Origin of the sequence: Acinetobacter gyllenbergii CIP 110306 = MTCC 11365, from assembly GCF_000413855.1 — a bacterium.
GTDB lineage: Bacteria > Pseudomonadota > Gammaproteobacteria > Pseudomonadales > Moraxellaceae > Acinetobacter > Acinetobacter gyllenbergii.
On record NZ_ATGG01000003.1, the window covers coordinates 57,672 to 99,817 of the forward strand.

At 41.2% G+C, this 42,146-nt stretch carries 37 protein-coding genes (1 of these 37 only partly in view); 32 read left to right on the forward strand and 5 right to left on the reverse strand.

Translation table 11 applies throughout. The features are described from left to right. The 16 genes from F957_RS19570 to F957_RS19495 form a co-directional block, all read left to right on the forward strand. A protein-coding gene (locus F957_RS19570) for a DcaP family trimeric outer membrane transporter (RefSeq protein ID WP_016542146.1) crosses the window boundary here: on the forward strand, nucleotides 1–987 show its 3' portion. It extends 387 nt beyond the left edge of the window; the window shows 987 of its 1,374 coding nt (coding positions 388–1,374); its start codon lies beyond the left edge, outside the window; the stop codon is at nucleotides 985–987. A gap of 237 nt (nucleotides 988–1,224) precedes the next feature. Beyond that, nucleotides 1,225–2,580: an LLM class flavin-dependent oxidoreductase gene (locus tag F957_RS19565; protein WP_016542147.1), complete on the forward strand. Its 1,356-nt coding sequence runs from the start codon at nucleotides 1,225–1,227 to the stop codon at nucleotides 2,578–2,580. A gap of 89 nt (nucleotides 2,581–2,669) precedes the next feature. After that, on the forward strand, nucleotides 2,670–3,719 hold the full coding sequence (locus tag F957_RS19560) for an NADP(H)-dependent aldo-keto reductase (protein ID WP_016542148.1): 1,050 nt from the start codon (nucleotides 2,670–2,672) through the stop codon (nucleotides 3,717–3,719). Between the two features lie 465 nt (nucleotides 3,720–4,184). Continuing rightward, nucleotides 4,185–5,684: a porin family protein gene (locus tag F957_RS19555; RefSeq protein ID WP_016660089.1), complete on the forward strand. Its 1,500-nt coding sequence runs from the start codon at nucleotides 4,185–4,187 to the stop codon at nucleotides 5,682–5,684. Nucleotides 5,685–5,708: 24 nt separating this feature from the next. Then, on the forward strand, nucleotides 5,709–6,776 hold the full coding sequence (locus F957_RS19550; protein WP_016542150.1) for an ABC transporter substrate-binding protein: 1,068 nt from the start codon (nucleotides 5,709–5,711) through the stop codon (nucleotides 6,774–6,776). Nucleotides 6,777–6,853: 77 nt separating this feature from the next. Further along, a complete protein-coding gene (locus F957_RS19545) occupies nucleotides 6,854–8,107 on the forward strand; it encodes an MFS transporter (protein ID WP_016542151.1) in 1,254 nt (417 codons plus the stop codon). A 1-nt stretch (nucleotide 8,108) separates the two neighbouring features. After that, a complete protein-coding gene (locus F957_RS19540) occupies nucleotides 8,109–8,948 on the forward strand; it encodes an ABC transporter permease (RefSeq protein WP_016542152.1) in 840 nt (279 codons plus the stop codon). Between the two features lie 12 nt (nucleotides 8,949–8,960). Then, entirely contained in the window at nucleotides 8,961–9,758 is a 798-nt protein-coding gene (locus F957_RS19535; RefSeq protein ID WP_016542153.1) for an ABC transporter permease, read from the forward strand. Nucleotides 9,759–9,770: 12 nt separating this feature from the next. Beyond that, nucleotides 9,771–10,856, forward strand: a complete 1,086-nt coding sequence (locus F957_RS19530; RefSeq protein WP_016542154.1) for an ABC transporter substrate-binding protein — start codon at nucleotides 9,771–9,773, stop codon at nucleotides 10,854–10,856. Next, nucleotides 10,853–11,683, forward strand: coding sequence for an ABC transporter ATP-binding protein (locus F957_RS19525; protein ID WP_016542155.1), 831 nt, complete (start codon nucleotides 10,853–10,855; stop codon nucleotides 11,681–11,683). The genes F957_RS19530 and F957_RS19525 overlap by 4 nt, the downstream gene beginning before the upstream one ends. A 36-nt stretch (nucleotides 11,684–11,719) precedes the next feature. Further along, nucleotides 11,720–12,577: an ABC transporter permease gene (locus tag F957_RS19520; protein ID WP_016660090.1), complete on the forward strand. Its 858-nt coding sequence runs from the start codon at nucleotides 11,720–11,722 to the stop codon at nucleotides 12,575–12,577. Nucleotides 12,578–12,590: 13 nt separating this feature from the next. After that, entirely contained in the window at nucleotides 12,591–13,610 is a 1,020-nt protein-coding gene (locus F957_RS19515; protein WP_016542157.1) for an ABC transporter substrate-binding protein, read from the forward strand. Between the two features lie 138 nt (nucleotides 13,611–13,748). After that, complete coding sequence (locus tag F957_RS19510; RefSeq protein WP_016542158.1) at nucleotides 13,749–14,876, forward strand: sigma-54 interaction domain-containing protein; 1,128 nt, start codon at nucleotides 13,749–13,751, stop codon at nucleotides 14,874–14,876. Nucleotides 14,877–15,073: 197 nt separating this feature from the next. Continuing rightward, on the forward strand, nucleotides 15,074–15,289 hold the full coding sequence (locus F957_RS19505) for a TOBE domain-containing protein (protein ID WP_004654121.1): 216 nt from the start codon (nucleotides 15,074–15,076) through the stop codon (nucleotides 15,287–15,289). A 70-nt stretch (nucleotides 15,290–15,359) separates the two neighbouring features. Further along, on the forward strand, nucleotides 15,360–16,184 hold the full coding sequence (locus tag F957_RS19500) for an ABC transporter ATP-binding protein (RefSeq protein WP_016542159.1): 825 nt from the start codon (nucleotides 15,360–15,362) through the stop codon (nucleotides 16,182–16,184). Nucleotides 16,185–16,356: 172 nt separating this feature from the next. Next, nucleotides 16,357–17,289: a TauD/TfdA dioxygenase family protein gene (locus F957_RS19495; RefSeq protein WP_016542160.1), complete on the forward strand. Its 933-nt coding sequence runs from the start codon at nucleotides 16,357–16,359 to the stop codon at nucleotides 17,287–17,289. A 28-nt stretch (nucleotides 17,290–17,317) separates the two neighbouring features. Here F957_RS19495 and F957_RS19490 read toward each other — a convergent pair whose 3' ends face one another. Beyond that, entirely contained in the window at nucleotides 17,318–17,935 is a 618-nt protein-coding gene (locus F957_RS19490; protein WP_016542161.1) for a TetR/AcrR family transcriptional regulator, read from the reverse strand. Nucleotides 17,936–18,425: 490 nt separating this feature from the next. Here F957_RS19490 and F957_RS19485 point away from each other — a divergent pair, with 490 nt between their 5' ends. From F957_RS19485 to F957_RS19465, 5 genes are all read left to right on the forward strand, one after another. Next, complete coding sequence (locus F957_RS19485; protein ID WP_016542162.1) at nucleotides 18,426–19,385, forward strand: metal-dependent hydrolase; 960 nt, start codon at nucleotides 18,426–18,428, stop codon at nucleotides 19,383–19,385. Between the two features lie 205 nt (nucleotides 19,386–19,590). Continuing rightward, nucleotides 19,591–20,565, forward strand: coding sequence for a metal-dependent hydrolase (locus F957_RS19480; protein WP_016542163.1), 975 nt, complete (start codon nucleotides 19,591–19,593; stop codon nucleotides 20,563–20,565). Nucleotides 20,566–20,603: 38 nt separating this feature from the next. Next, nucleotides 20,604–21,428 (forward strand): SDR family NAD(P)-dependent oxidoreductase, encoded by an 825-nt coding sequence (locus F957_RS19475; protein ID WP_016542164.1) that lies wholly within the window; start codon nucleotides 20,604–20,606, stop codon nucleotides 21,426–21,428. Between the two features lie 93 nt (nucleotides 21,429–21,521). Further along, entirely contained in the window at nucleotides 21,522–23,042 is a 1,521-nt protein-coding gene (locus tag F957_RS19470) for a flavin-containing monooxygenase (RefSeq protein ID WP_016542165.1), read from the forward strand. 94 nt (nucleotides 23,043–23,136) lie between these two features. Next, nucleotides 23,137–24,015 (forward strand): class I SAM-dependent methyltransferase, encoded by an 879-nt coding sequence (locus F957_RS19465; RefSeq protein WP_016542166.1) that lies wholly within the window; start codon nucleotides 23,137–23,139, stop codon nucleotides 24,013–24,015. A gap of 59 nt (nucleotides 24,016–24,074) precedes the next feature. On the opposite strand, the gene F957_RS19460 is transcribed toward F957_RS19465, so the two are convergent. Beyond that, nucleotides 24,075–24,854, reverse strand: a complete 780-nt coding sequence (locus F957_RS19460) for a M48 family metallopeptidase (protein WP_016542167.1) — start codon at nucleotides 24,852–24,854, stop codon at nucleotides 24,075–24,077. A 197-nt stretch (nucleotides 24,855–25,051) separates the two neighbouring features. Beyond that, the gene (gene crp / locus F957_RS19455; RefSeq protein WP_016542168.1) at nucleotides 25,052–25,759 is read right to left on the reverse strand and encodes a cAMP-activated global transcriptional regulator CRP; all 708 of its coding nucleotides are present in this window, start codon (nucleotides 25,757–25,759) and stop codon (nucleotides 25,052–25,054) included. A 148-nt stretch (nucleotides 25,760–25,907) separates the two neighbouring features. Between crp and F957_RS19450 the strand changes: the two genes are divergently transcribed. Then, complete coding sequence (locus F957_RS19450; protein WP_016542169.1) at nucleotides 25,908–26,330, forward strand: OsmC family protein; 423 nt, start codon at nucleotides 25,908–25,910, stop codon at nucleotides 26,328–26,330. 70 nt (nucleotides 26,331–26,400) lie between these two features. Here the strand turns inward: F957_RS19450 and F957_RS19445 are convergent, their stop codons facing one another. Next, nucleotides 26,401–27,201, reverse strand: a complete 801-nt coding sequence (locus F957_RS19445; RefSeq protein ID WP_016542170.1) for a peptidoglycan DD-metalloendopeptidase family protein — start codon at nucleotides 27,199–27,201, stop codon at nucleotides 26,401–26,403. A gap of 263 nt (nucleotides 27,202–27,464) precedes the next feature. Between F957_RS19445 and clpB the strand changes: the two genes are divergently transcribed. Together clpB and F957_RS19435 are read left to right on the forward strand one after the other, a co-directional pair. Beyond that, entirely contained in the window at nucleotides 27,465–30,044 is a 2,580-nt protein-coding gene (clpB, locus tag F957_RS19440) for an ATP-dependent chaperone ClpB (protein WP_016542171.1), read from the forward strand. A 167-nt stretch (nucleotides 30,045–30,211) separates the two neighbouring features. Next, the gene (locus F957_RS19435; protein WP_016660091.1) at nucleotides 30,212–30,652 is read left to right on the forward strand and encodes a hypothetical protein; all 441 of its coding nucleotides are present in this window, start codon (nucleotides 30,212–30,214) and stop codon (nucleotides 30,650–30,652) included. On the opposite strand, the gene rlmKL is transcribed toward F957_RS19435, so the two are convergent. Then, on the reverse strand, nucleotides 30,645–32,849 hold the full coding sequence (gene rlmKL, locus F957_RS19430) for a bifunctional 23S rRNA (guanine(2069)-N(7))-methyltransferase RlmK/23S rRNA (guanine(2445)-N(2))-methyltransferase RlmL (RefSeq protein WP_016542173.1): 2,205 nt from the start codon (nucleotides 32,847–32,849) through the stop codon (nucleotides 30,645–30,647). The two genes, F957_RS19435 and rlmKL, sit on opposite strands and share 8 nt — an antisense overlap. Before the next feature lie 284 nt (nucleotides 32,850–33,133). Here rlmKL and F957_RS19425 point away from each other — a divergent pair, with 284 nt between their 5' ends. The 8 genes from F957_RS19425 to F957_RS19390 all read left to right on the forward strand — a co-directional run. Beyond that, the gene (locus tag F957_RS19425) at nucleotides 33,134–33,505 is read left to right on the forward strand and encodes a hypothetical protein (protein ID WP_016542174.1); all 372 of its coding nucleotides are present in this window, start codon (nucleotides 33,134–33,136) and stop codon (nucleotides 33,503–33,505) included. Between the two features lie 251 nt (nucleotides 33,506–33,756). Further along, nucleotides 33,757–34,773: an aspartate carbamoyltransferase catalytic subunit gene (locus F957_RS19420; protein ID WP_016542175.1), complete on the forward strand. Its 1,017-nt coding sequence runs from the start codon at nucleotides 33,757–33,759 to the stop codon at nucleotides 34,771–34,773. Between the two features lie 12 nt (nucleotides 34,774–34,785). Next, nucleotides 34,786–36,018, forward strand: a complete 1,233-nt coding sequence (locus F957_RS19415; RefSeq protein ID WP_016542176.1) for a dihydroorotase — start codon at nucleotides 34,786–34,788, stop codon at nucleotides 36,016–36,018. Between the two features lie 197 nt (nucleotides 36,019–36,215). Continuing rightward, nucleotides 36,216–36,788, forward strand: coding sequence for a hypothetical protein (locus F957_RS19410; RefSeq protein WP_016542177.1), 573 nt, complete (start codon nucleotides 36,216–36,218; stop codon nucleotides 36,786–36,788). 235 nt (nucleotides 36,789–37,023) lie between these two features. Beyond that, nucleotides 37,024–38,451, forward strand: coding sequence for an OmpA family protein (locus F957_RS19405; protein WP_016542178.1), 1,428 nt, complete (start codon nucleotides 37,024–37,026; stop codon nucleotides 38,449–38,451). A 181-nt stretch (nucleotides 38,452–38,632) separates the two neighbouring features. Beyond that, complete coding sequence (locus F957_RS19400) at nucleotides 38,633–39,679, forward strand: hypothetical protein (protein WP_016542179.1); 1,047 nt, start codon at nucleotides 38,633–38,635, stop codon at nucleotides 39,677–39,679. A gap of 83 nt (nucleotides 39,680–39,762) precedes the next feature. Next, nucleotides 39,763–40,536: a Rossmann-like and DUF2520 domain-containing protein gene (locus F957_RS19395; protein WP_016542180.1), complete on the forward strand. Its 774-nt coding sequence runs from the start codon at nucleotides 39,763–39,765 to the stop codon at nucleotides 40,534–40,536. Between the two features lie 87 nt (nucleotides 40,537–40,623). Beyond that, nucleotides 40,624–42,146: type VI secretion system Vgr family protein (locus F957_RS19390; RefSeq protein WP_016660092.1), on the forward strand; the 1,523-nt coding region annotated here is incomplete at its 3' end.

The following is a 42,146-nucleotide window of genomic DNA, read 5'->3' on the forward strand; positions in this document are numbered from 1 at the left end:
AAGGAAAATCCAACTAAAGGTGCATTAAATGTATCTGTAGCTACTAGTCGAATAGGTTTTGATATATCAAAACTAACAGATTTAGGTAATTTGACAGCTAAACTTGAAGCTGATTTTTGGGGAGATGGCACCTCAAATACTGATGGAAAACTCAGGATTAGGCATGCTTATGGATCTATTGGTAAATGGTTAATTGGTCAGACAACATCACCGTTTGTGAATACTGATACTTCTCCTGACTTAATAGACTTTACTGGACCTATGGGAGGAGGAACTCAACGTAATGTTCAGCTAAGATTCACTCATCCTATTAAAAATAACCAAAAAATTCTAGTAGCATTAGAAGGAGGGGATATTGATAATTTTAGTGGGAAATCTCAAAGTACTGGTGGCAGTAGATTGCCAGCAATCACCTTTAGATATGATAGCAAAATGGCAAATGATAACGGATTAATTCAATTACATGGTATGGTTCATGAAAACAGAATATCTACAAATGAGAATAATTACAAGACAGCAATAGGATGGGGAATTGGAATAGGTGGAAAATATCAAATTACGGATAATGATTTAATTATGGCTAACTATTATCATGTTGTTGGTGATAGTCGCTATATGTTATATACAAATCAAAATAACGCTTCTTATAGTTCTGTTGAAAAATATGACCCTAATGGAGTCTTTTTAGGCTATGATATTACCTCTAATACTTACGATACTCTACAATTGGGTTTTCAAAAAAAATGGACATCTAAATTAAAATCTACATTTTCTATTGCTGGTATAAATTTTAAAGATAAAACTCCATATGCAATCAACAACCCTATATATAATGAATCTTTATATAATGTTGTTGCTAATTTTATATATACACCAGTTAATAATATTAATTTGGGGATGGAATATACTTATGGTCAAAGGGAAAATTTTCAGGGAGAAGAAGGAACTATTTCAAGAGTTAATTTATTAACAAGATACAATTTTTAAATTTTTGATAATAGTAAATTAAGAACGAGCACTATGTGGTGGTTATCGTATAAATATCCTGAGAGTAAAGGTGTTGAATTTCCAGCACCCCCTCAACAGAATCATGCTGTTGTTGAAGCATGGACAAAATGAATATTTTTTAATTTATTGATATTTATAAATAAAAAACTGGCATCCAATTTGTATTAAAGCATAGTGAAAGATGAATTATGTTGAATAACAAATGTGGAGCAGAACATGAGTAGAAAAATTCGATTAGGTGCGTTTATCCCAGCGACTGGACAGCATGTTGCCGCATGGCGACATCCTGAGTCTCAACCGAATAAAGCAGTAGATTTTGATTTTATTAAAGAACAGGTACAGTTAGCTGAAAAAGGCTTATTTGATGCTTATTTCCTAGCTGATGGCTTAGCGGTGAATTTCGGACAAGCAGAAAAAACTGGCTATAGTGATAAAGTGGCGGGCTTTGAACCTGTCACTTTGTTTGCCGCTTTATCGACAGTAACCAAACATATTGGTTTTATTGCCACGGCCTCGACTACGTATGAAGAACCGTATCTATTGGCACGGAAGTTTGCTTCTTTAGATCACCTCAGTCACGGTCGAGCGGGCTGGAATGTGGTGACTTCCGCTTCGGAAGCGGCCGCTGCCAATTTTGGCTATGAGCAACAGATTCCGCATGCAGAACGTTATGAGCGTGCCCAAGAATATGTTGAGTTGATTAAAAAACTGTGGGATAGCTGGGAAGATGATGCTTTTATTCACGATAAGGCATCAGGGGTGTTTTATGATCCTGAAAAAGTACATAACCCGAACCACAAAGGCAAATACTATGCGGTGAAAGGTGCGTTGAATGTACCTCGTACACCACAAGGCTATCCTGTGATTGTGCAGGCGGGGCAGTCAGGGCCAGGGCGTGATCTCGCAGCCCATTATGCTGAAGTGATTTTCACCGCTAATCAAAAATTGGAAGATGCACAAGAGTTCTATCGTGATGTAAAAAGCCGTTTAGCGAAATATGGACGTGCAGCTGACGAACTTTTAATTTTACCGGGCGTTTCTGCCTTTGTGGGTCGTACCGAAGAAGAAGCACGCGCTAAATACCAGCAACTCACAGATTTGATTCATCCAGAAGCAGGACTTGCTTTACTCAGTGGTCTAAGTGGCGGCTTTGATTTCTCGGGCTATGATCTGGATGGCCCATTCCCAGAGTTGAGCGAGGGGCAGGGTATGGTGAGTCGTCCTGCACTCATTGCTGATATTGCTAAGAAAAACAATTTCAGTATTCGTCAACTGTATGAATGGGTGGCGGGGGCTCGTGGTCATTGGCAATTGATTGGTACGCCAGAACAGATTGTCGATCAATTACAGCAATGGTTTGAGAATGAAGCAGCTGATGGCTTTAATATTTTGCCTCCAAGTACACCTGCTGGCTTAAATGATTTTGTTGAGTTGATTGTGCCAGAGCTACAGCGTCGTGGCCTATTCCGTACTGAATATGAAGGCACAACCTTACGTGAAAACTTAGGTCTGGTACGTCCAGAAAATCAATATGTATTGGCGCGCCAAGCTGAAAAAAACAAAGCCAGTTAAATTCATGTTAAAACTGAAGCATAAATTAAACAAACAAGGGTGATCTTTAACAGTCGCTCTTGTGTCATCACAATTGAATTGAGTGAAAAATGCAATATAGAAAATTAGGTCAAACTGATATTGATGTCAGTGTGATTGCCTTAGGCACCATGACATGGGGCGAACAGAATTCTGAATCTGAAGCACATTCACAATTGGATTATGCGGTTGAACGCGGGATTAATCTGATTGATACCGCTGAAATGTATCCTGTTCCGCCTAAGCCTGAAACGCAGGGGTTAACTGAAAAATATATTGGTACATGGTTAAAGCAGTCACAGAAACGAGATCAAGTCCTGATTGCAAGTAAAGTGGTTGGCCGTTCAGGGAAACTCACTCAAGCCTCGCATTTTCGTTCAGGTCAAACCAAGCTAGATCGCGTTAATATTGAATCTGCGTTGCATGATAGTTTGCAACGTTTGCAGACGGACTATATTGATCTCTATCAACTGCACTGGCCTGATCGTAGTACCAATCATTTCGGTGAATTGGGCTATAACCATGTTGAAGATGAAGATACCGTTCCAATTTTGGAAACGCTGACAGTTTTGTCTGATCTGATTCGAGCAGGCAAGATCCGACATATTGGCTTATCCAATGAAACCCCATGGGGCGTGAGTCAGTTTTTAAAGTATTCCGAAACATTGGGCTTAGCGCGGGTCGTGTCAATCCAAAATCCATATAACTTATTGAACCGTAGTTTTGAAATTGGCAATGCAGAAATTGCAATCCGAGAACAGGTCGGCTTACTGGCATATTCACCTTTAGCTTTTGGTGCATTGACGGGTAAATACCTAGATGGTGCACAACCAGCAGGCGCACGCTTAACGCGGTGGGAACGTTTTGCTCGCTATAAAGGACAAGCCTCTGAAGATGCAATCCGTCGTTATGTGGCACTGGCTAAACAATATGATTTAGATCCTGCTCAATTGGCATTGGCCTATGTGAACAGTCGCCGTTTTGTGACCAGTAATATTATTGGGGCAACCAATTTAACCCAACTGAAAACCAATATCGAGAGTATTGATCTACAACTCTCAGATCAAGTGATTCAGGGGATTGAGCAAATTCATCAAGCACATCCTAATCCTGCACCTTAAGGCCTAGAGCATATTCTTTAATTTAATGTCTTTTTTTGTTCAAGACAGCTGAGTTAATCCAGCTGTCTTTTTTTATTTTGAGAGAAGCATATCGCTGCATTATTCCTATATCTAAAAATAAGAAATAAACACCTGAAAATAAGCTGTTTTGGTATAAGCAGGGTGTTGGAAAATCAACAGTGCTTCAACAGGGGAAATGGAAGTGTTTTTTTAAATAACAATAAAAAACAATTGCTTAATAATTGGCATGTTGCTTGCAAATATCTCGGTAGATGAATCAAAGATTGGTTTTATGCAGGCTGAGGAGCACAGGATGAAGATGTTGCGTTGTTGTATGGAAAGTTAATTTCTCTCTTTTTTTTTAATTTATTTGGTTGGGATTTTTTTGAAGTGTGATTGCAGATTCAGTCGCACACAGGATTTTTTGACTCAAATTTTAGTATTTTCGTTTTAGGGGTTTTATTGGTGAAAAAGCATCATCTCTCTTTATCGGTTGCATTAAGCATGGCAACGCTTTTGGGAAGCGGCACAGTTCAGGCAGCAGAAGATATAGATACTACATTAGTGCAGTTACAGGCGCAGCTGACGGCTTTGCAACAGCAAGTCAATGCATTAAAGCAAAAGAAACAAGCTTCAACTGAGATTGTTGAAACAGAAGCACTGAATGCCCAACAGGAAACAGCAGAAGGCATTCAGGAGGAAGAAAATACCGAACATAGCTTTGCCACCCAAAGTGAATTGGCAGGCTTCCGTAGTGATCTGGAAAACTACAAATATGATCAGTCTCGTCAATATGAGCGGACGTCAGTGAAGTCGACACGAGATGCCACCTTATATGGAACCGTTCAAGTTCGGGCACAGGGGCAGAGCCGAGACACAGCATCTGGAAATCCAGCACCAGTTACACCACGTCGTAATACTTTTGATGTTCCAACCGCTTTATTTGGTGTGCGAGGAAATTTATATCGAGATTATAAAGAAGGCAAAAACCTAGATTATCAACTTTCTTTTAGTTATGGCAAACGTGTTGGCACAGCAGGTAGCGCCAGTGACCTGAATTTGGCAGATGCCTTCTTACGCTATAACTTCACCTCGACCAATGGTGGGCCAGAAGTTCCTCGTTTGAATGTGACCTTTGGTCAGCAACTGATTCCATTTGGTTTAGATCCACAATCACCTGAGGATTTACGACCGACCATCAATGTTGCCACAGGTCTTGCTCAATTGGGCTTATTCAACCGTCAAACCGGTTTGATTGTACGAGGTGACGTCAAACCATTTGTCGATTATTCATCGAATTACCGTGCGCCCTTATTTGAATATGCGCTGGGTGTCGTCAATGGCAATGGCACCAATAAAGTCGATGACAATGACAAGAAAGATTATATCGGACGGGTCGCTTTCACTTTACCTGTTGATTATGCCAGTTGGTTCCGTGAGCTGAAATTTGGTGCTTCGTATCTCAAAGGCAGTAAAAACGTCATCGCAGGCAGTAATGTTCTCGATGGTAACGGTCGCAATGATCGTTTGGGTTTCGATATTTACTACAACCATGCACCGTTTGGCGTGACTTATGAATATGTCAAAGGACTTAGTGACTATGCAACGGTCACAGGTTCTACCTCCGAAGTAAAGTCTGAAGGACATACCGCAACCCTGTTTTATACCTTTGGCGATCAATTTTATAACAGTGTGAAATCTGTAGCCAAGTTTGATGACTTCTGGCCGAAATCAATCCAGACCTTCTATCGCTATGACAGCTACAACCCAAATAAAGGTGCAGATGTCATCGGCATTGCTGGGCAAGGACTTGGCAAAGTCGATATTCATACTTTGGGCCTCAATTTCTTCTTTGCACAAACCACAAAATTCCAATTAGGGCTGAATCGCTGGAGCTATGACCACGAGACAGCTGCGCAAAAAGACTTCTCGGAAGTACAAGCGCAATTCCAATACACCTTTTAATTTTCCAATATGAGTAATGACGCAATGAAATTTTTAACGAAACATTTATTTATTGGTGCAGCGGCTGGTTTGCTAGTTGCCTCCAGCTTCTCGGTTTTTGCTGAAAGTAATCCCACCGAAATTCGACTGGGTGTACCTGGTGCTGGTGTAGGTGGAAAACCAAAGGTTGGTGGCAGTGCGTATGCAAGTGCGAACTTACGCGGCATTTTGGAAAAAGAGTTTGCCAAAGACGGCATCAAGGTGAAATGGAGCTTTTTCCCCGGTGCAGGCCCCGCATTAAATGAGGCCTTAGCCAATAAAAAAGTTGATTTTGGTATCGGGCATGGTGATTTACCGTCAATTGTCGGACGTTCAACGGGTTTGAAATCCAAACTGTTATTTGTGACTGGACGTTTTGGACCAGTCTACTTTGCAGTGCCATCGGATTCAGGCGCGAAAAGTCTGGCGGATTTAAAAGGCAAAACCATTTCTGTATTTAAAGGCACTAACCAACAGCTGATTTTGGGACGTTTATTGCGTAAATACGGATTCACTGAAAAAGATTTCCGTGTGATTAGTCAGGACTTTTATTCAGCTCAAACCTCACTCTCAACAGGTGATATTGATGGCCTGATTACCAGTCCGTGGACATTGGAAGCACGCGGTGTGGCAAAGCGTATTTTAGAAGTGCGTAAAGATCCAAACCTGAATGGTCCATTGGTGGCGTGGGTCAGCGAAGACTTCGAGAAGAAATATCCACAAATTGTACAGCGTGTAGTGACCACATTTATTAAGGATAACGTGTGGAGCTCGGATGAAAAGAACCGTGATACGCAGTACAAGTTATGGGCGCAAAGTGGTGTGCCTTATCTTGACTATAAAAAAGACTGGGATGATTACTCGCTGAAAGATCGTAACTCACCATACTTTGATGATTATGCAGTCAACTCTTTAAAGAAATCAGTTCAGCAGTCGATTGATTACAAACTGATTCGCCGTCCAGTAGATGTGGATTCTTGGATTGAACCGAAGTATCTCAATACCGCGATTCAAGAACTGAAACTGGAAAATTTCTGGCCAAAATTTGATGTGAATGGCAACCGTAAAAAGTAATTGTGATTTGGTTTTGGCCAAGGGCATGTATGCCTTTGGCAAGTCCGTTTATTTGTTCAGCATTTTAGGAATGACCTATGCGTCAGGAATCGGTTGCTCAGGTTGAATTGGGGCAGTGGCGCTTTGTATTGGGCTTTATCGGCTTGGCATTGTGTGCCGGCTTGGGCATTGGTATAGCGAAAATCGTGACCTCGTTATATGCGGTGCAGTTAGCTGCAAATGAGTTTGAAATGGGAGTGATTGCTGCAGTACAGAGTCTCGGTATTTTATTGATCGGATTGCCAATTGGTTTGTTAGTACAGCGACACGGGCCTAAGACAATGTTTGTGTTAGGAAGTTTTCTCGCAGCAGTGGTGTATGTCACGGTGCCGTTTTATCCAGCGGTTTGGTACCTGATCTTATGTACTTTCCTTGTTGGACTATGTATGCCAATGCGGTTTGTTTCGCTCAATACAGTGTATATGCAGCATTTAAAAAGTATAGGTGCTGCTCGGGCGGGATGGTTTAGAGGTACGCATATGATGGGCTTCTTTCTGGTTGGTCCGCTATTGGCCGTGAGCTTAGTGAGTGGAGCGGGATTCTCAGGCGCATTTTGGTGGATTTCGGTACTTTTTCTGCTACCGATAGTGTTTGCACCCTTAGCCTTTGGATCTAATTCAATACAGATCAGGCAAGTGCAGCAGAACGAAGTCTTTAGCCTAGCTGTAATTGCCAAGCAATTGGTTTTATTACAACAAGATCAGGCTTTACGGCGTACCAGTCTGATTGAAATGGCAAGCAACGCCGTAATGGCGTACTACGGTTTTTTCATTATTGTGATTGCGATTAAAGACTTTGGCTTGAGTGAAACCATTGCTGCCAGTTTGGTGACACTACAGGGCGCTGTCTTTGTTGCAGCTTTGTTTAGTACAGGGACGTTGCTGGCTCGTTGGGGGATAAAACGCTTTTATCAAATGGGCTTTGCATCGGTTGCAGTGGCATCTGTGGCCTTGGGTATTCCCAAAGTTCCAGCGCTGTTGTGGGTGGGTGCTGTGATTTTGGGTTTGGGGCTTGCGATGTTGCATATCGTCAATTTCACCATGTTTGCCAATGTCGGTGAACGACTCGGAATGGCAAAGGTTTCTGGGTTGAGCGCGCTGGCAGGTCCTGCGGGGGCATTGTTGGGCAGTATTGTTGGGGGCTGGTTAGGTCATTACTGGGGCTTACAGTCGATATTCCTAATCGCCGCAGTTTTATTTGCTGGGCTGATCGGCTTTGCTCAACATCTCACCCATGTATTTATCGCGCCGCCTGTAGAAATTGAAATGTATTCAGAAATAGAGGGGCAATAAAATGAGTAGCATCGAAACTCAATTAGAAAATGAACAGACGTGGCAGCGGATCAATTTAGGCCCTTATTTAAAACAGTTTGGGTTCTGGATTGCCCGTATTGTATTGGCATTGATTGTACCTGCGATTGGATTAGCAGCTTGGCAGTATGCGGTACAAAAACAATGGTTACCTGAACAGATTTTGCCAAGTCCAGCCTTGGTTTGGCAAACCACCTTGGAACTGATCGATACGCATGAGTTGCAGGATAATTTATGGATTAGTTTAAAACGGGTGGCTTGGAGTGTCTTGGTGGGCGGCAGTATCGGGTTGTTATTGGGTTTTCTCATCGGATTATCGCGTATTGCGCATCGATTTATTTATCCAACTTTTAATTTAATTGCTCAATTTCCCGTGATTGGCTGGATTCCATTACTGATGATTTTCTTAGGCATCGATGAAAGCCTAAAAATTGCAGCAATTTCGCTTGCGGTATTTGTTCCTGTGCTCGTTGCGACCTATCGCAGTGTTTTGAATGTGCCTCCGCATTTATTAGAAGTTTCGCAGGTGTATCGCTTTAGTGCGTGGCAGCGATTTCGTCGTGTCATTTTGCCTTCTGCTTTGCCCAATATTGTCAGCGGTTTACGTCAGGGCATTATGCAGGCGTGGTTGTCTCTGGTGTTCGTCGAGCTATTAGCAAGCAGTGAAGGTATTGGTTACCTGATTGTGTGGGGACGACAACTGATTCAACCCGACATTATTTTTATGGCTGTCATTGTGATTGGCATCGTAGGTTTTGTCCTTGATCACATTTTGGGTTGGGTTGAACATGGTTTTAGCCATTGGCAACGTCGTGCATTTTAGGGGGGATTGAATATGTCGAATACTGTGAATTTAAATCGATCCAAGCAACCTTTCAATTTATCTCATCTGCAATTTTATGGCTTGGTGCTACCGATTGCATTCATCTTATTTTGGGCGATTGCCTCTCAATTAAATTGGGTCAACCCTAAACTCATTCCAGCACCTATTGAAGTGCTCAAAATTGCAATTTATCAGTTTCAGCAACAAGAGTTTTGGACTGGTTTAGGTGCGAGTTTATTTCGTGATCTGGCTGGTTTTGTGATTGGAAGCATCTTGGCCATCATTTTTGGCATTGTGATTGGTATCTCACGCTGGGCCAATTATTTATTTTTGCCCAGTTTTAATGTGCTGCGTCAGATTTCCTTATTTGCATGGCTTCCTCTGATCACGACCTTCTTGGATTATGGCAATAGTGCAAAAATCTTATTTATTGTGCTTTCGGTCTTTTATCCCGTGGCCTTACACACTATTGATGGGGTCAGACAAATCCCGCTGCAGCAATACGAAGTCGCCAAGGTCTATCAATTCAATGCTTGGCAGACCTTGAGTAAGCTAATTTTACCCGCAGCTGCAACTCAAATCTTTTTAGGTTTACAACTCGGATTGATCTTCGCTTGGGTTGCCACTATTGGGGCAGAATTTCTGCTTGCCAATTATGGGGTTGGGCTAGGCAATATTGTAATCCGTGGGCGGGCTGCCTTAGATGTCGGCTTGATTGTATTTGGCTTGATCATCATTGGCTTTATTGGGGTGGCGTGGAATTACTTCGCCAATTGGGCAGAGCGCCGTATTTTGGTTTGGCGACGTTAGGAGAAGAATAAAATGAAACAACAACGTTTTCAGCAGTATTTCAAACGTCGCTTTAAATGGCTGCGTCAGCTCAGCATCTTCAGTTTAACTGTGTTGGCTTTGGTCGCTTGTAGTAAAAACTCAGATGCACCTGCTAATCAAGTACATGAACTCCGTTACCAATCTTTAACCAGTGTAGTTTCATTACCTGAACTGGCGGAGGACTTGGGCTATTTAGGTGATTTAAAGCTGAAATATGTAGGCAGTGTGCAAGGTGGTCCACAAGATTTACAGGCCTTAACCACAGGCGATGTGGATGTTGCCACTGCTTTCGATGGCGCAATCATTAAATTAGCCGCTGCGGGAATTAAGATCAAAGCCGTGGTTGCTTCTTATGGCAGTGATGACAAAAGCTGGGTGGGGTATTACGTTCCCAATAATAGTCCGATTCATTCAGCGCGTGATTTGATTGGAAAAAAAGTGGCCGTAAATACATTGGGTGCACATTATGAGTTTGTTTTAAAAGACTATTTGGCGCGTCAAGGTTTAACTAATGATGAAATCAATCAGGTTGAGTTTGTTGTTTTACCGCCGACCAATACTGAACAAGCTCTACGTGCAGGACAAGTTGATGCTGCCGCACTGGTGTCTATTTTTCAAGATAAGGCCTTGGAACGTGGTGGTTTAAGAAAACTGGTCTCAGATACGGATCTGTATGGCAGTTTTACCGCGGGCAGTTATGTCTTTACTGAAAAGTTCATCCAGCAACATCCAGAAGTCGTGAAGCAGTATGTAACGGGTGTAGCGAAAGCCGTGGAATGGACTAAGCAAACGCCGCGTGAACAAGTGCTCGCCCGTTTTAACAGCATTATTGAAAAAAGAAAGCGCAATGAAAGCGATGTGCTGATGCAGTACTGGCGCAGCTATGGTGTGGTGAGTCAAGGTGGCTTGTTAAACGCAGCACAATATCAACGTTGGATTGATCTATTTGAAAAACGCGGTGAGCTCAAACCGAATCAGGTCAAGGCAGATGCTTTATTTAGCAATCAATTTAATCCCTACGCAAGTGAAAACAAAAATGTAGCTGACGATCAGCGCAGTAAGGAGCATACCCAATGACAGTTAAATTAAAAATTGAAAATGTTTATAAGTCATTCGCCGCCAAGAAAGTCAAAGGTGCAAAAGACCAAGCAGAAGATTTTGTCGCAGTCGAAAATCTATCTTTGGATGTTAAGGCAGGTGAGTTTGTTGCCATTGTAGGGCCAAGTGGATGTGGTAAATCAACGCTCTTGGATTTGCTCGCGGGTTTGACGACTCCGACCACAGGTCAAATTCTGATTGATGGGCAAGCTATAAAAAAGCCTGGGTTGGATCGCGGTATCGTCTTCCAACAATATGCACTGTTTCCATGGTTGACCGCGCTACAAAATATTGAGTTTGGTCTAGATGCCAAGGGTGTCAGCAAAGAACAGCGTTATCAAACTGCAAAGTATTTTTTAAATTTGGTCGGGCTGGCTGAATTTGAACATCATTATCCAAATGAGCTTTCAGGAGGAATGAAGCAACGTGTGGCAATTGCTAGAAGTTTGGCTTATGACCCTGACATTTTATTGATGGATGAACCTTTTGCCGCACTGGATGCACAGACCCGTGAAACCTTGCAGGCTGAATTGGTGAAAATCTGGCAACAGACTCAGAAGACCATCATTTTTATTACCCATAGCATTGATGAAGCAATCTATTTAGGGCAACGCATTGCCATTATGACCTCTCGACCAGGGCGTATTAAACAGGTGATTGAGGTGCCAGCTGCATTGCGAACTGATCAGGAGGATGTTCGTTCCAGTCCTGAGTTCAACCAGTTGCGTCATCAAATCTGGAGCTTATTACGAGAAGAGGTCTTGAAAGCACAAGCGCAAGAAAAACAAAAGCAACTGGTGGCTTAAGCTAACCATTCAATGATTAAAAAATTAGAGGTGATTATGTCGAGCTCAAAAGATACCTTAACCTTTCCAAAGACAATTCAGCAGCGATCGATTCGCTCAACTCAAAAGCCCCATTCTTTATGGGCGGAATTAAATTTGGTTTGGCTGTCTAAATCGTTTAAGCGTTCAGCCGCGATTTTATTATTTTTAGCTGTTTGGGAAATTGTGCCAAGAGTTGGTTTGGTCGATTCAGCATTTTTACCGACTTTTTCTACAGTTTTGGTGAGTGGTTGGGGATTGATTCAGAATGGTCAGCTACTCACGCATGTACAAGCCAGTCTGATTCGCTCGCTCAGCGGATTTATTTTCGCGATCCTGATTGCGATTCCGCTTGGTTTAGCCATCGGTTGGTACACACGCTTTTCCGAATTTCTGAATCCATTGCTTGAAGTGTTCCGTAATACGGCGGCTTTGGCCTTATTGCCCGTATTTATCTTGTTTCTAGGTATCGGTGAAAGCTCAAAAATTGCTTTAGTCACCTATGCCTGCACATGGCCAATTCTATTGAATACCATTAGTGGTGTTCGTAATGTTGATCCACTGTTGATTAAGTCAGCACGGACCATGGGACTGAGTCCAGTGCAGTTATTCCGTAAAGTGATTTTACCCGCTGCGATTCCAACGATTTTTGTGGGTGTACGCTTGGCTGGCTCATTCTCGGTGCTGATGCTGATTGCTGCTGAAATGGTCGGGGCGAAAGCTGGTCTAGGCTATCTGATTAACTATGCACAATATAACTTCCAGATTCCTGAAATGTTCTTTGGCATCATCAGTATTACCAGCATTGGCTTGCTGTTCAACTACAGTCTGCTTGCGATCGAAAAGCGTTTAACTGCTTGGAAAACGGAACGATAGTCAGGAGAAGCTGATGCAGCAAGACTGGAAAAAATATCTAGGCAGAATGAGTTCTGTGATTGCGATATCGGTGCTGTTGTGGGGATGTAGCAAACCAGAGTCGAAAGTGGTACGCAGTGATGGACTCGAATCTCTAGAATTTAAATATTTAGGTTCACCAGGCGTGGTGACACCTTTGGAACTGGCTGAAGACTTGGGCTATCTTACACCAATCAAATTGAGCTATCAGGGTGTTTCTACAGGTGGTCCGCAAGGTATTCAATCTGCTTTGTCGGGAGATAGTGATATCAGCAGTCCAAGTTTTGCAGGTTCGGCCGTCAAAATGGTGGCCAGTGGCGTACCGGGAACCGTGGTGATTGCTGCATACGGCACTTTTGATGATCCTTTTGCAGGGTATTATGTACTTGAAAATAGTCCGATTCATTCTGCCAAAGACTTAATTGGCAAAAAGGTCGGCACCAATATTCTGGGTGCACAAGTGGAATACATGCTCAAAAGCTATTTAAAAAAAGGAGGACTCAGCCCTGAGCAAATTAATCAGGTCACGCTTGTGGTTTTGCCGCCTGGTTCCGCCGAGCAAGCCTTGCGAAGTGGTCATGTTTATTTGGCACCATTGGCAGGCCCTGCGATAGAACGTGGTGGTGTACGCCGTCTTTATCGGGACTATGATTTGGTTGGTGATCTGACCACGGGCAGCTATGTCATGGCGAATCGTTATATTGCAGAACATCCCAATACCACCCGTAAAGTGGTTACAGGGATTGCCCAAGCGATTGAATGGTCTAGACAACAACCGAGAGATCAGGTCATTGCACGCTTCGAGCAGATTTTGCAAAAACGCAAACGGCCTGAAAACGGTGCGATGTTGAAATATTGGACCCAGTGGGGTATTCCAAGCAGCGCTGGTAAATTTCAAGATAATGATTTTAAAATATGGGTGGATGATCTGATTGAAGAAGGTCAATTAAAAAGTAACCAGATTGATTATAAAAAGATATATAGCAATCAATATAATGAATATGGCCGAAATTAAATATGATTTTTAGCTGAATTAATAATGGTTTTTTTCTATTTTAATAAATAGAAATAACAAAGGTGAATTATTGATTTCTATTTAAACCAATAGTCATGCAAGATAACTTCTCTTTTCGAACAATAGGGAAGTAAATGCATGTCATTCATTACTTATCCACAAAATCAGACTTTAACGCGGACTGAGCGTGCGACAGCCATGGTTTTTGAAGATCAAAAATCAAGAGATTTGCTGGATCGTATTGAACAGATTGCACCGAGCGAGGCCAGTGTCCTGATCATTGGAAATACAGGAACGGGTAAGGAATTGGTTGCAAGGCAAGTGCATATGATGAGCCAGCGCAGTCGTGGTCCTTTTGTGGCAGTAAATTGTGGTGCATTTACCGAATCACTGGCTGAAAGTGAGTTATTTGGACACGAAAAAGGCGCATTTACTGGGGCAATCAATAGCAAGGCGGGGTGGTTTGAAGCAGCTAATCACGGTACCTTGTTCTTGGATGAGGTGGGTGATTTGTCTCCTGCGATGCAGGTCAAATTATTAAGGGTATTGCAAGAACGCGAGATTGTTCGGGTAGGGTCACTTAAGCCGATTAAGCTCAACGTTCGTGTGATTGCCGCTACCAATGTGCATCTGGATGAAGCGGTACAGGCCGGAAAATTTAGAGAAGATTTGTTCTATCGTTTGAACGTGGCATTGCTGAAAGTATCACCCTTGGCAGAACGTCCGGGTGATATTCTACCCCTAGCAAACTTCTTTATTGCACAGTATTGCAAACGTTTGGGTTACCCAGTTGCGAGCCTAAGTCCAAGCGCGGTACAGAAATTGTTGAGTTATAACTATCCGGGCAATATTCGTGAATTGGAAAATGCGATTCATCATGCTTTACTGGTTTGCAAGAACCATCAGATTCAGCCCACCGATTTTTGCTTTGCGTCCTTATCCAGTAGTTTGAATTTAAGACAAATTTCCGACTTGGAAAAAAGTACCCAAACTATTCCACGGACAGATTTGCTGCCTAAGCAAATGTTGCAGCATGCGTTGTTGAATCTTTTTGAATCCTCACATGCATTGAAAAATGAAAATCTGGATCGTCTGATTGAAGAGGCGAGTATTCGTATTGCCTATGAATATTGTCACCGTAATCAGGTGCAAACGGCAAAGTTATTGGGGATTAGCCGTAATATTGTGCGTGCAAGACTGGTCAAATATGGATTGGTGGGAAACGATAAAGTGGTGAATATCATGTTAGAGGAATTATTAGGTTAATCAGAATAGATAATCAGGTGGCAGGTGTTCACCTTTTTATTGCTTAAAAATTGCTTTGCGGAAAAAATAATAATCAATGATGTAAAATAAATATAACTTTTTAATCAAAAAATATTAAAAAATAATAGTTCTAAATATCGATGCTTTGCCTAATATAACAAACACAATTTATTGAAATCGTTATTAAGTGGTGAAAAATGAGTATTCCTCAAATTAATGTGCGTAATCAGTTTCGTGGTGTAGTAAAAGAAATCATTGAAGGAAGTGTTGTTTCTGAGGTAGATGTGGAAACACCAGCTGGAGTATTTACTTCAGTGATTACCACACGTTCTGTTAAAAATCTAAACTTAGAACTGGGTAGTGAAGTGATTGTATTAATTAAGTCGACAGAAGTTGCTTTGGCAAAATTGTAGGAAATGATGGATAAATATAATAAATCTGATTTTTATTATATTTTAATTCCTAGATTTTAGGGGGCTTAAAATGGCATCACTCAATGTCGGATCTGTAAAAATTAATCATCTCAATAAATCCTATGGTCAATATCAAGACCATGAACTCAAGGTTTTGGATGATGTTTCTTTAGATATTCAAGCAGGAGAGTTCGTCAGTATCGTTGGCAGTAGTGGTTGTGGAAAATCAACCTTGCTCCGTTTGCTTGTTGGCTTAGATGATCAATTTGAAGGAAAAATTCTGGTTGATGGTCAGCCGATTAGTGGTACCAGTTTGGAACGAGGAATTGTGTTCCAAGATCACCGTTTATTTCCTTGGTTGAATGTACAGGATAATATTCGGGTTGCACTCTTAAACAGTCAACTCACACGAAAGGAGCAGGATCAACTGATTGATGAGCATATTGAACTAGTTGGGTTAAGCAAGTTCAAACAGGCTTATCCCGCACAGCTTTCAGGAGGGATGAGCCAACGTGTTGCTATTGCCCGAAGCTTGATTAATCGGCCTAAAATTTTATTGCTGGATGAGCCATTTGGCGCCTTAGATGCGCTAACCCGAGCAAACTTGCAAAAGGAATTACAACGGATTTGGCAGGCTGAAAAAATTACCATGATTATCGTGACACATGATGTTGAGGAGGCGGTATTTCTTGGTGATCGTGTGGTGGTGATGCAACCGAATCCAGGCCGAATCAAGCGGATTGTTCCCGTTCATCTGGCACATCCACGGCTACGCGAGGATGTGCGATTGTCTGCAATTCGAAATGATATTTTGACTGATTTTAGTCATGTGGATGATGATCATTTAGTTATTCCACCTGCGAAAGAATTTAATCAATTTCAGTTTGCTTGGTAAACCCAAGTAAACTGATTTTTATAATCATAAAAATGAATAAATTAATATAAAAATATTGCTTCTTAAAATGATTAGTTTGCATATATTTAAGTTAATCACTGCATAGAGTGATTGGGGAAGATTGAATAAAGCATAGCGCTTTTAAAATAATGAATGATGAATAGGAACGACAATGACCGTACTCACACAACTCTCAGCTGCGATCGAAAGCGCACCACGTTGGCATGAATATAAAAAACATAGTTTGGACACTGTACAAATCACACCAATCAATGGGGCTTTAGGCGCAATCGTAACAGGGCTAGATGCCAGTCAGCCACAAAGCTCGGAAGTGATTTTGAAGCTTAAGAAGGCTTTACATGAGCATTTAATTTTAGTGTTTAAGTCACAAGACCTTGAAGATAATGATCTACTTGCTTTTGCCAGCTATTTTGGTGGTATCTTCCGTCCACCTACAGATGTTCCCGTATTGGCAACTAATCATGATACGCATGTACCACCAGATATCGTGCCAGTATCCAATGCCGTGGGTGAAGGAGATTATACTGGCCATGGTGAACTCACCCCGCATAGCGACCATCACTGGACGCCACAACCTTCCAGCGGTTCTTTACTTTATGCGATTGAAATTCCTAAAGATGGTGGAGCAACCAGTTGGTACAATACAGTACAGGCCTATGAAGACCTTGACCAAGCAACCAAAGATGAAATTGAAGGTTTACAGCTCATCACCTATAACCCTTTCTTGCGTCTCAAAGACAAGAGCCCAATTCCCAAATACCGCTTCGCGGATCAACCGACCTTAGGGTCCGCTTTCCCACATCCGTTGGTGCGGACGCATTCAGAAAGTGGCCGACGTGGTATTTATTTAGATGCACAGACCGAGGTTGAAGTGGTTGGTTATGATGATCAGAAAGGTGCGGCATTGATTGAGCGTTTAAGAGCTCATATTGTGCAACCGCAGTATCGTTATGAGCATCAATGGGAAATTGGCGATATCGTGTATTGGGATAATCAGTTAACCCTACACTCACGTACCGCTTTTCCTGCCGAACAGCGTCGCTTACTGAAACGTGTCAGTCTAGCAGGTGCAAGACCTTTTTAAGATTTTAGCAGCCAGCGAAAGCTGGCTTTTAATTTTCTGCTTTTGCCAATTCTGCTTCGATATAACTAATAATCATGGTACTTAACCCTTTCACCATTTCATCAAAGCTGATTTGCGGATTCGGTAAGATTAAATGACGAGCCACATTGAAAATACTACTATTAATACTGATATAAGCAGTCACGCTGAGATTATTGACCTTTAGGTAACGAGGATGGCGAATCATATATTTCATCAAAACTTCCATCAGTGCCATTTCAATTTGACCTATATATTTCTCGTATTTGAGTTCAGTTGCATAACGCAGGCAAATCAGATATCGGTCATCATCGCGAGTCAGTAAATCACGGAAGGTATAGAAGATCATCTCAAATAGTGGTTCTAACTCTTGTTCGATAATGATGGGGGTCAGCTCTTTCACCATGTCCAAAACTTCTTTGACGAAGGTTCGGGCCATTGCGTCATAAATTTCTTCTTTATTTTTAAAATACTCATATAAAGAGCCAACACTCACTCCTGCAATATCTGCAATATGCCGTGTGGTGGTGCCGCTAGTACCGTTGGTGGCAACGGCAATAAAGCCTGCTTCAATAATCGTATCTACAGTCACTTTAGAACGTGATTGACGTGGTTTGCGAGTAGTCATAATGCTTTATTATTAAAATCCGAACATAACGTCAGATTAACATGCCCCTGAAAGTGATGAAAGTAGCTGTAAATTAATCCGAACAAATAAAATTACTTAGTTGGTCATTTAAATTTTTTAGCGGTCATGATTTTATCTATAAGGCCAATCTTTTATATGAAAATAAAGCGTTCATTTAGAAATTAATTTATTTATATATTTGATTTGTATATTTAAATTTTATTAAAAGGCGATATTTGTACAAATTTAAAAATAAGAAAATTGACCTTAGATTGATCTCTGAAAGTTCAAAACATTTGAATAAATTACCCGAATTGAATCCGAACATAAGATCGGTTTACAGTGGGTCTAGAAGAGGAACTGGTTCATAAAAATCTCCCGAATGTTTTTTCGTAGATCAGATGCGATTGATATTACGAAAAAGAGATGAACCAAGTGCAACGCATGTAAAAGGGCAAAAGACGCTCAAGTGAAGTAGGTAGGTGTAGCCATGATTAGCAGCACATTAAAGAAAGGTTTAAGTCTATTTAAATCTAACCCAATAACTGAGCAAATTGATTTTGCGAGTAAAAAAACCATTCCTATTCGTCATTTGGCTATTGGATTTGAAGGCAAACAAGTTGACTTATCTTTCTATATGAATAATCAGTTTGCCACGATTTTCTTTGCGACACTTTCAGTATTCTTAACCTATGGCGAAGATTTAGTGATTGAAACTGCTCGTCATCATCGTGATCAACTGAAAGATCCGATTTTAAAACAACGTGTGACTTCATTGATTGGTCAGGAAGCGATTCATTCAAAATTACATAATGAGTTTAACGATGCAATTGTTGAATTAGATTATCCAGTAAGACTCTATCGTTTTTTGGGTGAACAATTTTTTGATCATATTTTCTTGAAATTCCCGCAACCTTTGAAGTTGTCATTGATGGCTGGGATTGAGCATTTTACTGCTGTATTGGCAGAGTACATGATGGCGCATGAGCAGAATTTCTATTTCTCTGATGACGCCAAAACTCGTGCATTATGGATGTGGCATATGCTTGAAGAGTCAGAGCATAAAGATGTGGCCTATGATGTTTATCAAACATTGAATGGTAATTATGCCTTACGTATTTCAGGTTTCTTTTTGGCTTATTTCACTATTCTTGGTCTGATTCCTTTCTCGGCAACCATGGTCCCGATTTTACGTAAGCCACAAGAAATGCTGACTTCGAAATTTTGGAAAGATGCACGTCGTGGCGTCAAGCTAATTTTTAGTCCGAAGGATGGTGTGTTTGGAAGTACCCAAGGACGTATTTTTGATTATTTGCGTACCGATTTCCATCCAAATGATCATGATGCATCTGCGTATTTCGAGTATTACGAAAAGAAACTTTTATCAGAGGGTGGGGCTTTATATCCATTCTTCGTGAAGGAATTTACGCCAAAGGTACAAGCGGCTTAATGCTGAATTAAGTATGTACAGTATGCATGTCATTGCGCGCTGAATTGGCAAAAAAGCTCAGCGTGTGATGAGCAGTTTAGTTCTTGTTGCCTATATTGCAGTCATGCACTATGCAAGCGAAGCAATCTTATCCAGTGGCTGTAGGTAGAGCTATACACATTGGCTAAGCCTTTTAAGTTGTAATGCCGTTTTAGGGGATCAAGCTATGGTCGCTCACGTTCTTCGTCATGTTTTTTCAGAAAAACTCAGTACCAAATATCAAGGGCTCGTTCAGAACCTTGCGAGCAAGTCACCGATTCCAATTCGCCATTTTGATTTCAAGTTTAATCCAGCAGAATTGGATGAAAAGTTTTTTTTAAATAAAGAACTCGCAACCTCATATTTTCATGCTTTATCCATCTTCCTAACCTTTGGTGAAGATGTGGTGATTGAAACAGCACGTCATCATCGTGACTTTATTGCAGATCCGATTTTGAAACAAAGATTGACCTCACTGATTGGGCAAGAGGCGATTCATTCAAAAATCCACAATCAATTTAATGATGAAGTGCTGAAGGAAAATGGTTATCCCGTTGAATTGTTGCGCGCCATTGCGGGTAAGGTCTTTGATTATGGTATTTACAAGCTGCCGCAATCGTTACAGCTTTCATTGATGGCAGGGATTGAGCATTACACAGCAGTGTTGGCTGAATTTATGATGCAACACGAAGACTACTTGTTGGGTTCACAAGATGAGCGTCAGCGCGCCATGTGGATGTGGCATATGCTGGAAGAATCTGAACATAAAGACATTGCCTATGATGTCTTCCTTGAACTTTCAGGCAATTACTGGCTCAGAATTACAGGCTTTTTGTTGGCGAGCTTAACGATTCTTGGTGGGGTGTCATTGGGTGGTTATCTGATGCCGTTTGTGCGTAAACCAAGCAACTTGGTCAATCCACGCTATATGAAAGATATTGTAGAAAGCACAGCTTTACTGTTCGGTAGCGAGCGTGGGGTATTTGGCAGCAGTTTTATGCATATTCTTGAATATCTGCGTCCAAGCTTCCATCCCAATGATCATGATACCACTGCATATATGGTCTATTACAAAGAGCGTTTATTAAACCCTGAAACCGGTTTATTAAGTCCGTATTTCCTTAAAGAATTTGTGCCACCTGTACGTGCAGCGACTGCATAACTGGGTGTTTATAAATACAAGATTGCTGGAAAATAAAGATGAAATTATTTGGGAAAAAAAACAAGCCAAGCCAAAAAGCATTCGCTGTGGTGACTGGTGCAGGAAGTGGTATTGGTCGTAGTTTTGCGCTTGAATTGGCAAAACGTGGCGGCACAGTTGTGTGTTCGGACATTAACCTTGACGCAGCAAAAGAAACGGTCAGCTTGGTTGAAGCGCTTGGTGCAAAAGCCTTTGCTGTGCAATGTGATGTCGCTAAGGAAGAGCAAGTCAATCAGTTGGCTGAGCAGGCTCAGCAATTGATGCAGAGCCCAGTCACATTGGTGATTAATAATGCAGGGATTGGTCTTGGCGGCAAGTTTGATGAAATGTCTTCTGAGGATTGGCATTGGTGCATGAATATTAATTTATGGGGCGTAATCTACGGTTGTCGTGCTTTTGTACCGAAGTTTAAACAGCTTGGTCATGGCGCAATTATTAATGTTGCATCAGCTGCATCGTATACGGCAGCACCAGAAATGACCGTCTATAACGTTTCTAAAGCGGGTGTCCGAGCCTTATCGGAAACACTGTCAGCTGAATTGAAAAAATCGAATATTAAGGTCAATGTGCTTTGCCCAACCTTAGTGCCGACCAACATTATTAAAAACGGCAAGGTTCCACATAAAGGGCTGTTGGATTATGCGCTCACCCATTTGGCATTTACCACCAGTGACAAGGTCGCCAAATTAACGCTAGATCGTTTGGATAAAGGTGAGCTTTATACCATTCCACAAATTGATGCCAAGTTGTTTTGGTTCTTAAAACGTACTGCTCCGAACTTATATGCCAAGTTCTTAGGCACATCGTATCGATTAATGAAGTAACTCCTGAATAGGGAACGATTTTAATAACTGAGATCAACCACAATTCCAGAATTGAATTGCAGATCTTGGTGAATAAGTGAAAGGATATTTTAAATGACAGCTCAAGCAAAAAAATTAAATTCAGCTGAAGGAAAAGCACTCCCACAACATATCTATGACACCTTTATTGTGGGTGCGGGTATTTCAGGGATTGCGACTGCAATTCGTCTTGATCAAGTGGGTTATAGCAACTACAAGATTATTGAAAAAGCAACACGTGTGGGGGGGACTTGGCGTGAAAATACCTACCCAGGGTGTGGTTGTGATGTGCCATCAGCGCTTTATTCATATTCTTTTGCGCCAAGTGCAAAATGGAGCCATTTATTTGCTCGTCAACCTGAGATCCTGAATTACTTAGAAGAAGTGAGCCAAGATTTTGGGGTGAGTTCAAAAATTGAGTTTGGTACAGAGCTGCTCAATGCGGCATGGGACAATGAACGTAATTTATGGGTGATGGACACCAATAAAGGGCAATTTTTGGCACGGACCACCATTTTTGCCACAGGGCCAATTACTGAAGCTCAAATTCCTAAACTTGATGGTTTAGAGACCTTTAAAGGGGAAATGTTCCATTCTGCGAAATGGAATCATGATTATGATTTGACCGGTAAGCGGATTGCGGTGATTGGGACAGGTGCATCAGCAATTCAATTTGTGCCACAAATCCAACCTCTAGCCAAAGAGCTTTATGTCTATCAACGTACTGCACCTTGGGTGGTTCCGAAACCTGATACCGACTTAGGTGATGTGAGCAAAGCCCTGATTGAAAAATTCCCACTAATCCAAAAAACATGGCGCAAAACAGTTGCTCAGTCTTTAAATGCGATTAACTTTGGTTTACGTAATCCAGCAGTGTTAAAACCTGTGGGTGAATTAGCCAAACTGATTTTACGCTTCCAAATCGAAGATCCTGAATTACGTAAAAACGTTACTCCAAACTTTACCATTGGCTGTAAACGTCTTTTATTCGCTAACAACTATTATCCAGCCTTACAACAGCCGAATACACAGTTGATTCCACATGGATTGGTGAAAGTAGAAGGCAATACTGTAGTATCGGCGAATGGTGAACGTCATGAAGTCGATGTGATTATTTGGGGAACTGGTTTTGAAGTCTCTCATCCGCCTATTGGTAAGCGTGTAACCAATGAAAAAGGTCAGATTCTCAATGATCTTTGGAAGAGCAGTTCACCTGAAGCTTATTTGGGGACCAGCATTGAAAATGTACCGAATGCATTCTTGGTCTTAGGACCAAACGTATTGGTATATGATTCTTTTATTGGTTTGGCAGAAGCACAGCTCGATTATATTGTGGATGGTCTACTCAAAATCAGAGACAAAGGCATTGCCAAGTTGAACATTAAACCAGAAGTCATCAAGCATCATAATGAGCTGGTGCAAAAACATCTAAAAACTACCGTGTTTAATGCAGGTGGCTGTAAGAGTTATTATTTAGATGCCAATGGTCGTAACTTTGCTGCTTGGCCTTGGTCATTGAAAAAGTTAAAACAACGTTTGAAACGTATGGATTTGAATGATTACCAAGTGACTTATCAGACTGAAAAAACCAACTGATTTTGAGTTGAATCATTCAAAGCAGCAAATTTTATCTTAGGATAGAATTTGCTGCTTATTTTTTGCAAGATAGGAATAAAAATGGGGAATAAAAATGAAACAAGGACAATCGAGCCGAACAGCTGAGGCAGCGGCAGCATTGCGCGCCAATCATTTTCAAAATGCAGAAAATCCAGTTTTTGTAGATCCTTTTGCATTTGAGTTAACCAGTAAGGGCTGGAAGAAACTGTTAACCAGTGCGTTGACTGTAAAAGTCATGAACTCCTCTGTGTTTAATCGCACTTTGGGCTTATTAACAGGGCAAGTAGTAGGGCGTTCAAGATATGCAGAAGATTTACTTGAGCAAGCAATCGCGAAGGGGATTCAACAGTATGTACTGGTAGGGGCAGGCTTAGATTCATTTACGCTACGACATGCTCAGCAGTATCCACAGTTAAAAATCTTTGAAGTGGACCATCCAGATACCCAAGCAGCAAAACAAAGGAAACTACGTCAATTTGGTGAGCTTCCTGCTAATGTTGAGTTTGTCGCGATTGATTTTGAAAAAGAGTCGATTGCAGATGCTCTGGCGCGCAGTACGTTTAAGCAGGATCAAGCTGCTTTTTTCTCATGGTTGGGAACCACGCATTATCTTGAGCCTGAAACGACGTTAAAGACTTTGGCAAGCATTGCACAGATTGCTGCGCAAGGAAGTGAAGTGGCATTGGACTATTCGATTGATTATCGAGAACTAGAGGGTGTAGAGCGCTTAGGAAGTTTGTTTGTGTCGCAATTTACCCGTTTTTTAAAAGAGCCATTAAAAGGGCAATTCAGACCCAAGGTATTGCACCAAGCGGTGGAGCAAATGGGTTATCAAGTCACTGAGGATTTATCAGGAGATGGTTTGAGTGAGCGTTATTTTCAAGCTCGACCCGATCATCTCCGTCATACCATTGCAACACATATGTTGCATCTGCGTTTGCAGAAGCATTGATTCGAGGTGCAAAAAGAAAAAGCCCTTAAATACACTTGAGCATTTAAGGGCAGTATGAATTAACGGCGTTGGTTATAAACTGCTAAAGCTGCTGGCAAGTTTTTACGCATGTCGCTAATACGTTGAGTATTCGATGGGTGAGTCGACAGGAACGAGCCACCAGCACCAGCGCCATCTAAACGATTCATTTTTTCCCACAGGCTGATTGCCGCATTTGGGTTATAGCCAGCTTTTGCCATGAGCATTAAACCGCCGTAATCCGCACGACTTTCCAAGTTACGTGAGTACGGTAAGCCGATACCCACTTGGCTACCTAAATCAATTGCAGCACTGCCTAGATCGCCGATGCTGTTGCCTGCGTATGATTTACCAATACCAATTGCAAGATTAGTTAAAGCCTGAGCACCGATTTTACTTTTTGCATGCTCTTCAAGTGCATGGGTCATTTCATGTCCCATAACAGCAGCAATTTCATCATTGGTTAAATTGAGCTTGTTCACGATACCCGTATAGAAAACAACCTTACCACCAGGGGCTACATAGGCGTTAACGGTATCTGATTTGAGTACTGCAAGTTGCCATTGAAAGCGTTGACCAGTCTGGTTCATTTGATCCGCATAAGGTTTTAAGCGGTTGAATACGGTATTAATACGTTGATAAGTACTTGAGCTGCTATCCAGCTGATTTTTGGCACGCGCTTCTTGTGTCATTTTTGAGAAGCTTTGTGCTGATTGAGCATTTAAAGTTGCGCTGTCTGCGCCAGCCATGTCTGCGAAAGATGCGCAGCCAGAAATTGTCATTACGGTCACAGCACACAGGCTCAAAGCTAATTTCTTCATACTTATTCTCTCCAAATCAGTATCTTATGAATATAGTCGTGATCAGGGTGGATTATAGAAAATGTTGACAGCAGTTAATATTCTGAATGCCTCTATAATCATTGTAATTATGTAATCAGCAACGTGTATTCCATGTAAAAAATCAAAGCCAGTGCTGAGCACTGGCTTTGTTCGAGTCAATCCGATCTCAGATCAAATTAATCCTCGTCATCGTACTCGTCTTCAGTGAAAGTGTTTTCTTCTAAAGATGCATCAAAAATCAAGATTGCTTTACCGTCAGTCTGAATCATACCTTGATCTTCAAGTGTCTTGAGGACACGACCAACCATTTCACGAGAACAACCGACGATACGACCAATTTCTTGGCGAGTAATACGAATCTGACGGCCATTCGGTAAAATCATTGCTTCTGGCTGAGCAGATAAGTCAATTAGACAACGTGCAATACGACCAGACACATCAATGAAGGCTAGATCAGTCACTTTACGTGTTGTATTTTTTAGGCGACGGACCAATTGAGCAAACACAGCGTAACTTAAATCTGGGTATTGCTTGCTTAACTCATGAAAATTGTCATACGAAATTTCTGCAATTTCACAGACATCTCGCGTACGTACTTCTGCGGTACGTTGAGGGTTCTTTTCAAAAAGACCCATTTCACCAAAGAAATCGCCAGGATTGAGGTAAGCGACAACGATTTCTCGTTCGTCATCTTCACGTAAGATAATTGACACTGAACCTTTTAATATTAAATACAGTGATTTTGATTCCGTTCCAGCGTCAACAATCGTGGTGCGTTTAGGGTATCTGTTAATATGAGCACGTTTTAGCAAAGCTTTAACTGATTCAGGTAGTTGACCTGGAGACAAAGCATCAGTGCTAAGTTGTGAAAAATTTGAAGTCATGCTTAAAATTTCCGAATTTGGATAAAACCGATCGCACAGACTCTTGTAAGAGCCTTTTCTACACAGAAGAGATGAAATTCCTTATCAACTCATTTTATGTTAGTGTACAAGAACAGAGTAAATTTATAACGTTTTTCGGGTAGTTGCAATGCAAACAAGTGTACATTGGTTAGAGAATGTTGCTTTTGAGGCAAAATCAGAAAGTGGCCATACTGTGGTGATGGATGGTTCTGCCGAATATGGTGGTGAAAACCGTGGTCCACGTCCTATGGAATTGATTTTAATGGGACTTGGTGGGTGTGCTTCGTTTGATATTGTGACCATTTTAAAGAAATCCCGCCAAGATGTGACGAATGTTGTATGTCAGCTGAAAGCAGAAAGAGCGGATTCAATTCCTGCGGTATTCACTAAAATCCATTTGCACTTCATTGTCACGGGTAAAGCGGTAAAAACCAAGCAAGTTGAGAAAGCAGTTGAGCTTTCTGCTGAGAAATATTGTTCAGCAAGTAAAATGCTTGCCGATGGTGGTGTTGAAATTACCCATGATTTTGAAATTGTTGAAGCTGCTTAAAAGTTAAAATTATTAAGTTTTACTAAAAAGTGACCTGTTTTTACAGGTCACTTTTTTTTAAGTTTTCTTTTTATTTTAGAAATAATTGTGGGTCTACCCGCGCATTATTCAAACTCATTCCCCAGTGCAAGTGCGGCCCAGTGACACGACCAGTTTTACCAACCAATCCCAGTGTTTCACCCTGACGAATCTGTTGTCCCTTGACCACATTAATTTTACTCAAATGACAGAACATGCTGATCAGACCTTGACCATGATCAATCAGTACAGTATTGCCATTGAAGAAATAGTTGCCTGTTTGGACCACGACACCGCCAGCAGGTGCGATAACATTCTGTCCCACAGGTGCTGGGATATCTAAACCAGAATGTGGTGCTCGTTCTTCGCCATTAAAGAAACGTTTTCTGCCAAATGAATTACTGAATTTGCCTGCGGTTGGGCGGATAAAATTGGGAAATTCTGTCCATGTACTAGATGTAAAGGAACTATAAATATCATTTTGCTCTTTCGCTTCTCGTGCATAACGGTCGAGTTGCTCTTGGTTCGGGTTGACATAATCCTGATTTTTAACGGTTAAACGTTGCTCAGCATAGCGATAGGGTGTCACTTCGACTTGAATCGGCTTATGATTGGTGGCTAAGCTCAATGTACCTAATGGGGCCGAAAGTGGAATACCAAACACGGCATAGCGTTGCTTGCCTTGCTGTGTAATCAAAACAGGCTTTTGTTCATACAAGACTTGGGTGGTTTCAGTCGAAAGGGGAATCACGGCAATACCGCCAGCTCGTCTTGAGTCTTGGGGGAGTTGTGCAAAAGCAGTATGAAGAGGAAGGAGGGACGCAACGCTGAGCAAAATTGTTTTTAAAGACATGATGAGCATTTCTAATTGAAGCAAAGCCTTAAGCTAAAACGTTCACCTTAAAATCACAATAAGGATTTTGTGCAAAACAGAATAGACAGAAAAATTATACAAAATATACTTGAAATAGATTGTTTATACACCCATATTAATACTGAGTTTTATACATTGATATTTTTATAAAATATTGAAAAATATATAAATTTTATTTGAAATTTTAAAAAGCGTTCCCATCTAAGTGATAAGTTAAAAATTTGTTGTGAGGAATAACAAGAATGCGATTTGAAAAATTTACAAACCGCTTACAGCAAGCACTCTCAGATGCACAATCATTGGCTATGGGTAAGGATCACACTTCGATTGCAGGTGTGCATATCTTATCCACTTTACTTGAAGAACCGGCCAATCTGAGTTTATTGCAACAAGCGGGTGCACGTTTACCTGAGTTAAAACAGAAACTTGAACAAGCCGTGCAAAATGCACCGACTTTGGCAAATCCTACAGGTGATATCAATCTCAATCCTGAAGCGGTAAAGGCATTGAATTTAGCTGACCGCTATGCGCAAAAGGCAGGAGATGAGTTTCTGTCGACTGATTGGGTGCTGTTAGGTTTGGCGGAAACAGGTGAAACCAAAACAATATTGAATAGCGTGGGTGTGACACCAGAAAGCTTACGTAAAGTAATTGAAAATATTCGAGGAAACGACAAAGTCATGAGCAATAATCACGAAGATCAACGTGACTCACTCAATAAATATACCATTGACCTAACTGAGCGTGCTTTAGCGGGCAAGCTTGATCCTGTGATTGGTCGTGATGATGAAATTCGCCGTACCATTCAGGTTCTCTCACGTCGAACCAAAAATAACCCAGTTTTAATTGGTGAACCTGGGGTGGGTAAAACTGCAATTGTTGAAGGTTTGGCGCAACGTATTGTCAATGGCGAAGTACCTGAAGGCTTGAAAAATAAGCGCGTCTTATCATTAGACTTAGGTTCATTACTTGCAGGTGCGAAATATCGCGGTGAGTTTGAAGAGCGACTAAAAGCAGTTCTCAAAGACCTTGCGAAACACGAAGGCGAGATCATCTTATTTATTGATGAGTTACATACGCTTGTAGGTGCAGGTAAGGGCGATGGCGCAATGGATGCAGGTAATATGTTAAAACCTGCCTTAGCGCGTGGTGAATTACGCTGTGTCGGTGCGACGACCTTAGATGAATACCGTCAATACATCGAGAAAGATGCGGCGCTTGAACGTCGTTTCCAAAAAGTATTGGTTGATGAGCCGAGTGTAGAAGACACCATTGCGATTTTACGTGGTCTAAAAGAAAAATATGCGACTCACCATGGGGTGCAAATTTTAGACTCAGCCATTATTGCAGCGGCGAAGATGTCACATCGTTATATTACCGATCGTCAGTTGCCTGATAAAGCGATTGATTTGATTGATGAGGCAGCATCTCGTATCAAAATGGAAATCGATTCCAAGCCTGAGGCTTTGGATAAACTTGATCGCCGTTTAATCCAGTTGAAAATGCAATTGGAAGCGGTGAAAAAAGATCAAGATGCAGGCAGTAAAGCCGAAGTCAATCATCTTGAGCAGCAAATTGCTGAAAAGCAAAAAGAGTACAACGATCTAGAAGAAATCTGGAAGGCTGAAAAAACCTTGGTTGAAGGGGATAAGAAAGCACAAGTTGAACTCGATCAAGCGCGTGTTGCTTTGGAAAAAGCCAAACGCGAAGGTGATTTGGCAGAAGCGGCACGTTTGCAATATGGTGTGATTCCAGAGTTGCAGAAACGCTTGGAACAAGCCGAAGTTGCTGAGGAAAATGAAGAACCGAAGCTGATTCGTACCAAAGTCACCGAAAACGAAATTGCAGAAGTGGTCAGTGCTGCAACAGGCATTCCTGTGGCGAAAATGCTACAGGGTGAGCGTGAAAAACTGCTGAATATGGAAGAGTTCTTACATAATCGTGTGGTTGGACAAGATGAAGCTGTGGTTGCTGTTTCCAATGCAGTCCGTCGTTCACGTGCAGGTTTATCTGACCCGAATCGTCCAAGTGGCTCATTCTTGTTCCTTGGGCCAACAGGTGTGGGTAAAACTGAGTTGACCAAAGCATTGGCAAACTTCTTGTTTGACAGTGACGATGCCATGATTCGTATTGATATGTCCGAATTTATGGAAAAGCACTCTGTCAGTCGTTTGGTGGGTGCACCTCCGGGCTATGTAGGTTATGAAGAAGGTGGTGTTTTAACTGAGGCAGTACGTCGTAAACCTTACAGTGTGGTGTTATTTGATGAGGTGGAAAAAGCCCATCCAGATGTGTTTAACATCCTGCTACAAGTGTTAGATGATGGGCGCTTAACGGATTCACAAGGTCGTGTGATTGACTTTAAGAATACTGTTATTGTGATGACTTCTAACTTAGGTTCACAAGATGTGCGTGAACTGGGTGAGGGGGCAACCGATGACGAAGTGCGTACTGTGGTCATGAATGCTGTGACACAGCATTTCCGTCCTGAGTTTATTAACCGTATTGATGAGTTGGTGGTTTTCCACTCACTGCAAAAGGCGCAGATTCGTGGTATTGCGGATATTCAGTTAGATCGTTTACGTTCACGCTTGAGTGATCGTGATATGGGCTTAACAGTGGATGATACCGCTTTCGATCTATTGATCGATGCCGGTTTTGATCCTGTATATGGTGCACGACCATTGAAACGTGCGATTCAGCAGCAAGTTGAAAATAACTTGGCTCAGAAAATCTTATCTGGTGAGTTTCAGCCAGGGGATAACATTTTGATCAAAGGTGAAAGTGGTCATTTGGTCTTTGATAAAATGAAACTAAGTTAAACGCAATTTGAATGTTTGGCGAAAAAGATGGTGATGTAAATCACCATCTTTTTTTGTATCAGTGCAACTGGTCAGATTTTTGCAGGAATATTACCAATGACATTGCGACTTTGAGAAAAACTTGATAGTTTCGGAACAAATAAGAAAAAAATTCAGGATGAATTGCAATGGAAAAGAACAGACATCATTGCACAAATATGTGTGTAATTTTGTTGATGACTGCCTTATCTTCAATGGTGCATGCTGCACAACCATTGAGTGAGGGGACGCTCGCCTTACAAACTGCTATGTTAAACAACGCACTTCCCAGTATTCTTATTAAAGCGCAACAAGATGCCCTAAAGCCTGAAGAAGAGCGCTGGCGCTCACAACGACTCTTGAGTGATAAGTACTTAGGTGAGATTCGTGTCAGCACCATCTTAGGTGGTGTATTGTCATCTCATGAAGAGCAAAAGAAAGTGATGGCTGTTGACCCCAGAGATAAGAGGTCGGCCACGATCAAGCCGCACGAACAACCACCTGATCGCTATATGATTTATGAGTTCCAATCAGGTGATGTTCATGTGACTTATAACAATGATGTTAAAGCCGAATTGGTGGTTAAATAGCAGGGTGCTGAATTTTCCAAGCACGGTGAATTTTTTGATTACGTTTAAAATCTAGACCAATAGTTTCAGAGGTGATTTCTTCGACTTGATACATCGCCTCGATTTCTTCGTCTAATTCAAAGCCTCGATAGTTATTTGAGAAGTACAAGGTCCCATCACTGGTTAAACGATTCATTGCACGTTTGAGTAGGGAAACATGGTCGCGTTGTACATCAAAAGTTCCATAGAACTTTTTCGAATTCGAGAAAGTCGGTGGATCAATGAAGATCAAGTCATATTGTTCATGACCTTCTTTTAGCCATTCAAAACAATCGCTGGCAAAGAACATATGTTGTTCATCAGCATGGTCTACAGTCAAACCATTGAGGACAAAGTTCTCTTTAGACCAACTCAAATAGGTATTGGATAGATCTACACTGGTGGTACTTGCTGCACCACCAAGCGCGGCATGTAGACTTGCAGTTGAAGTATAGCTGTAAAGATTAAGGAAGTGTTTGCCGCGCGCTTCTTTGGCAATTCTTAAGCGCATCTGACGGTGATCCAAGAATAAACCGGTATCTAAATAATCAGTTAAATTCACCAAGATACGTGCTTTGCCTTCCTGAACGATAAAACGTTTAGACGCTGTACTTTGTTTGGTGTACTGGTTTGCACCCGCTTGTTTTGCACGCGTTTTAATAAAGATGGCATCACGACCTAAACCGGTCACAGCACGAATCGCTGCAAGTGCTAAGTTAAAGCGTTTTTTTGCTTTTTCTGGATCAATGGTTTTTGGTGGTGCGTATTCTTGAACATGCAAACGATCTCCATATAAATCGACTGCAACGTTAAAGTCTGGTAAGTCTGCATCATATAAACGTAGGCAGAATACATTCTCTTTCACCGCCCATTTTTTCAATGTTTGCATATTTTTTTGCAAACGATTGGTAAAGTCTTCGGCACCTTCAATTTTCTCAAATTGTTGTGGTTGCCAAGTCGCAAGGAAAGGTTGTGTCACTGTCGCAGGCTTGACTGTTCCAAAGCGGGTGTAAATTGGCAGTTTGCCATTCATCAAACGTAAGGTTTGCGGATCATTAAATGCCAGTACGTCTGCTTGCTCAATTTGCGCGGCAATAATCGCAGCACGTTGATTTGGGAAATGTTTTTGCAATAAAGCAGATAGGCCAAGATATAAAGAACGGTTCGATGCTTTATCGCCCAAGCGTTCGCCATACGGTGGGTTGGTCACGATAAAGGCCTTTTTACCTTCAGCATGAAAATCATCCCAATCTGCCAGCGTACGTTCTTCAATTTGAATTTGATCGAGTAACTTTTCAAAACCCGCAGCAATAATGTTTTGGCGCGTTGCTTTGACTGCTTCCCAGTCAGCATCGTAAGCATAAAACTTAGGCAGGGGTTGTTCTAATGCTTTTTCATGACGTTCTGCGGCTTCGGCTTTGAGGGACAACCACAGTTCACGATCATGACCATGCCAGCCATTGAAGCCAAAGCGGCGCACTAAACCGGGTGCACGATCAGTTAAAATCAATAAAGATTCGATAATGAATGTGCCTGAACCACACATTGGGTCAAGAATAATATCGGGCTGATATTGCGCCAGTTGTGCTTTTTGTAGAATCGCCGCTGCCAAGTTTTCTTTAATCGGTGCATCGGTCATAAAACGACGGTAACCGCGTTTATGCAAAGAATCACCTGATAAGTCTAAGCAATAAGTATGTTCTATTTTACCTGCTAACACATAAAGCGTGATCTCAGGTTGTTTAATATCAATGCTTGGGCGTTTGCCAACGGCTTCCATAAAGGAATCGACCACGCCATCTTTTACGCGTAAGGTTGCAAATTGCGTATTAACCTTAATTTCACGTTCCACATGTAAGCGGACTGCAAAGGTACTTTGTGGTGCAAAAATCAGTGACCAGTCAAAGCTAATCGCGCCTTCATAGAGCTCTTCTGCTACGTCACGTGCGTCATGGGTATGTTCAAGTTCATGCGTATGAATTGGTAATAATACCCGAGAGGCTAAACGAGACCACATACAAACCCGATATGCATTTTCGAGCGTGCCTTTAAAAACCAAACGCCCTGCAAAACGTTGGATATTTTGAATGCCTAAATCTTCAAGCTCTTGTTGTAATAAGGTTTCAAGCCCGTCCGCACAGGTGACCCAATAGTCTGTTAGACGTGGTTTAGCGTTCATTCAAATTTCCAAAACATTTTTAGCAATTGGCTATTTTAACTGATTTTTGTTTGTTCTGTCGGTGCATATTTGTGTGATTGTTAGCTTTATCAGCGATTCATCGCATTTTTTGATGAATTATTCTTGGCCTGATCTGTTTTTAATGTGATGAGATTCATTATTGATGCCAAATTTATTGAATAGTTGGTACATCTTTTGCTTCTAAATTAGCAGCACATCAGTGAACTATTTGACTTAAAGCTGATGAAATTTAAGAATTTTAATTTGATGGCTGTGGGGATGTTATGAAAGAAAGCATGAAGAATGAAGTCGTGGTCAACGCCGAAGCTTTTACGATTGCAACTCAAATGTATGTCCGTTTAAGACGTGTCTGTGGTCGTGTGATCGATGTGATGTATTTGGTCAATAATAAAGACTATGCCAAGCATATACTTGAACTTGCCTTGGCAACACAAGACCCAGAATTGGAGCGTTTTGTGCTTCGTTTAAGTCCATTGATTGATTTATATCCAGAACCTGCGACATTGGTGAACGAAACAAAAGTTGAGGAGAAAAAGCAAGCTGTTGAAGTTTTAGAAAGCTATTCAATGGAAGTGACCGAAGAAGAGATCTATCAAGCCCAAGTGCACCATCACTACATTGGTGCATTGAGATAGATTATAAGCCATTCAAAAATAGAGAAGGAGTAAAGGATGTAGCCAAGCTGTTTACATCCTTATTAGTATTGCTTAGGCATGAGATTCGAACGCAATATTTAAAGCATAGCTGTAATCTTCGCTATACCCATTAAAAAAAATAAGATGATGAAAAAAATCTAAAAGATTTTTACTTAAGTGCTGAAAAGTTCAACTGCGAATGAAATCCAAAGTCTGTATAATGCGTTAACTTAACGTGTTAGGAATCTCTTATGCACTTGGCGGCATTGCATACTTTGAGTCAGATCCAGCTCAATCAACAAGGAAATCTCAAGCACTTTTTAACTATTGAAGGTCTTTCCAAAGAAACCTTAACCAAGATTCTAGATACAGCGCAAAGCTTCTTAGATGAAAATAATAATTTGATCAATCGTCCGTTGCTTGAAGGACTGACGGTGATGAATCTTTTCTTCGAAAACTCCACTCGTACCCGTACTACTTTTGAGGCTGCAGCAAAGCGTTTGTCTGCCAATGTCTTGAATATTGATATTGCACGTTCAAGTACCTCTAAGGGTGAAACCTTACGTGATACGCTTTGGAATTTGGAAGCCATGGCAGCGGATATCTTTGTGGTACGTCATTCATCGTCAGGTGCAGCGCATTTTATTGCCAAAGATGTCTGTCCTAAAGTTGCGATTATTAATGCGGGTGATGGTCGTCATGCACATCCTACCCAAGCAATGCTGGATATGTTGACTATTCGCCGTGAAACCAAGAAGCCATTTGAAGACTTAACAGTGGCGATCATTGGAGATATCAAACATTCGCGTGTTGCGCGTTCGAATGTGGCAGCATTGCAAACATTGGGCTGCAAAGACATTCGCGTGATTGCACCTAATACCCTGTTGCCAGTCGGCTTTAATGAATATGGCGAACATGTGCGTCTGTTTAACAAAATGGATGAAGGGGTAACAGATTGCGATGTGATTATTGCCTTACGGATTCAAAATGAACGTATTGATTCACCAGCTTTATCTTCACAAGCCGAATTCTACAAAATGTACGGCTTAAACAAAGAGCGTTTAGCTTTGGCAAAGCCTGATTGTATCGTGATGCATCCAGGCCCAATGAACCGTGGAGTTGAAATTGACTCAAGTGTTGCCGATGGTGATCAATCTGTCATTTTGAAGCAAGTTACCAATGGGATTGCGGTTCGTATGGCAGTGTTGGCACTCGCGATGCAAGGGCAGTTACAAGAACAAGGTTTAATTGAAGCGATTGCGCTGTAAGGGATAGATCACATGAGTATTGTAAAAATTGAAAATGTCCGTGTGCTCGATCCAATTCAAAAAACTGATCAAGTAAAAACGGTGTATATCGAAAATGGTAAGTTGGTTGATGCGGTTGATCAAGTCAACGAAACCATTGATGGCCAAGGCAAATGGTTAATGCCAACCATGGTTGATCTTTGTGCACGTTTACGTGAACCAGGGCAACAACAGCATGGAACCTTAAAATCCGAAGGTAAAGCAGCACGTGCCAATGGTATTTTGCATGTAATGACACCCCCTGATTCAAAACCAATTGTTCAAGATAATGGTGCTTTAATTCATGGCTTGATCGAAAAAGCACAATTGGATGGCGGAATTTACCTGCAAATTATTGGTGCGCAAACCCAAGGCCTCAATGGCAAACAACCTGCCAATATGGCGGGGTTGAAGAAAGGTGGATGTACGGCGGTTTCAAATGCCAATGCAAGCTTTGAAAATGATGATGTGGTGATTCGTACTCTAGAATATGCGGCAGGTTTGGGTTTGACCGTGGTGTTCTATGCCGAAGAGCCTCAAATTGCCAAAGATGGCTGTGCACACGAAGGTTTTATTGCATCTCGTCAAGGTTTACCGATGATCCCTGCGATTGCTGAAACTGTTGCAATTGCCAAATACTTGATCATGATTGAAGCAACAGGCGTGAAAGCACACTTTGGTTTACTGTCTAGTGGTGCTTCTGTTGATTTGATTCGCGCTGCAAAAGCCAAAGGTTTACCTGTAACTGCCGATGTTGCCATGCATCAGTTACATCTAACTGAGCAACTGACGGATGGCTTTAACTCGCTTGCACATGTACGCCCACCGCTACGTTCTGAGCAAGATAAAGCCTTATTGCGTCAAGGGGTGAAAGAAGGGGTGATTGATGCAATTTGTACGCATCATGAACCACTTAGTAGCTCGGCAAAAATGGCTCCATTTGCTGAAACACAGCCAGGGATTACTGCTTTTGATACCTATGTGGGTTTAGGTGTGCAATTGATTCAAGAAGGTGTGTTTGAACCTTTGGAATGGGTGGCGAAAGTGACCTCTATACCAGCACAAGTCGCCAATATGACTGATCGTTGGTTGCAAGAAGCTGGTTGGGTTTTAATTGATCCAGAATTACAGTGGACTGTGTCTAAAGACAGTATCTTATCCCAAGGTAAAAATACGCCATTACTGGGTCAACAACTGACTGGTAAGGTGGTAAGCACCTTCGCATAAATGAGATGAAAACAGCAGAATAAGGCGATCAAGTCTTATTCTGCTTTGTAAACTGTGATGTAGATATTGTATTTAAATTTTACAAAGCCGATAAAAATTAAAAAACTAGATTAAAGTAACAATATAAATGAGATGTGCTTTACATAAAATTATAAAAAATGAGAATTAAACAGTTTAAATAATTGGAGCTAAATCATATGGCTATTAATCCAATGGAGCTACTTAAGCAAAAGGTATCCTCTATTATTGTCAATGATCAAACTTGTTTGGTAAATGAAAAAAATGATGTTTTATCAAGATTTTACCCTATTTTTTTACATCGTTTTTTAGAAAAACCTGAATTGGTTGATCAATTAAAAGAAAAACTTACGCCCTCTATTTTTGATTTATTAGAGCAAAATGATCGTGTAAAAAATGAATTGTTGTTGAGATTAGCAGCAGGCAAAGTTGCTGTGGCTGAAGTTGAAATTACATTAAATCGGGCCATTCCTAAAAGCTTAGCTGTGCTTTCAAATGAGGTCGGAAATGATGCGATCAGCATTATTCATTATCTCCGTGAACATAAACAGTCTATTCATGCCTTATTGCCAAACTGGTCAGATGAGGTATTGCTACATTTAAATGAGGTTCCTGAACCTGAGCCCGTATTGGAAGAAGTCATAGTACCTGCAGAAGAGCCAATAGAAAAGAAATCCTATAAATTGTTTCCTTTTTTAACTTTGATTTTTGCCAGCTTTTCTTTGCTCTTTCTTTATCATTTAAGTAAGTAAAATCTGTCGTTTAGATGGTATTACGCTGGATCACGCTGTAATTGATTTCGTGCTAGCTAGCGTCATGGCAAACAGATGTTTTGTAAACTGTGATGTAAGTATTGTATTTAAATGATATAAAAACGAATAAAAAATACACAAATGTTTAGAATGAAAATGCATCAGTTTGCTTGTACTTCGCATTTTTCTTAAGCGATCTGAATATTATAAATTTAATGTGTTGGAGAGAATAACAATGTCAATAAACCCAATAGAACTGTTAAAGCAGAAAGTGACTTCTGTGCTTGTGAATGGTCAAGACGGATTGGCGAACGAAAAAAGTGCGCTGTTATCTAAGTTTTACCCGATTTTTCTTTCGATTTTAGCCGCAAAACCTGAACTGATTCAGAAACTAAAAGAGTCGATTTCACCTTCATTATTCGATTTATTTGGTCATAATGATCAAGTTAAAAATACTTTATTATCCAATCTTGCTAGCGGTCAGCTTTCCACAGCTGAAGCAGAACAAACTTTAAATCAGTCGATTCCGATCAGCCTTGCTGCTTTAACCAGTGAAGCCGGCAACGATACCCAAAGTATTGTCAATTATTTAAAACAGCATGCCGATTCAATTCGTGCTCTGTTACCAGCATGGGCGGTCGGTTTACTTGCGCCTTTAGGGCTGGTTTCAAGTGCTTCAGCCTCTGTATCAAATTTGGCAAATAATACAGCAGCAGGTGCAGCAACTAAATCACGTGCATGGTTACCGATTGTGGCGCTGATTATTTTGGCTCTTCTGGTCGCATGGCTGTGGAAGTCATGTCAACATAAACAAATGGAAGTGCCTGTAAATAATGCGGATTCTCCAGCATCACAGGTTGGTACAGTCATTGCACCAGCGAGTTTAGCATTAACCACCGATGCCAATGGTCATGTTGCACAGTGTCAGGTTATGGTGGGTGATCAAGGATTTTTGGCCAGCATTCAGGCCAAGGTCAAAGAAATTTTTTCTTCTACTCAGGATTGTATGGTAGATACTGCCGGTACGGCTGCAACACATGCAGGCAAGTTTACTGATCAAGCAGGACTTGCAGGTGTGTTGGGATTGCTTAAAGGGGTTCCAAATGTTTCCTTGGAATGGGTCGGTGATAAGATCACCTTAAAAGGTACAGATGCAGCTAAACTCAATGAGTTGCTTGGCAAGATCAAAGGATTAGTACCAAATACCGAGGTGGTTGTCGAAGCACCTGTGAGTGCTGCTGATTCTGTCAGTAATAGTCTAAATGCAGCACAAGATGCATTGGCGAGTATTGATGCCAATCAGGTTGATATTAATGCCGTGATTAAAGCTCTTAATCTACAGATTATTAATTTCTCTACGGGATCCAACCAGATTCCAGATGAAAACAAAGCAATCTTGGATAAAGCCGCTGGCTTAATGAAAAATACCAAAGATGCAAAACTGACCGTTGCGGGTTATACCGATTCAACAGGTAATGCCAATAGCAATAAAACGCTGTCACAAAAACGTGCACAGGCTGTGGTCGATTATTTAGTTGGTCAAGGTGTAGATGCTGCTCAACTCACAGCGGTGGGACATGGTGCTGATAACCCTGTTGCAGATAATACAACTGAGGAAGGGCGCTTTAAAAATCGTCGAATTGAGTTTTCAATTAGTCCTTAATTGATGCTTTGTTGAAGTTTTAAAGGAGTTATTGTGAAAATAACTCCTTTTATTTTAATTGTTTATTTGAGTAAATATCATTTTAAATGACGTTGTTTAAATAAAATCAAATAAAAGACTCGAAAGTATAGATTTAAATTGAGTAGAATACGCTCGAAAAACAAGATAATAGAGTATTAATATGAATAAGTTTTTGATATTCACAACATTAACCGCAGCTGTGTTATTAACAGGATGTGATAAGTTCAAACCGAAAGATAAAGTTGAAAATACCGATGCGGCAGTCGCAGAGTGGAGCTGTACCAATCAAGATAACTTGAATAATATTCAAGCGGCACTCAAAAAAGACTATTTAAAGCAAATCGAGCGTAGCTTAAGAGAAAGTCAGTATCAGGCAGATTATGATGTTTTGGATAAAATCAATAAAGGTCTGAAATTCGAAATTAAAAATGTTCGTACATTGGATACAGCAGAAGGCGAACAAACATCAAAAACACAATTAAGCTGTGAAAGTCAGTTAATTGTTCAATTTCCAAAAGGCTTACAAAAGCGTGCGGAAAATGCCTATGCTGAGCAGCAGAAAAATTGTGAAGAGTGTGAAGGCGATTATAGTGCCAGTACTTTAGGTGATTATTTTGCAGATAATGAATATTCATTGACTTTAGAAGATGACAAGCTCAAAGGTAGTTTCTTCTATGACATTACCAAGACTGATAAAGATGGTTTAGTATTCAATATCCCTGATCAAAATGCAGTGATTGATGGTGTGGTCTTTATGGCGACCAAAGCTGTGCAATATGTAGCCTATTTAAAAGAAAACCGCCTGATTGAACAAAGCAATGAACAAGCTCAGCAGCAATATGATGCAGAAGAATCGGCTCAAATGGGCTTGGCTCAAAAAGCAATGGATATTCGCAAAAAAGAGTTGGATGCTGAAAAAGCGCAGCAGGTTGAGCGTTTAAACCAAACGTGGGACAAGTTTAGTCCAGAGCAGAAAGCGCAGTTACAGCAAGACCAGTCTGATTGGTTTGAAAAACGTGATGTTGATTGTAAAGTACTTGCTCAGAAGCATGTATCTGACATTCCAGAAAAAGATTTGGAAACCTATCAAAAGCAATCACGCTATTGGAATGATGCGATGCGTCAACAAGACCAAGATATGCAGTACACCAAGTGTTTCACCCAACGTACCATTGAGCGCATTGTTTATCTCAATAATGTCAATTAAATAAGCAACAACTAGAAGGACGAATTGATTCGTCCTTTTTTTATTGGCATGCTTAGCACAGCGATGGTTTTAAGATAAATATTATGCGAATTACATTGATTGGGGCAGGTCGTGTTGCAACCCATTTGGCCAAAGTATTGCAATTGCGGCATCAGATTGTGCAAATCTGTAGTCGGAATCTACAACATGCTCAGACCCTTGCAGACCAAGTCAGTGCCCAAGCAATTGATGATGAGCAGCAGCTAGATGAGCAAACCGATTTAGTGATTATTGCAGTCAGTGATCAGGCGATTCGTAGCGTGATTGATTCGATTGCGCCATATCTCCCTGAAAATCTGATTGTACATACTTCGGGGAGCACTGCTTTATCAGTACTGGAACAAAGACATCCACGCGCGGGTGTGTTCTATCCTTTGCAAACCTTTAGTATGGAAAGGGATGTGAATTGGGCAGATACCCCTTTGTTTGTGGAGGCAGTACAGCAACAGGACTTAACCTTATTAACCGAATTAGCCAACAGTCTAAGCCAACGTGTCTATCAATATAGTTCTACACAACGTTTGACCTTGCATTTAGCAGCGGTATTTGCTTGCAATTTTAGTAATTATTGTTATGACATGGCGAAGCAGATCGTTGATGCAGAGCAGGTTGATTTTAGTTTGCTCTATCCACTGATTTTAGAGACCGCAAATAAAGCCACAGCCAATAATCCCAAGGATATGCAGACAGGCCCTGCGATGCGTGGTGACCAAAATATATTAAGTATGCATAGCCAGTTATTAGCAGATTCTAATCGTCCAGACTTGCAGAATATCTATGGTCTTCTCAGTGAATCTATTTTAAAACGCCATCATTAAATTAATTTAACAATAAGTATACAAAATAGACAAATCAGTCTGTTTTGTATACCATGACTAAAATTTGATTTAATTCTATATAAAAAGATGTTGGCTAATATATTTCAAGCTTTAGAGAGTCTCGGCCTTACTGCACAAAAACGTGCAATCCATATTCAATTTTCTAATCAAAATTTAAAGACTCAAGTCTTCCTACAGCGTATTGATGGTCAGCATCAACTGAATAATGGATTTAAGGCAGAACTGATCTGTCTGTCGACCAATGCGACCATTCAACTCAAACAATTTATTGGTAGCCATGCGGCAATTGATACGGTGACCGATAATGGACAATTGACCCGTGTCACAGGGATCATTACTCAAGCCTTACAAGGGCAATCGGATGGTAGCCTAACTGTCTATAAGCTGACTTTAGAAGATCCAACCGCACTGTGGAAACAACGCCGTAACAGCCGTGTGTTTATGAACAAGAGCGTGCCTGATGTCGTGCAACTTATCTTCAAGGAGTGGCAGCAAAAGAGTTCCTTATTTGCATCAAGCTTAACGCTTGATTTAAGCGGACTGAGCCAAGATTACGATATTCGTCCCTTTATCATGCAATCTTTGGAAAGTGACTACGACTTCCTGACGCGTTTGCTACGTAGTGAATCGATTAACTGGCTAATTGATGAAGCTGAGCGAATCGTTCCGCAAAGCAGTGCCGCGATTCAGCCGCAAAAACTACGCTTGATTGATGACAATAGCCAATACCAAGCGCTAGACAGAAGAATGATTCGTTACCACCGTAGCAGTGCCACCGAACAATACGACAGCATGACCAGTTTGGTCGGGCAACGCAGCTTACAACCGAGCAGCGTGCATGTACAACGTTGGCAAGCGGATGTATTGGAACAAGAAGATGGCGCAGGCAGCGTCCAAAGCACCCATAAACACAGTGCTCAATATGACAATGCCAGTTTAGGGCTGGAACAGGCATGGCACTTTTCACCGGCATGGATGCAAGATCTGAATGGTGAAGATGGGGCAACCGCATCGGGCAATGCACAGATCGAAAAACTGAATCAAAATCTCGGTCAATATTACGACTTACAATCCAAACAATTTATCGCCGATACCACCGTGCGCGACACGCATGTGGGTTACTGGTTTGAATTGGCTGAACATCCTGAAATTGATCAACATGCTGGCAGCGATAAAGAATTCCTGATTACAGGCAAAAATTTTTATAACCAAAACAATTTGCCCAAAGATCTACATCAACAGATCAATCAATTATTAGTGCAAAGCAATTGGCAGCCAACTCAATCTAATAACACAGAAGAACGCCAAGCCAATCAACTGACACTACAACGCCGCAGCATTAAAACCGTACCCGAATTTAATCCCTTACAACACCGTCCAACAGCCTCACCGCAACGTGCCAAAGTGGTTGGGCCAAGCGGCGAAGAAATTCATGTGGATGAATGGGGGCGGATTAAAGTCCGTTTTCTCTTCACTCGGAATGACGACCATAGCCACGATGGTGGTGCGGGTGCCAATGACAATGACACGGACTCTGCTTGGGTTGATGTACTGACGCCTTGGGCAGGTGAAGGCTATGGTGCACGTTT

Coding starts and splice junctions, on each gene's coding strand:
- F957_RS19530 (WP_016542154.1), top strand. CDS start 9,771: ATGAAACAACAACGTTTTCAGCAGTATTTCAAACGTCGCTTTAAATGG.
- F957_RS19550 (WP_016542150.1), top strand. CDS start 5,709: ATGAAATTTTTAACGAAACATTTATTTATTGGTGCAGCGGCTGGTTTG.
- F957_RS19470 (WP_016542165.1), top strand. CDS start 21,522: ATGACAGCTCAAGCAAAAAAATTAAATTCAGCTGAAGGAAAAGCACTC.
- F957_RS19500 (WP_016542159.1), top strand. CDS start 15,360: ATGGCATCACTCAATGTCGGATCTGTAAAAATTAATCATCTCAATAAA.
- F957_RS19400 (WP_016542179.1), top strand. CDS start 38,633: ATGAATAAGTTTTTGATATTCACAACATTAACCGCAGCTGTGTTATTA.
- F957_RS19515 (WP_016542157.1), top strand. CDS start 12,591: ATGCAGCAAGACTGGAAAAAATATCTAGGCAGAATGAGTTCTGTGATT.
- F957_RS19395 (WP_016542180.1), top strand. CDS start 39,763: ATGCGAATTACATTGATTGGGGCAGGTCGTGTTGCAACCCATTTGGCC.
- F957_RS19545 (WP_016542151.1), top strand. CDS start 6,854: ATGCGTCAGGAATCGGTTGCTCAGGTTGAATTGGGGCAGTGGCGCTTT.
- F957_RS19495 (WP_016542160.1), top strand. CDS start 16,357: ATGACCGTACTCACACAACTCTCAGCTGCGATCGAAAGCGCACCACGT.
- F957_RS19535 (WP_016542153.1), top strand. CDS start 8,961: ATGTCGAATACTGTGAATTTAAATCGATCCAAGCAACCTTTCAATTTA.
- F957_RS19510 (WP_016542158.1), top strand. CDS start 13,749: ATGTCATTCATTACTTATCCACAAAATCAGACTTTAACGCGGACTGAG.
- crp (WP_016542168.1), bottom strand. CDS start 25,759: ATGACTTCAAATTTTTCACAACTTAGCACTGATGCTTTGTCTCCAGGT.
- F957_RS19450 (WP_016542169.1), top strand. CDS start 25,908: ATGCAAACAAGTGTACATTGGTTAGAGAATGTTGCTTTTGAGGCAAAA.
- F957_RS19405 (WP_016542178.1), top strand. CDS start 37,024: ATGTCAATAAACCCAATAGAACTGTTAAAGCAGAAAGTGACTTCTGTG.
- F957_RS19465 (WP_016542166.1), top strand. CDS start 23,137: ATGAAACAAGGACAATCGAGCCGAACAGCTGAGGCAGCGGCAGCATTG.
- F957_RS19460 (WP_016542167.1), bottom strand. CDS start 24,854: ATGAAGAAATTAGCTTTGAGCCTGTGTGCTGTGACCGTAATGACAATT.
- F957_RS19445 (WP_016542170.1), bottom strand. CDS start 27,201: ATGTCTTTAAAAACAATTTTGCTCAGCGTTGCGTCCCTCCTTCCTCTT.
- F957_RS19520 (WP_016660090.1), top strand. CDS start 11,720: ATGTCGAGCTCAAAAGATACCTTAACCTTTCCAAAGACAATTCAGCAG.
- F957_RS19505 (WP_004654121.1), top strand. CDS start 15,074: ATGAGTATTCCTCAAATTAATGTGCGTAATCAGTTTCGTGGTGTAGTA.
- F957_RS19480 (WP_016542163.1), top strand. CDS start 19,591: ATGGTCGCTCACGTTCTTCGTCATGTTTTTTCAGAAAAACTCAGTACC.
- F957_RS19420 (WP_016542175.1), top strand. CDS start 33,757: ATGCACTTGGCGGCATTGCATACTTTGAGTCAGATCCAGCTCAATCAA.
- F957_RS19410 (WP_016542177.1), top strand. CDS start 36,216: ATGGCTATTAATCCAATGGAGCTACTTAAGCAAAAGGTATCCTCTATT.
- F957_RS19525 (WP_016542155.1), top strand. CDS start 10,853: ATGACAGTTAAATTAAAAATTGAAAATGTTTATAAGTCATTCGCCGCC.
- F957_RS19540 (WP_016542152.1), top strand. CDS start 8,109: ATGAGTAGCATCGAAACTCAATTAGAAAATGAACAGACGTGGCAGCGG.
- F957_RS19485 (WP_016542162.1), top strand. CDS start 18,426: ATGATTAGCAGCACATTAAAGAAAGGTTTAAGTCTATTTAAATCTAAC.
- F957_RS19565 (WP_016542147.1), top strand. CDS start 1,225: ATGAGTAGAAAAATTCGATTAGGTGCGTTTATCCCAGCGACTGGACAG.
- rlmKL (WP_016542173.1), bottom strand. CDS start 32,849: ATGAACGCTAAACCACGTCTAACAGACTATTGGGTCACCTGTGCGGAC.
- F957_RS19425 (WP_016542174.1), top strand. CDS start 33,134: ATGAAAGAAAGCATGAAGAATGAAGTCGTGGTCAACGCCGAAGCTTTT.
- F957_RS19560 (WP_016542148.1), top strand. CDS start 2,670: ATGCAATATAGAAAATTAGGTCAAACTGATATTGATGTCAGTGTGATT.
- F957_RS19435 (WP_016660091.1), top strand. CDS start 30,212: ATGGAAAAGAACAGACATCATTGCACAAATATGTGTGTAATTTTGTTG.
- F957_RS19415 (WP_016542176.1), top strand. CDS start 34,786: ATGAGTATTGTAAAAATTGAAAATGTCCGTGTGCTCGATCCAATTCAA.
- F957_RS19475 (WP_016542164.1), top strand. CDS start 20,604: ATGAAATTATTTGGGAAAAAAAACAAGCCAAGCCAAAAAGCATTCGCT.
- F957_RS19490 (WP_016542161.1), bottom strand. CDS start 17,935: ATGACTACTCGCAAACCACGTCAATCACGTTCTAAAGTGACTGTAGAT.
- clpB (WP_016542171.1), top strand. CDS start 27,465: ATGCGATTTGAAAAATTTACAAACCGCTTACAGCAAGCACTCTCAGAT.